This is a genomic window from Clostridium tyrobutyricum DSM 2637 = ATCC 25755 = JCM 11008, assembly GCF_000359585.1.
In the GTDB taxonomy this organism is placed as follows: domain Bacteria; phylum Bacillota; class Clostridia; order Clostridiales; family Clostridiaceae; genus Clostridium_B; species Clostridium_B tyrobutyricum.
In genome coordinates, this window is sequence record NZ_APMH01000009.1 from 1 (window position 1) to 57671 (window position 57671).

The 57671-nt window shown below is 31.1% G+C and carries 66 protein-coding genes, 3 pseudogenes and 3 riboswitches (1 of these 72 running past the window's edge); of the genes and pseudogenes, 44 read left to right on the forward strand and 25 right to left on the reverse strand.

Annotated elements, in window-relative coordinates; translation table 11 throughout:
* Nucleotides 1-789 (reverse strand): D-alanyl-D-alanine carboxypeptidase family protein (locus tag J418_RS0105375; protein ID WP_017894988.1); only part of this gene is annotated, 789 nt, incomplete at its 3' end.
* Nucleotides 790-944: 155 nt separating this feature from the next.
* On the opposite strand from J418_RS0105375, the gene J418_RS0105380 reads away from it, so the two are divergent.
* Entirely contained in the window at nucleotides 945-1649 is a 705-nt protein-coding gene (locus J418_RS0105380; RefSeq protein ID WP_017894989.1) for a VanZ family protein, read from the forward strand.
* 81 nt (nucleotides 1650-1730) lie between these two features.
* Here J418_RS0105380 and J418_RS0105385 read toward each other — a convergent pair whose 3' ends face one another.
* Nucleotides 1731-2876 carry a sensor histidine kinase gene (locus tag J418_RS0105385; protein ID WP_063909615.1) on the reverse strand — a complete coding sequence of 382 codons (1146 nt, stop codon included), beginning with the start codon at nucleotides 2874-2876 and terminating at the stop codon, nucleotides 1731-1733.
* Nucleotides 2854-3552, reverse strand: coding sequence for a VanR-ABDEGLN family response regulator transcription factor (gene vanR, locus J418_RS0105390; protein WP_017894991.1), 699 nt, complete (start codon nucleotides 3550-3552; stop codon nucleotides 2854-2856). Before vanR ends, J418_RS0105385 begins: the two co-directional genes overlap by 23 nt.
* Nucleotides 3553-4124: 572 nt before the next feature.
* Here vanR and J418_RS0105400 point away from each other — a divergent pair.
* From J418_RS0105400 to J418_RS0105410, 3 genes are all read left to right on the forward strand, one after another.
* Entirely contained in the window at nucleotides 4125-4352 is a 228-nt protein-coding gene (locus J418_RS0105400; RefSeq protein ID WP_017894992.1) for a hypothetical protein, read from the forward strand.
* Between the two features lie 56 nt (nucleotides 4353-4408).
* Nucleotides 4409-4909, forward strand: coding sequence for a hypothetical protein (locus J418_RS0105405; protein WP_017894993.1), 501 nt, complete (start codon nucleotides 4409-4411; stop codon nucleotides 4907-4909).
* Nucleotides 4910-5001: 92 nt separating this feature from the next.
* Nucleotides 5002-5736 (forward strand): site-2 protease family protein, encoded by a 735-nt coding sequence (locus J418_RS0105410; RefSeq protein WP_017894994.1) that lies wholly within the window; start codon nucleotides 5002-5004, stop codon nucleotides 5734-5736.
* Between the two features lie 26 nt (nucleotides 5737-5762).
* Here the strand turns inward: J418_RS0105410 and J418_RS0105415 are convergent, their stop codons facing one another.
* A complete protein-coding gene (locus J418_RS0105415) occupies nucleotides 5763-6854 on the reverse strand; it encodes a radical SAM protein (protein WP_017752117.1) in 1092 nt (363 codons plus the stop codon).
* A gap of 21 nt (nucleotides 6855-6875) precedes the next feature.
* Nucleotides 6876-7439, reverse strand: a complete 564-nt coding sequence (locus tag J418_RS0105420) for a TetR/AcrR family transcriptional regulator (protein ID WP_017752116.1) — start codon at nucleotides 7437-7439, stop codon at nucleotides 6876-6878.
* A 168-nt stretch (nucleotides 7440-7607) separates the two neighbouring features.
* Here J418_RS0105420 and J418_RS0105425 point away from each other — a divergent pair, with 168 nt between their 5' ends.
* Together J418_RS0105425 and J418_RS0105430 are read left to right on the forward strand one after the other, a co-directional pair.
* On the forward strand, nucleotides 7608-7946 hold the full coding sequence (locus J418_RS0105425; RefSeq protein ID WP_017752115.1) for a PadR family transcriptional regulator: 339 nt from the start codon (nucleotides 7608-7610) through the stop codon (nucleotides 7944-7946).
* Nucleotides 7939-8787: a DUF1129 domain-containing protein gene (locus J418_RS0105430; protein ID WP_017894995.1), complete on the forward strand. Its 849-nt coding sequence runs from the start codon at nucleotides 7939-7941 to the stop codon at nucleotides 8785-8787. Before J418_RS0105425 ends, J418_RS0105430 begins: the two co-directional genes overlap by 8 nt.
* Nucleotides 8788-8840: 53 nt before the next feature.
* Here the strand turns inward: J418_RS0105430 and J418_RS0105435 are convergent, their stop codons facing one another.
* Nucleotides 8841-9656 carry a MerR family transcriptional regulator gene (locus J418_RS0105435; protein ID WP_017894996.1) on the reverse strand — a complete coding sequence of 272 codons (816 nt, stop codon included), beginning with the start codon at nucleotides 9654-9656 and terminating at the stop codon, nucleotides 8841-8843.
* A gap of 202 nt (nucleotides 9657-9858) precedes the next feature.
* Between J418_RS0105435 and J418_RS0105440 the strand changes: the two genes are divergently transcribed.
* The 17 genes and pseudogenes from J418_RS0105440 to J418_RS0105515 all read left to right on the forward strand — a co-directional run bounded on the left by J418_RS0105440 (nucleotide 9859) and on the right by J418_RS0105515 (nucleotide 20477).
* Nucleotides 9859-10338, forward strand: a complete 480-nt coding sequence (locus J418_RS0105440; RefSeq protein ID WP_017752112.1) for a DUF2975 domain-containing protein — start codon at nucleotides 9859-9861, stop codon at nucleotides 10336-10338.
* A 9-nt stretch (nucleotides 10339-10347) separates the two neighbouring features.
* Complete coding sequence (locus tag J418_RS0105445; protein ID WP_017752111.1) at nucleotides 10348-10557, forward strand: helix-turn-helix domain-containing protein; 210 nt, start codon at nucleotides 10348-10350, stop codon at nucleotides 10555-10557.
* A gap of 45 nt (nucleotides 10558-10602) precedes the next feature.
* Nucleotides 10603-11949, forward strand: a complete 1347-nt coding sequence (locus J418_RS0105450) for a B12-binding domain-containing radical SAM protein (RefSeq protein WP_017894997.1) — start codon at nucleotides 10603-10605, stop codon at nucleotides 11947-11949.
* A 150-nt stretch (nucleotides 11950-12099) separates the two neighbouring features.
* Complete coding sequence (locus J418_RS0105455; RefSeq protein WP_017752109.1) at nucleotides 12100-12312, forward strand: helix-turn-helix transcriptional regulator; 213 nt, start codon at nucleotides 12100-12102, stop codon at nucleotides 12310-12312.
* The gene (locus tag J418_RS0105460; protein WP_017894998.1) at nucleotides 12299-12763 is read left to right on the forward strand and encodes a DUF6773 family protein; all 465 of its coding nucleotides are present in this window, start codon (nucleotides 12299-12301) and stop codon (nucleotides 12761-12763) included. The genes J418_RS0105455 and J418_RS0105460 overlap by 14 nt, the downstream gene beginning before the upstream one ends.
* A 157-nt stretch (nucleotides 12764-12920) precedes the next feature.
* Nucleotides 12921-13130 (forward strand): helix-turn-helix transcriptional regulator, encoded by a 210-nt coding sequence (locus tag J418_RS0105465; protein ID WP_017752107.1) that lies wholly within the window; start codon nucleotides 12921-12923, stop codon nucleotides 13128-13130.
* Entirely contained in the window at nucleotides 13127-13606 is a 480-nt protein-coding gene (locus tag J418_RS0105470) for a DUF2178 domain-containing protein (RefSeq protein WP_017894999.1), read from the forward strand. The genes J418_RS0105465 and J418_RS0105470 overlap by 4 nt, the downstream gene beginning before the upstream one ends.
* A gap of 214 nt (nucleotides 13607-13820) precedes the next feature.
* Complete coding sequence (locus tag J418_RS0105475) at nucleotides 13821-14306, forward strand: hypothetical protein (protein ID WP_235807096.1); 486 nt, start codon at nucleotides 13821-13823, stop codon at nucleotides 14304-14306.
* A gap of 11 nt (nucleotides 14307-14317) precedes the next feature.
* Nucleotides 14318-15109: an alpha/beta hydrolase gene (locus tag J418_RS0105480; protein ID WP_017895001.1), complete on the forward strand. Its 792-nt coding sequence runs from the start codon at nucleotides 14318-14320 to the stop codon at nucleotides 15107-15109.
* 132 nt (nucleotides 15110-15241) lie between these two features.
* Nucleotides 15242-15346: riboswitch (guanidine-I (ykkC/yxkD leader) on the forward strand.
* A gap of 80 nt (nucleotides 15347-15426) precedes the next feature.
* Nucleotides 15427-15747, forward strand: coding sequence for a quaternary ammonium compound efflux SMR transporter SugE (gene sugE, locus J418_RS0105485; RefSeq protein ID WP_017895002.1), 321 nt, complete (start codon nucleotides 15427-15429; stop codon nucleotides 15745-15747).
* 282 nt (nucleotides 15748-16029) lie between these two features.
* Nucleotides 16030-16488 (forward strand): hypothetical protein, encoded by a 459-nt coding sequence (locus J418_RS0105490; protein ID WP_017895003.1) that lies wholly within the window; start codon nucleotides 16030-16032, stop codon nucleotides 16486-16488.
* Nucleotides 16489-16563: 75 nt separating this feature from the next.
* On the forward strand, nucleotides 16564-16824 hold the full coding sequence (locus J418_RS0105495) for a TfoX/Sxy family protein (RefSeq protein WP_017895004.1): 261 nt from the start codon (nucleotides 16564-16566) through the stop codon (nucleotides 16822-16824).
* 151 nt (nucleotides 16825-16975) lie between these two features.
* Nucleotides 16976-17776 carry a CPBP family intramembrane glutamic endopeptidase gene (locus J418_RS0105500; protein ID WP_017895005.1) on the forward strand — a complete coding sequence of 267 codons (801 nt, stop codon included), beginning with the start codon at nucleotides 16976-16978 and terminating at the stop codon, nucleotides 17774-17776.
* Between the two features lie 103 nt (nucleotides 17777-17879).
* Nucleotides 17880-18080: a hypothetical protein gene (locus J418_RS16995; protein WP_328585798.1), complete on the forward strand. Its 201-nt coding sequence runs from the start codon at nucleotides 17880-17882 to the stop codon at nucleotides 18078-18080.
* A 9-nt stretch (nucleotides 18081-18089) separates the two neighbouring features.
* Nucleotides 18090-19277 carry a macrolide family glycosyltransferase gene (locus tag J418_RS0105505; protein ID WP_017895006.1) on the forward strand — a complete coding sequence of 396 codons (1188 nt, stop codon included), beginning with the start codon at nucleotides 18090-18092 and terminating at the stop codon, nucleotides 19275-19277.
* A gap of 145 nt (nucleotides 19278-19422) precedes the next feature.
* Nucleotides 19423-19664: pseudogene (locus J418_RS16770) on the forward strand (ABC transporter ATP-binding protein); the annotation flags it as partial.
* Between the two features lie 18 nt (nucleotides 19665-19682).
* Nucleotides 19683-20477 carry an ABC transporter permease subunit gene (locus tag J418_RS0105515; RefSeq protein ID WP_017895008.1) on the forward strand — a complete coding sequence of 265 codons (795 nt, stop codon included), beginning with the start codon at nucleotides 19683-19685 and terminating at the stop codon, nucleotides 20475-20477.
* 790 nt (nucleotides 20478-21267) lie between these two features.
* Here the strand turns inward: J418_RS0105515 and J418_RS0105530 are convergent.
* Nucleotides 21268-22440, reverse strand: a complete 1173-nt coding sequence (locus J418_RS0105530; protein WP_017895011.1) for an IS110 family RNA-guided transposase — start codon at nucleotides 22438-22440, stop codon at nucleotides 21268-21270.
* A gap of 383 nt (nucleotides 22441-22823) precedes the next feature.
* Between J418_RS0105530 and J418_RS15465 the strand changes: the two genes are divergently transcribed.
* Together J418_RS15465 and J418_RS16040 are read left to right on the forward strand one after the other, a co-directional pair.
* Nucleotides 22824-23009 (forward strand): hypothetical protein, encoded by a 186-nt coding sequence (locus tag J418_RS15465; protein WP_017895012.1) that lies wholly within the window; start codon nucleotides 22824-22826, stop codon nucleotides 23007-23009.
* A 365-nt stretch (nucleotides 23010-23374) separates the two neighbouring features.
* Entirely contained in the window at nucleotides 23375-23740 is a 366-nt protein-coding gene (locus J418_RS16040) for a transposase (protein ID WP_080629769.1), read from the forward strand.
* Nucleotides 23741-23805: 65 nt separating this feature from the next.
* Here the strand turns inward: J418_RS16040 and J418_RS0105540 are convergent, their stop codons facing one another.
* Nucleotides 23806-24474 (reverse strand): hypothetical protein, encoded by a 669-nt coding sequence (locus J418_RS0105540; protein WP_235807098.1) that lies wholly within the window; start codon nucleotides 24472-24474, stop codon nucleotides 23806-23808.
* Between the two features lie 100 nt (nucleotides 24475-24574).
* Nucleotides 24575-25057 carry an RNA polymerase sigma factor gene (locus J418_RS0105545; RefSeq protein ID WP_017895014.1) on the reverse strand — a complete coding sequence of 161 codons (483 nt, stop codon included), beginning with the start codon at nucleotides 25055-25057 and terminating at the stop codon, nucleotides 24575-24577.
* A 447-nt stretch (nucleotides 25058-25504) separates the two neighbouring features.
* Here J418_RS0105545 and J418_RS0105550 point away from each other — a divergent pair, with 447 nt between their 5' ends.
* Both J418_RS0105550 and J418_RS0105555 read left to right on the forward strand, forming a co-directional pair.
* Nucleotides 25505-26083: a DJ-1/PfpI family protein gene (locus J418_RS0105550; protein WP_017895015.1), complete on the forward strand. Its 579-nt coding sequence runs from the start codon at nucleotides 25505-25507 to the stop codon at nucleotides 26081-26083.
* A 120-nt stretch (nucleotides 26084-26203) separates the two neighbouring features.
* The gene (locus J418_RS0105555; RefSeq protein WP_235807104.1) at nucleotides 26204-26527 is read left to right on the forward strand and encodes an MMPL family transporter; all 324 of its coding nucleotides are present in this window, start codon (nucleotides 26204-26206) and stop codon (nucleotides 26525-26527) included.
* 170 nt (nucleotides 26528-26697) lie between these two features.
* Here the strand turns inward: J418_RS0105555 and J418_RS0105565 are convergent, their stop codons facing one another.
* The gene (locus tag J418_RS0105565) at nucleotides 26698-27201 is read right to left on the reverse strand and encodes an RrF2 family transcriptional regulator (RefSeq protein ID WP_017752099.1); all 504 of its coding nucleotides are present in this window, start codon (nucleotides 27199-27201) and stop codon (nucleotides 26698-26700) included.
* A 258-nt stretch (nucleotides 27202-27459) separates the two neighbouring features.
* Here J418_RS0105565 and J418_RS0105570 point away from each other — a divergent pair.
* Nucleotides 27460-27672, forward strand: a pseudogene (locus J418_RS0105570) (pyridoxamine 5'-phosphate oxidase family protein); the annotation flags it as partial.
* 166 nt (nucleotides 27673-27838) lie between these two features.
* Here J418_RS0105570 and J418_RS0105575 read toward each other — a convergent pair.
* Nucleotides 27839-28456 (reverse strand): LysE/ArgO family amino acid transporter, encoded by a 618-nt coding sequence (locus J418_RS0105575; RefSeq protein WP_017895017.1) that lies wholly within the window; start codon nucleotides 28454-28456, stop codon nucleotides 27839-27841.
* 435 nt (nucleotides 28457-28891) lie between these two features.
* Here J418_RS0105575 and J418_RS0105580 point away from each other — a divergent pair, with 435 nt between their 5' ends.
* A complete protein-coding gene (locus J418_RS0105580; protein WP_017895018.1) occupies nucleotides 28892-29350 on the forward strand; it encodes a hypothetical protein in 459 nt (152 codons plus the stop codon).
* A 399-nt stretch (nucleotides 29351-29749) separates the two neighbouring features.
* On the opposite strand, the gene J418_RS17000 is transcribed toward J418_RS0105580, so the two are convergent.
* On the reverse strand, nucleotides 29750-29902 hold the full coding sequence (locus J418_RS17000) for a putative holin-like toxin (RefSeq protein ID WP_323419934.1): 153 nt from the start codon (nucleotides 29900-29902) through the stop codon (nucleotides 29750-29752).
* 458 nt (nucleotides 29903-30360) lie between these two features.
* Here J418_RS17000 and J418_RS0105590 point away from each other — a divergent pair, with 458 nt between their 5' ends.
* Nucleotides 30361-30675 (forward strand): hypothetical protein, encoded by a 315-nt coding sequence (locus tag J418_RS0105590; protein WP_017752094.1) that lies wholly within the window; start codon nucleotides 30361-30363, stop codon nucleotides 30673-30675.
* A gap of 339 nt (nucleotides 30676-31014) precedes the next feature.
* On the opposite strand, the gene J418_RS0105600 is transcribed toward J418_RS0105590, so the two are convergent.
* Nucleotides 31015-32439, reverse strand: a complete 1425-nt coding sequence (locus tag J418_RS0105600; RefSeq protein ID WP_017895020.1) for an MDR family MFS transporter — start codon at nucleotides 32437-32439, stop codon at nucleotides 31015-31017.
* Nucleotides 32440-32577: 138 nt separating this feature from the next.
* On the opposite strand from J418_RS0105600, the gene J418_RS0105605 reads away from it, so the two are divergent.
* Nucleotides 32578-33180, forward strand: coding sequence for a TetR/AcrR family transcriptional regulator (locus tag J418_RS0105605; protein ID WP_017895021.1), 603 nt, complete (start codon nucleotides 32578-32580; stop codon nucleotides 33178-33180).
* Between the two features lie 68 nt (nucleotides 33181-33248).
* Here the strand turns inward: J418_RS0105605 and J418_RS0105610 are convergent, their stop codons facing one another.
* The gene (locus J418_RS0105610) at nucleotides 33249-33983 is read right to left on the reverse strand and encodes a DUF4811 domain-containing protein (RefSeq protein ID WP_017895022.1); all 735 of its coding nucleotides are present in this window, start codon (nucleotides 33981-33983) and stop codon (nucleotides 33249-33251) included.
* Entirely contained in the window at nucleotides 33983-35467 is a 1485-nt protein-coding gene (locus J418_RS0105615) for an MDR family MFS transporter (protein WP_017752089.1), read from the reverse strand. The genes J418_RS0105610 and J418_RS0105615 overlap by 1 nt, the downstream gene beginning before the upstream one ends.
* Before the next feature lie 168 nt (nucleotides 35468-35635).
* On the opposite strand from J418_RS0105615, the gene J418_RS0105620 reads away from it, so the two are divergent.
* Nucleotides 35636-36085: a MerR family transcriptional regulator gene (locus J418_RS0105620; protein WP_017895023.1), complete on the forward strand. Its 450-nt coding sequence runs from the start codon at nucleotides 35636-35638 to the stop codon at nucleotides 36083-36085.
* 94 nt (nucleotides 36086-36179) lie between these two features.
* Here J418_RS0105620 and J418_RS0105625 read toward each other — a convergent pair whose 3' ends face one another.
* Nucleotides 36180-39236 (reverse strand): ABC transporter permease, encoded by a 3057-nt coding sequence (locus tag J418_RS0105625; RefSeq protein ID WP_235807115.1) that lies wholly within the window; start codon nucleotides 39234-39236, stop codon nucleotides 36180-36182.
* Nucleotides 39233-39934: an ABC transporter ATP-binding protein gene (locus tag J418_RS0105630; RefSeq protein ID WP_017895025.1), complete on the reverse strand. Its 702-nt coding sequence runs from the start codon at nucleotides 39932-39934 to the stop codon at nucleotides 39233-39235. The genes J418_RS0105625 and J418_RS0105630 overlap by 4 nt, the downstream gene beginning before the upstream one ends.
* Before the next feature lie 174 nt (nucleotides 39935-40108).
* On the opposite strand from J418_RS0105630, the gene J418_RS0105635 reads away from it, so the two are divergent.
* From J418_RS0105635 to J418_RS16570, 3 genes are all read left to right on the forward strand, one after another.
* Nucleotides 40109-40684: a TetR/AcrR family transcriptional regulator gene (locus tag J418_RS0105635; RefSeq protein WP_017895026.1), complete on the forward strand. Its 576-nt coding sequence runs from the start codon at nucleotides 40109-40111 to the stop codon at nucleotides 40682-40684.
* A gap of 146 nt (nucleotides 40685-40830) precedes the next feature.
* Nucleotides 40831-41253: a hypothetical protein gene (locus tag J418_RS0105640; RefSeq protein WP_017895027.1), complete on the forward strand. Its 423-nt coding sequence runs from the start codon at nucleotides 40831-40833 to the stop codon at nucleotides 41251-41253.
* A gap of 152 nt (nucleotides 41254-41405) precedes the next feature.
* Nucleotides 41406-41570 carry a hypothetical protein gene (locus J418_RS16570; RefSeq protein WP_017895028.1) on the forward strand — a complete coding sequence of 55 codons (165 nt, stop codon included), beginning with the start codon at nucleotides 41406-41408 and terminating at the stop codon, nucleotides 41568-41570.
* 64 nt (nucleotides 41571-41634) lie between these two features.
* Here J418_RS16570 and J418_RS16045 read toward each other — a convergent pair whose 3' ends face one another.
* Nucleotides 41635-41805 (reverse strand): aspartyl-phosphate phosphatase Spo0E family protein, encoded by a 171-nt coding sequence (locus tag J418_RS16045; protein WP_017752083.1) that lies wholly within the window; start codon nucleotides 41803-41805, stop codon nucleotides 41635-41637.
* 188 nt (nucleotides 41806-41993) lie between these two features.
* Nucleotides 41994-42872: a DMT family transporter gene (locus tag J418_RS0105655; protein WP_017895029.1), complete on the reverse strand. Its 879-nt coding sequence runs from the start codon at nucleotides 42870-42872 to the stop codon at nucleotides 41994-41996.
* 143 nt (nucleotides 42873-43015) lie between these two features.
* Here J418_RS0105655 and J418_RS0105660 point away from each other — a divergent pair.
* Nucleotides 43016-43513, forward strand: a pseudogene (locus J418_RS0105660) (transposase); the annotation flags it as partial.
* Nucleotides 43510-43607, forward strand: a riboswitch (purine riboswitch). It overlaps the preceding pseudogene by 4 nt.
* A gap of 66 nt (nucleotides 43608-43673) precedes the next feature.
* Nucleotides 43674-45374, forward strand: coding sequence for an adenine deaminase (gene ade, locus J418_RS0105665; protein WP_017895031.1), 1701 nt, complete (start codon nucleotides 43674-43676; stop codon nucleotides 45372-45374).
* A gap of 187 nt (nucleotides 45375-45561) precedes the next feature.
* On the opposite strand, the gene J418_RS0105670 is transcribed toward ade, so the two are convergent.
* Nucleotides 45562-46383 (reverse strand): HAD family hydrolase, encoded by an 822-nt coding sequence (locus J418_RS0105670; RefSeq protein ID WP_017752074.1) that lies wholly within the window; start codon nucleotides 46381-46383, stop codon nucleotides 45562-45564.
* Between the two features lie 269 nt (nucleotides 46384-46652).
* On the opposite strand from J418_RS0105670, the gene J418_RS0105675 reads away from it, so the two are divergent.
* Together J418_RS0105675 and J418_RS0105680 are read left to right on the forward strand one after the other, a co-directional pair.
* Entirely contained in the window at nucleotides 46653-47108 is a 456-nt protein-coding gene (locus tag J418_RS0105675; protein WP_017752073.1) for a DUF134 domain-containing protein, read from the forward strand.
* Between the two features lie 117 nt (nucleotides 47109-47225).
* On the forward strand, nucleotides 47226-47570 hold the full coding sequence (locus J418_RS0105680; protein ID WP_017752072.1) for a NifB/NifX family molybdenum-iron cluster-binding protein: 345 nt from the start codon (nucleotides 47226-47228) through the stop codon (nucleotides 47568-47570).
* Between the two features lie 91 nt (nucleotides 47571-47661).
* On the opposite strand, the gene J418_RS0105685 is transcribed toward J418_RS0105680, so the two are convergent.
* Both J418_RS0105685 and J418_RS0105690 read right to left on the reverse strand, forming a co-directional pair.
* Nucleotides 47662-50103, reverse strand: coding sequence for a CoA-disulfide reductase (locus tag J418_RS0105685; RefSeq protein WP_017895032.1), 2442 nt, complete (start codon nucleotides 50101-50103; stop codon nucleotides 47662-47664).
* Nucleotides 50104-50150: 47 nt separating this feature from the next.
* Nucleotides 50151-50426: an ArsR/SmtB family transcription factor gene (locus J418_RS0105690; RefSeq protein WP_017752070.1), complete on the reverse strand. Its 276-nt coding sequence runs from the start codon at nucleotides 50424-50426 to the stop codon at nucleotides 50151-50153.
* A 162-nt stretch (nucleotides 50427-50588) separates the two neighbouring features.
* Between J418_RS0105690 and J418_RS0105695 the strand changes: the two genes are divergently transcribed.
* On the forward strand, nucleotides 50589-51845 hold the full coding sequence (locus tag J418_RS0105695; protein ID WP_017895033.1) for an oligosaccharide flippase family protein: 1257 nt from the start codon (nucleotides 50589-50591) through the stop codon (nucleotides 51843-51845).
* Nucleotides 51846-51946: 101 nt separating this feature from the next.
* Nucleotides 51947-52516 (forward strand): DNA-3-methyladenine glycosylase I, encoded by a 570-nt coding sequence (locus tag J418_RS0105700; RefSeq protein ID WP_017895034.1) that lies wholly within the window; start codon nucleotides 51947-51949, stop codon nucleotides 52514-52516.
* Nucleotides 52517-52704: 188 nt separating this feature from the next.
* Here the strand turns inward: J418_RS0105700 and J418_RS0105710 are convergent, their stop codons facing one another.
* Together J418_RS0105710 and J418_RS17050 are read right to left on the reverse strand one after the other, a co-directional pair.
* Entirely contained in the window at nucleotides 52705-52908 is a 204-nt protein-coding gene (locus tag J418_RS0105710; RefSeq protein ID WP_017895036.1) for a helix-turn-helix domain-containing protein, read from the reverse strand.
* An 11-nt stretch (nucleotides 52909-52919) separates the two neighbouring features.
* Nucleotides 52920-53261: a DUF2975 domain-containing protein gene (locus tag J418_RS17050; protein ID WP_080662437.1), complete on the reverse strand. Its 342-nt coding sequence runs from the start codon at nucleotides 53259-53261 to the stop codon at nucleotides 52920-52922.
* 379 nt (nucleotides 53262-53640) lie between these two features.
* On the opposite strand from J418_RS17050, the gene J418_RS0105720 reads away from it, so the two are divergent.
* Nucleotides 53641-54234, forward strand: coding sequence for a cupin domain-containing protein (locus J418_RS0105720; RefSeq protein ID WP_017752063.1), 594 nt, complete (start codon nucleotides 53641-53643; stop codon nucleotides 54232-54234).
* A 302-nt stretch (nucleotides 54235-54536) separates the two neighbouring features.
* A complete protein-coding gene (locus J418_RS0105725) occupies nucleotides 54537-54782 on the forward strand; it encodes a methyl-accepting chemotaxis protein (protein WP_217812942.1) in 246 nt (81 codons plus the stop codon).
* Between the two features lie 98 nt (nucleotides 54783-54880).
* Here the strand turns inward: J418_RS0105725 and J418_RS0105730 are convergent, their stop codons facing one another.
* On the reverse strand, nucleotides 54881-56248 hold the full coding sequence (locus tag J418_RS0105730; RefSeq protein WP_017895039.1) for an amino acid permease: 1368 nt from the start codon (nucleotides 56246-56248) through the stop codon (nucleotides 54881-54883).
* Nucleotides 56249-56812: 564 nt separating this feature from the next.
* On the opposite strand from J418_RS0105730, the gene J418_RS0105740 reads away from it, so the two are divergent.
* Nucleotides 56813-57199, forward strand: coding sequence for a hypothetical protein (locus J418_RS0105740; RefSeq protein ID WP_017752058.1), 387 nt, complete (start codon nucleotides 56813-56815; stop codon nucleotides 57197-57199).
* Nucleotides 57200-57644: 445 nt separating this feature from the next.
* Nucleotides 57645-57671, forward strand: a riboswitch (SAM riboswitch); it runs 78 nt beyond the window's last position.

Sequence of the window (57671 nt, forward strand, 5' to 3'; positions counted from 1 at the left end):
TCTATTGACTTTTACTAGCTGGTCTAAAATTTCTCCGTCAATAATGCTTTGATTGCTGAGTTCCTGAAACATGGTACTGTAAAAGGTCATACCGCCAGGGTGTTTATTCGTAGGTTGTGTGGAATGACGGGATGAAGTGAAAATCTCACGGAAAGTATCATTTTGCAATGCATAGCTTAGAAGAATAGCCATATCCTTAACTGTTGTATAATGATTTTTATTATGAAGGCCGGTGGCATTTTCAAAATGGGTATTGTCCATACCAATATCTGCCGCCTTTTGATTCATCATCTTTACGAATCCCTGCTCCGAACCTGCAATTTGATCTGCAAGCCCAATACAAGACTCTGCACCACTTGGAAGTAGTGCTCCATATAAAAGGTCAATAGCGCGTACATTTTCACCAGGCTGAAAACCAGTCATTGATGCATCTGCTTTGTACAGTCCCTGAAATGTGTAGTTGGTAAGCTCTATTTCTTCATTGAGATTAGGTAGATTTTCTATTGCAACAATGGCTGTCATAATTTTAGTCAAAGAAGCAGGATAGATTTTTTCTTGGCTATTTTTTTGCATTAGGATAGCATCATCTTTTAAACGAACCAGAATAGCATTGGGACTGGTCAGCTTGTCAGGAGATATGGAGACAGTTGAGTCCGTTTCTATCTTAAATATATGTTGTTTTTCTTGAGTAATGATGAATTTATGAACACTAAAGGCAATAACAGCAATTAATAGAAATATTATAAATATTAGTATTCCTGGATTTTCTCTTTTTACTTTTCGTACCATATAAAACAGCTCCTTGTTCTGTACTGGTATCATTTAACCACAGAAAAAAGAGACATGTTGGAATTCCATCTTATGAAATTCTTAAGGTTTTATTAAGACATTTCTTTTTTAAATATGCTATTATGAACGGGTTAAGTACAACGGAGGTGAATTTAATGTTTATTATTATAGTGTCAATTACGTGTTTTATTGGTACTTTGCCATTCTTGATTCCATACCATGTAATACTGAACTTTCAAATCAAAAAGATTGGTTGTAAACTGTCAATTGAACATATTGTAATTGCATATATATTTGTGTACTATCTTACTGGTGTGCTGATTTTTACTGGTATTACTTCCATAAGCGATATTGTTCATAACAGCTTTGGAATAATAACATCAAAGGGGTTGAATATTTCACCGAATGAGATTAATCTGATTCCATTTCGCTGGATTGCAGAGAATGTTCGTCCATACATAGAAAATGTATTGCTTTTTATACCTCTTGGATTCATAATCCCATTTATTTGGAAAAGGTATGAAGTGTTATGGAAAACAGCATTAACTGGTTTTACATTATCTCTTATAATAGAATTGAGTCAATTGTTTAATAGAAGAATAACGGATATTGATGATTTAATGATGAATACTCTGGGAGCGTTAATCGGATGGGCAATTTTCAGGATGATGAAAGAGCATTTGTCAGAATTACAGGAAAAGGTCTCTGTCCAAAGTACCAATATAAAAAAAACTCCATTGCTCCTTCATGAAGAGGCAGTTTTTTATATGGTCAGTGCATTTGCCGGTATGCTCTTTGTGTTTCACCCATTTTTAATACCTTTACTGCAGTTTGTACTTAAAATTAGAGTTAATATATAAATCGTATATTACGAATTGTAGAATATCTTTATTTATAAGAGGACAATCTATCTGATTTAATCAGATAAATTGCCCTTTCCTTTATTTTTGTGGAAGCACGACAGTAAAAACTGTTTTTTCTGTATTACTTTGCACGAAAATATTGCCTCCATGTGCGTTTACGATTTCTTTGGCAATAGCAAGTCCAAGCCCTGCACCGCCTGTATTGGTAGAACGGGATGTGTCCAGCCGAAAGAATTTCTTAAATATCGTTTCCAGCTTTTCTTGTGGAATTGGATTGCCTTGATTCATAAAGGTTATAACAATATTTTTGTCCTGCTCTTCAGCAGCAATGTCAATGACGCCGTTTTCATAGCTATAGGCTATTGCATTTTTCAGAATGTTGTTGAAAACACGGGCCAGTTTGTCTGCATCTCCCCACAGAGTGAGTTCATTAGGTACATTGACTGACACCTGCTTTCCCTGCGGAGTCAGCATTGGATAGAATTCGTCCGCCATCTGCTGCAGCATGAACAGTAAATTGATTTTTCCTTTATTCAAAAAAATAGTTTGAAGATTAAACCTTGTTATCTCAAAAAATTCATTTATAAGCTGTTCTAATCTATAAGCTTTTTCCAGTGTAATACCTACATATTTTGCCTTCTGTTTAGGAGGCATATCAGGAGCTTCATCCAGAAGGCTCAAGTATCCTATAACGGAGGTCAGAGGTGTCTTTATATCATGAGCAAGGTAAACCACCAAATCATTTTTGCGCTGCTCAGCATCAAGTGCGGCTTTTTTTTGCTTTTCCAAAATATTTTTTATCTGCTTAAGCTTATTTTCCATGAAATACAATTCCGGCGATAATGTAATTTCATCATCGGATTTCCCAACAAGTTTATCCATTCCATCACTGATTTCATCAAAATATTTTGTGAACCAGGAAATAGAAAATCGGAAAAGGATACATAATAAAAATATTAGGATTATAACAAAAATGATCATTTCCATATTGTTGCGAATTATCAGCTGATAGATTTCATGTGCGTCCGAATTTTCAAAATGAAAAGCGTTGACTAAATATTGAACAATACGATCTCCAATTTGTCCACGCAGGATATGACGCAATAGATAAACAATGACGGCGGCAGCAACTGTAATCATAAGCATTTGAAAAAATACTTTCCCTTTTAATTTTGTATAATCATTTCTTCTTCTATCTCTCTTACTTTTCAATTTTATAGCCAACTCCCCATACTGTTTTGATGTATTTAGGATGTTCTGCGCTGTCGTGTATTTTTTCCCTTAAATGCCTGATATGAACCATTACAGTATTATTGCTGTTGGTGAAATACTTGTCCCTCCATACTTCGTGGAACAATTCTTCTGAACTTACCACATGTCCGCGATTGGAACAAAGGACCCAAAGAATTGAAAATTCTTTAGGTGTGAGAGATATCTTTTTTTCATTTAGCGTACATTCATGGGTATCCATATCCAATACCAATCCGGAAAAGGCAATAAAGTGTTCTTCCTGGTTTGGTTCTGCAGAATTATATTTTGTAAATCTCCGAAGCTGCGCCTTGACACGGGCAACAAGTTCCAAAGGCTGAAAGGGTTTTGTTATGTAGTCATCCGCACCTAGTGTCAATCCGGTAATTTTATCAATTTCCTCTTCTTTGGCAGTCAACATGATAACAGGGAAGTTATGGTTTTCCCTAATTTTCTGGCAGAGAGTGAAGCCATCAATATCCGGCAGCATGATATCAAGTATCGCAAGCTCCAGATGTTCTGACTCAACACACTGGAATGCATCTTGGCCGTTATAAAATTTGTATATTGTAAAACCTTCATTTTTTAAATAGACTTCGACTAGATCCGCTATGGACTGCTCATCGTCTACAACCAAAATATTGATACTCATAAGATATATCCTTTCTTTTTGATTAAACACTTATCATTATAGTACTGCAAAACAAAAAGTTATATAATAAATAATTTTCTTAATAAAATCTTAAGGCTTTATTATGGAAAAACCACTGCAAGCACTTCAAATTAATTTGCACAAAGTGCTTGAAATTGGATGTATATTTACTGCTTTTAGAATGTATAAAAGTGGAAAAGTGTCTAAGTAATGATATAATGATTTTATAATAGTTAATTTATTATATCATTTAGGAGGGATTCAAATGGAGATTGAACGAAAAATAATTGAAGGCAATAATTTGAGAATACCTTCCGTAATATTAACACCAACACAAAAAAATCCATTATTTATGCTTCAAGAGATATACCAGAGATAAAGGCTTTATGTAAACGACCTTAAAACAAAAAAATTTGTTAGTGGTGGAGATAGATAATGCACTACATAGCGATATTTTTACACTCGAGGATACATTTCAAAATATAGTTGCTGAATTAAAAAAGTATTATTCATAGTTGTAGAAAATATTGAAATAATAGTGAATTATTCTTAAAAAAAGAAGGGAAAGTATTATGAAGAAAAGTTTAGATAGTAAGGAAAAACAGTTGAATAAAAAGGCAGTTTTAGTATCAGCTGCTATTTCAACAATTATATTTACTACATTAGTGAATTTAGCAATACCTAGCAATATGAAAAGAATAATTTTAACAGGCATTTTTTTCTTTATTTTATTTTCTATTACACAAGTCGTATTGTTAAAGAAGTTGGTAAGAACAAGGGTATTTGACCTGCATAAATAATAAAAATTAAATTATTTTTTGATTTTCTACATATTAAGAGAAGGGAAATATAATTTATGAAAAAATACAGATGTTTATTGTTATTTATTTGTTTGTTAAGTAGTTTTATGTTTTATGGATGTAGTCATTTTGGAATAGTTTCGAAAGATATTAAATACTCTTTTCAACCATTAAACAAAGTGGAAAAAATAAAACTCAAAATTAATAAAAAAGAGTCAAAACGTAAAATATCCTTTAAATCAGAGTTATTAAATGGTTCTAATGTGAAAGTATCTGTAAATAATGATAAGGACAAGACTATATCAAGTATTGATATTACCAAGACCAACCAAAATGGTGAATTGGATTTAGCTAAAGTCAATAGTGATAATTTTACTATTAATATAGAGGGTAAAGCGGACAAATTCATATTGAATCTCGATTCATCCAATATTTCACTAGCTGCTGAATCTCCTGATTCAAAACAAGATGCAAAAGATGCTGATTCTAAAGAAAAAGGACAACCATCAAATCCCAAAGATAAAAATGGCGGATTCCATTTATGGCCATTTTTTTAGTAGGAGATTTATACTATTATTAATATAAGAGATGGAGTTGTATTTTAGAATAAAAGAGCATTTGAAAAATTAAAATATTAGAGGATTACAATATGAAAGAGGATATGGATTTAATTAAAAAGCCGGATGCTGGCAAAATAATATTCAATATATTTATAGTTTCCTTAACAATATTAATATTAGGATGTGCTATTAATTTTTATTATGCAATAGGATATTTATTTATTCTTATTGTTCATGAATCTGGACATTATATTTTTGCAAAATCTTTAAAATTAAAAGTCGTGTTTGGTGGATTTACTCCTTTTGGAGCATATATAGTTCATCAAAGCACTGACAATTGTAAGGAAAATGCAATTGTTGCAATAGGAGGTCCACTTATTGGTAGTATACTTGGCCTTATTTACTATATAATTTATTATTTTACAGGGGATGTTACATTTTTAGTGTTAAGCTTCACTTCAATAGTATTAAACTTAATGAATTTAATCCCTGTAAAGCCACTTGATGGTGGACATATAGCTGAGGCAATATCGCCCATTATATGTTATATTGGATTGCCATTTATATTGTATTTACTTATATCTGCAAAGAGATTAAAGGAAAAGGTTTTATCATTGGCTATTTTGGTAATAGGGATTTATGAAACATATAATTTTACTAAAAAATATAAAAGTGACTCTTATTTTAAACTTACTAAAAGCAATAGAGTAAAATTTATAGTTAGCTATAGTATATTGTTGCTAATATTAGTGCTTAGTGCGGTGTATCTTTACAATACATTTAATTTTCATCAATTATTTAAAAGTATAATGCGATATAAATAGAGCTAGGAATATTGGAATTTAATTTATTACAGATCCAATAGTGCTTTAACATCATCTTCTTTTTCAAATAACAGACATCCACCATCATGTTCTCCAATTAACATTTCATTATCTCTAAGTTTTTTAAATAATGGGGACTTTAAAGCTGTTCTTAAACTACATTCCTTTAAATTGACATCCGAGTATGGTGAGAGGGGACATGGTTCTGCTCCACCATTGGCATTTATATGAAAAAATCCTCTTCCAGCTGCCAGGCAGCCACCCATGTATTTTTCATCACCCGGAAATGATAAAAGTACCATATTTTTAAATTCTTTTCTCAATTCCTCTATATTTTCTTCTAGTATTAAATGCTCTTTATCTGTAGGTGTAAGATTTTCAGTAGATCTGTCTACTGGAGCATATTCCACAAATACCAATATTCTTGCTTTTTTATTATAAAGTTTCTGTACAAATTCCTTACTTGTAACGGTCATTATATTTTCAGTTGTTACAGTTATAGAACATCCAAATAAGATTGTCTTTTTATTTAAATTAGTCATTGCAGACATTATTGAATTATAAGTGCCTGTGCCGCGCCTGGCATCAGTTTGATCCTTATTACCTTCAATACTTATTATTGGTACAAGATTTCTGCTCTTATTGAATAAATTTATATAACTTTTATCAAACAGGGTTCCATTTGTGAAGATTGGAAAGACCATTTCTTTAACAGCAGAAGCTTTTTCAATAACTTCTCTTCTCGTTAAAGGTTCTCCTCCTAATAACAATCCAAATGAAATACCAATTTCCTTTGCTTCATTGAATATCTGTCCCCATCTTTCTGCCGACATTTCACTATTTTTCAGGTTATCTCCACAAGATTTATTGGCTCTTGCATAACAACCCTTACAATGTAGATTGCAATTTGCAGCAATACTTGCCATGAAAAACGGTGGAATATGATCTCCTTTGCTTTCAAGTACAGCCCTCTTATTTTCAGCAGCTTTTACCGACAGCATATATTTTATTACAAATTCAGTTTCCTTTGGATTTTTTATAGATGATTTTAAAATATTCTTCACTATATTTTCAATACTCTTGTTCATATATTCAGATAAATTAAATGATTTTTCCATTATTAATCCCCCAAAAAATCTTTATTTAATAAGTAAATCCAGCTCTGTATCAATAAGATTATCCCTTTCCTGTTTATTCATAATATCAATTGCACTAAAGGATTTAAATTCATCTGATCTGTAAAACACCAATTGCATAAATGAAATTAGTTGATATGAAATAATTTTACACTCTTCATCACTCTTACTTTCCTTAAAGCATTCTTTAACCAAAGAGAGTATTTCAATAGTTTGGGAAAAAGATCCGTGAAGTAAAATATAAGGAGTAATTTGTTTTGTATATTTTTTATAGTGTACAATTATATCACTGATAGAAATTAAAAAATATCTAAGTTTATCTTTTGGTAATTTTATATTATCTTTAATATCCTGAAAATAGGTGTATGCAGAATCTCCTATTATTTTATTTATTGCAATATTCATTAATTCATCTTTGGAAGCAAAATAATAATTTATTGTTGATAAATTTATTCCTGCTCTTTCTGTTATTTTTCTTGATGTTATTTCCGAGATGTCATCATACTCCTGTAATAGTTCTATTACTGATGAAATCAATTTATTTTTAGTATTATCTGATTTATTCAATTTAGCACCTCTTTGTTTTCAAACACGTTTGATACATGTTTTATTATATATCAATTAGTATAATATAGCAATAATTTCAACTATTGTGCTTTACATATTAGATGAACTCGTATATAATGATATTACACTAGTATGTAATACAATATAGATAAAGTGAGAAGGGATATTTTGAAACAAACTCAGCTTTTGAAAGGTGTACTTGAAGGGTGTGTACTTCTAATTGTTCTGGAAAATGAAGTATATGGATATGAAATGGTTCAGATGTTAAAAGAATATGGTTTTAAAGAAATAGTTGCAGGCACTGTATATCCACTGCTGCAGAAATTGGAGAAGCAGGGCTACCTTTCAAGTAAAATAAAATCTTCACCGGAAGGTCCGGATAGGAAGTACTATTGTATAACTTCAGAGGGAAGAGTTCATTGTCAGGAATTTATTCAACAATGGCAAAATTTAGTATCCAATGTTAATAATCTCATATGCTTGAAAGGGGCAAAACTTTATGAATAAACATGATAATTCTGTAGAGAAAATTATTAACCTGAATAATCAATTAAGAGAAAAATTGAGCAATGAAAATAAAGAATATTATGAACAGTTATTGCTATACATTCGCAGTGCTGGATTGTTTTATGATGATTACGAAATAGAAAACCTATTGCTGCAAATTCTGCAGGATATAATTTCTGCTCAGAATGATAGTCAATCAGCGGAAGATTTCTTTGGAAAAAGTCCCCAGGTGGCAGCAGATGAATTGATTCATAATCTTGGTAAATGCAGTAAGAAACAAACATTGAAACTGGTAATGCTGATTTTTGGAATTAGTTTTTTCTTTACGATATTGAATACATTAACTGATCCAGATAAGGGGATAAATATTCTTATACTAATTTTAAATGGTATATTAAGTTTTTTAATTGTAGGAATTGTATTTTTCATAATACACAAGAGTGTTTATACAAAAATTATTAAAGGGAAGATTGCTTCTTTTGTGGTTCTATGGGTGTTTTGCGTTTTAATAATTGGTTCATTTGTATTGATTCAATTATTTACTCCGTCTATTTTGACTTTGCACTTGTCAAAGTCATTGGGAATTTTGGCAATAGTTATTCTGATTATTGCTGTTACAATATGGGCATTTAGTCATGAAAAGCAGGATAGAAAGATTTGGTTGCCATTTTTACCTTTTATATGGATTTCAGGAATTATTGGAATTATTTCAAGACTAAGCTTAACAGAAAAATGGATGACAAGTAGTAATGGTAAAATTACAATAGTGATATTAATTGTTTTTGGTATGATTGTCTTTTGGGCATTAACCTATTTTAGTTTGAAAGAGAAGAAGGAATAGTTATTTTAACCAGCAAATAATTTGCTGGTTTTTGTATTGATTGTAGATTATACTTATATGATTTTTTTTACCGGGACTTGCAGTTCAGTTAAGTAGTCATTAGGGTTTGCTTCATTGCAGGATCCTTTTAGAGGTAATGCACGGGCACTGCCGCATATATCATATCCATTTTCTTCAATCCATTCTCCGATATAATTATATGCAGGAGAAATATTTGAATATTCACCGGGAACCAAGATGCTTACAACCTGGTCTATTGGTGTAGTTTCTTTGAAAGTAAAGCCATCAGCATTATTTAATAATTTTTCAACGACAACTGAAATCTCTATGTCAGCTGGCCCTTCTTTATAATCCTCATCGTGATAGGTTGCATAAGCCATATTATTACAAAAAATTTTTTTATTCTGAATGTATTCACCCAGTTTTTGCCATAGAATTCCTTCTAATTGATATGTTGGTACAGTATCTCTTAATGAGATAACTTTATATGAGGGTATTGATTTTAGTGTAACATTATAATTCATATTGACTCTCTCCTTTTCTAAATTTTCAATTTTAGCATTGATTTTTCTTAGCTTTTCTTCTTCAGCTTTAATATTATTTTTTATTTCCATCTCTTTTTGTTCTAACATCTCCTTCAGTTTTTCATCAGATTGCTCATTTATGGCAATTGATATATCAGACACATTAAAACCTATATCACGAAGAGAAACAATTAAATTGAGTTTGGTAATCTGTTTGGCTGAATAATATCTATATCCAGTAAATGCATCTATTTTGGCGGGTTTGAAAAGTCCCATCTCATCATAATACCGCAGCATACGTATAGATACCATTGTCAGTTTGGAAAAATCTCCAATCTTAAACATAAAATCAACTCCTAAAAATATCATTGATAAGTACAATTTAAGAATAATGCCTCACACCATGTTAGAGTCAATATCTTATTTTATACTTTACCATATTTTTAAATAAAACAATAAATTTCCAGTAAAAATCAATAAATATTTATTGATAAACGATAAATAAGATGCTATTATATACATATAAATTAAAAGTGAGGTGATTTCTATGAAACGATATTCAACAATTTTTTTGAAAATAGCTGTTATTGTTATTGGAATTCCAGTTCTTGCCCTTGGTATATATGGATTGTTTGATTTATACAAGTATCCATTAAATCCAAATAATCATGAGCTAATACTATATCCTATTATAATAGGTATATATGTAACAGTTATACCCTTTTATTTTGCTTTATATCAAACTTTTAAAATACTATGCTATATTGATAAGAGCAAAGCTTTCTCGGAATTATCCATAAAGTCTTTAAAGTATATCAAGTACTGTGCAATCACAATCAGTATTATATATGCATTACTCATACCGTTCGTATTCCCTGTAGCGGATGCAGAGGATGCGCCGGGTCTCGTGGGATTTCCAGTCATTTTTATCTTTGCTGCTTCTGTAGTTGGAGTCTTTTCGGCCGTTCTTCAACGACTTCTGCAAGATGCTATTGATATAAAATCAGAAAATGATTTAACTGTGTGAGGTAAATATATGGCAATTATAATAAATATTGATGTTATGCTGGCTAAGAGGAAAATGAGTGTAACAGAGCTTACAAAGAAAGTTGGAATAACCATGGCAAACCTTTCTATACTTAAAAATGGGAAGGCAAAAGCTATTAGGTTTTCAACTTTGGAGGCAATATGTAAAGCACTTGATTGTCAGCCAGGTGATATTTTAGAATACAGAAATGATACATAAATGGAAAGCTAAATATTGAGTAAAGTTTTTTTGAGGAGGTAATATATGAAGATTAAATTAATACAACCTGCAATGCTGCCAAGACCTATGGATACAAAGTTAAAAACAAGAATGGCCCCTTCATTGGCCTTACTAACAATAGCGAATCTTACTCCCAAAAAGCATGAAGTTATCATTGAAAATGAAAATGTTGAAAATATAGATTTTGATGAACCTGTGGATTTGGTGGCAATAACTGTTACTGTAGATGTTATGAATAGAGCAGTGGAAATATCAAAGAAGTTTAAGGAACGTGGGATAACAGTAATTGCAGGAGGTATCCATATTACAGCAGATCCAGAGGGGGCTGTTAATAGTTTTGATGCAATATGCATTGGAATGGCTGAGAGGGTTTGGACAAAAATTCTTGATGATAAAGAAAACAATTCACTTAAGAAGATATATTATGACATGGAGAATATTTCAGGAAAAGAGATAGTATCACCTGATTATTCCATTATAGATAATGAAAAATATTTATATACCAATATAATTAGTACAAGCAGGGGATGCCCTTTCGAATGCGATTTTTGCTACAATAGTTGTAAAAATGTACTTAAAACTTATATTAATAGACCTGTAGATGATGTACTTAAAGATATAAATGCATTAAAAACAAGACATATAATGTTTATTGACGATAACTTTATTGGAAATCCAAAATGGACAAAAAAATTATTAAAGGAAATAAAACCACTTAAACTAAAGTGGAATGCAGCTGTTACTTCCAATATAGTGGACATGCTTGAATTATTAGATGAAATGAAGGAGTCTGGCTGTCAAAGTCTATTTATAGGTTTTGAAAGTATAAATGGCAGATCAATAAATAGTGTTCATAAAGTACAAAATAGTGTAAATAGGTATGAGAAACTTGTAGATGAAATACATAAAAGGGGAATAATGATAAATGCAAGTTTTGTTTTCGGATTAGATGAGGATGATGTATCTGTATTTAAGAACACATTAAAATGGATAATCAAAAATAAGATAGAAACAGTAACTTCACATATCCTTACGCCATATCCTGGAACAAAGTTGTACTCAATGTTAATAGAGAAAAATAGAATTGTAGATTTTAATTTGTCAAATTACAATACTGCGCACGTAGTATATAAACCCAAGAATATGACGGCAGAAGAATTATATGATGGTTACTTATGGATATATAAGGAGGTATATACATTTAAAAATATAATAAAAAGACTGCCAAAATCTAAAAAGCAATGGCTTCCGTTTCTAGTATTTAATTTATTTTATAGGAAATTTGGAAAGTTAACAGAATTATTATGCAATATAGTTTCTTTTAAAAATATGGGAAGATTTCTTAGATGGTTGTCCTATCATATAAAGTAAGATGTTTGAATTTTTATATTCCTACCATAATTTAGTTGAAGAATTTCTAATATGTTTCTTTCAAGGTACTTAATTACAGACTATATGCAAAATATAATTTACATATAGCAAATTATAATGTATAATATGTAATGTAAGGAGGTTGGAGTAGTGAAAAATTTAAAAATGAAAGCGGCTCGTGCAGCATTGGATTTGTCTCAAGAAGAGCTGGCTGAAAAAGTTAATGTTACAAGACAGACCATAGGAATGATTGAAGCTGGCAAATTCAACCCATCATTACAATTGTGCATATCAATATGCAGGACGTTGAGGAAAACTTTAAATGATATTTTTTGGGAGGATAAAGAAAATGAAAAAAATTAGAAAGATTATAGATGAGAGGCAAGAGCTGGAAATGCTGAAAATTGAGCATCTTGGATTTTGGATTATGTTTTGGCTGTTGTTCGCAAGTATTATTGTTAAAACTACAATGGGAATGTCTTTTAAACAGTTTGGAGTGGAGTTTGGAATATTTATGATTGGATGCATATTTACATTAATAGGTTATCTGCATAAAGGTACATGGGATGCTTATACTAAGCCATGTATTAAGACATATCTGCTTTACAGCATTGCAGGCACTATTATTGTAGGGATTTTGTTTGGAGTAACTAGGTATTTGACAATGGATTATTTTAGGAATAATATACAGCATCTGATCATAGCGACATGTATATTTTCCTTAAGTATTTTTGTCCTTGTATTCATTGCTTTGTATTTAACTGGGCAATATGCAATCAAAAGACAAAAGCAATTGGAAAAGAAATATAAATAGTTTACCTGGAACTTTTTAAAGTTCCAGGCTTTTTATATTTTTAATATATATTCATAAGTCTTTTTATGTTTAAATGTAAAATGTACTTGACATTAAATGTATAGTTTACTATACTATAAATGTAAAGTTAACTATACATCAGGAAGAAAGTGATAAATTGCAAAACAAGATACAGAGATTGAGAAAGTCAAGGAAAGTAACTCAAAATGAACTTGCTGATGCTGTAAATGTAACGAGGCAAACTATTATATCTATTGAGAATGGAAGATATAAAGCTTCTCTTATATTGGCACATAAGCTTGCACAGTTTTTTGAAACTTCAATTGAAGAGATATTTATTTTTGATCGGGAGGATGAAAATATATGAAATTTTTATTTTTCAGCAGTAAGGTTAACAATAATGAAGATTATAAAAAAGTAATAAAATTAAGAATGAAAGTACAGATAATATTATTTGCCATAGGAATTAGTACATTAATATTTGCCTTGCTGGCTAAAAATATATGGACAGTTAAGATAAGTGATCATATGCTTGGAGTTTATACAGGTGTTGGAGGGGGAATCATGGGTGCGTCTATTGCCCAATGGATAAAAAATAAATTGATATTGGCTGATGATAAAAAGTTGAAGAAGAGCAGATTGAATAATACAGATGAAAGAATACAGGAGATTAGCAAAAAGTCATTTCGTGCAGCAGCTATTGTATTGTTAATTTCACTGTATGTAACAGGACTCATCGGAGGATTATTTTATCCAGTATTAGTGGAAGTGCTTTTTGGTATGGTGTGTATCTTTTTAATAATATATTTAGTTGCTTATAAAGTGTATGACAGAAGCATGTAATACATGAATTGAAGATAGTAAATAGTTTTGTGCTAAATGATATAATTTACTCATAAATCAATGTGAATATGGACAAGAGCTTGATAATGGGAGGGTTAAAAAGATGAATTTTGAGTTCAAGTTAGATAAATTGTGTAATAAGATGAGAAGGGGTTGATCACAAATCAAGTATAAAAAAAGATATATGTATTTTCTTATATTAATGATAGTTCTAATGACAAGTGGCTGTTCTCCTATAAAATCTCAAGTATTAAAACAAGCAACACCGCCAATTCCACAAGCCACTTTGAACAACATAATTAAAAAATACGTTGAACCAATATCAGTAAAACCTTCTTTTGGAGGAAAAGCATTTTGTGATTATAAAATAATAGATTCAACAAAAAAATATAATATAATCGATATATATATTTCTCTATTAGGCCAGGAATATTATACTAAGAATAATAAATTGTATGAGGGAACAGGAGGAGTTTTCTATGCCATTTTGACTATTAAGGAACAGAATAATAACTACAATTTTGTAAATTGTAATATATCAAGGGCAGAAGAGGAAGAAGATTCCTTGAAAATATTTCCCGAATCTGTTAGAAAAAAGCTTGGTAAATCAAGTGAAAGAAATTACTTTAATAATTTTTCTTCGAATAAAATTAGGCAAAAAGCAGAAGCATATTTTAAGATGGTCAAAATTTCAAATTAGGTGGCATAAAAATGAATAAATCAAGAATAGAAAAAATAAATTTTTACAGTAATGCACTTGGTAAAGAAATGTCAATGCAGGTGTATTTGCCTGAATGCTATAATAGTTCGATCAATCTACCTGTATTATACTTTCTGCATGGCAGAAGTGGAAATGAGAATTTAATGTTCCAAATAGATATAAATGGTAAAGCAGATAAAATGATAAAAGATGGAGAAATAAAACCTATAATAATTGTATGTCCAAGGATTGAAAACAGCAGGGGATTGAATTCATCTTTGATTTGTAAAGGAGTATCTGATCCAGGAGATAGCAGCAGAATTATAAACCTGGGGATGTATGAGGATTATTTTATAAAAGAGGTAGTACCTTTAACAGATAAAACTTTTAATACTATAAAAGATAGAAAAGGAAGATATATAGGAGGGGTGTCTGCAGGAGGTTATATAGCTCTTCACAATACGTTACGGCATCAGAATATGTTTTCAAAAGTAGGAGGCCATATGCCTGCTTTGGAACTGAAACTTGAAGATGAAGACAGGCCATATTACAAGGATATGGAGTTATGGAAAAAATATGATCCAATATATATTGCAAGAAATGATAATATTTCTTCTGATATTGATGTTTATCTGGATGCGGGAGACAGGGATGAAGGTGGATTTTATGAAGGTTGTTTAATTTTACATAAAATATTGCAGGAAAAAGGTGTAAATTCTCAAAATCATATATTCACTGGCAACCATAGTGCCGAATATATTCAATCCAATATTGAAAAGTATCTAAAATTTTATGGGTGTTAATAGGAAACAAAGCAGCCATTAGAGTAGGTGCAGCAGTTATGAAAAATATTTCTAATGTAGATATAAATGATTGAATATTGACCATATTGATGAATTTTGATATATTAGGTATATAAAATTAAATATATTTTATTAGAAGTTTTATAGGGTTCCGCAGTTTTAAACTAAGAACTGGTCTGGTCCGAGATAAAGCATATAGTTTGACTGTATACACGGAGGGATAAAAGCCCGGGAGATATTTTATATATCTACCTGGTTTTTTTATTGCCTATAACTTAAAGAAAATACTAAATCATATTTATAAAGGAGTGTAAGCCATGCATTGGATTATATTAGTTATAGCAGGAGTATTGGAAACTTGCTGGGCTGTAGGATTGAAATATTCTCAAGGCTTTACCAAACTTATACCAAGTATACTTACTGTATTGGGAATGATAGCAAGTTTTTATTGTTTATCAATAGCATTAAAACATCTTCCACTAGGAACTGCATATGGAGTTTGGACGGGAATTGGCACAGTTGGTACTGTGATTTTAGGAATAATAATATTCAAGGAACCCATTAGTGTAATTAGATTAATTTGTGTTCTATTTATAGTAATTGGAATAGTTGGATTAAAATTAGTATCATCGAATTAATTTAACTCTTGTAAGAGATATACAAAAGCATTTATTTGTGTAAAGTCAACAGATACTCTATTTTTATACGTAAAAATCATCTCCCGAGTATCCGAATGGTAATATATTACATAAAATGATATAATTTATTTACAAACTAATTTATTAAAAAAAGAAAAATTTAAAATGAAAAAGGTTGTAGTGGGGATTATAGCTATTATTGTGACATACTGCTGTCATATTCAATGTGATATTATATAGAAAGTAAAAACACAATTGTATATATAAGGAGAGGATAAAACTATGGCTTATAAATTGAAGGAAGTAACAGTAAGAACGAATAATTCTGAAGAAGGAATAAAAGTAATTGATGAAATTTGGAAAGATATTGTTAGTGGAAAACTACCCATTCTTTTTAATACCGATGGTATGTTTCAGAAGGGCATTTCTCCAGTTTCAAAATACAGTAATTATTCTAGTGATGAAAATGGAGATTACGATCTAACGATAATGGCTGTAACAGTGGACTTTTTTCAAAAGATGGATGAGGAAGTAAGTAAAGGATTTTATAAAAAATATGATGAAAAAGATGAAAGTGGAGAAATAAGTGTTTGTACAAGAAAGGCGTGGGAAAAGGTGTGGTCTGAGCAAAAATCAGGCGATATACATAGAACTTTTACGTCAGATTTTGAGAGCACTGTTCCAGGTGAATATACGAAAGATGGGAAACCACATTGCTATTTATATGTTGCAGTTAAGTAAATTTAGAAAATAGAAGTAAGATTATGGTTTAAGATTGATTAATATAAAATAGTAAATTTGAAAGGAAGTTCTATTATGGGAGAATTATCAAAATTGCCTAATATCGGAAAAGAAGTTGAAAGGCAGTTGAATGAAGTAGGCATATTTACTTACGATGAATTAAGAGATATTGGTGCAGAACAGGCGTGGCTAAAAATACAAGAAATTGATGTTTCTGCGTGTATTCATAGATTGCTAGCATTAGAAGGTGCAATTCACGGTGTCAAGAAAACAGTTTTACCACAGGAACGTAAAGCAGAACTAAAAGATTTTTATAATTGGCATAAACATAAATAGTAAATTTGTAGGGCAGCTTTGAACTGCAGATAATTTATATTTTGTACGGAGCGCAACTTTGTAATGGCAGAAAGCGAGCATTAGGTGATAAAAGTCAAAGCGTCTATCCGTCAAAATTCATGTATACTGCAAAATCTGAGGTGAAGAAATCGTGACAGATAAAAAGATCATAGTACAATTTACGATGCTGACATTTTGCATAGCCTATCTTGTGTCAGGTGCCTTGATTGCTCTTGGGAAATTCGGATATTCGGTTCACAATTGGGTTCACTCGTTACAGCAATTTGGGATGAATATTCCTTTTGCAATCTATATTTTATCGCCTGCTATTGCTTCATATATCGTTCTGGGTAAAAATGACAAAATAGCAGATTTTAAGGAATGGTTGAAAACTGTTTTTTACGCCAAAAATACTATATCTCTCTATTTGTACGTTGTTGCAGGGCTTGCACTGTATTTTTTGATACATATTGCAGTTTCAGGCCATGCGGTAATGGGACTTCCATTTTATACGTTTTTCTTTTCCCTACCAGGTAATCTTATTATCGGTGGCTTGGAGGAAGCTGGCTGGATGTACATATTGCAGCCTGGACTTAACAAAAAATATGGCTTTATTTTATCTTCTATTTTTACTGGAATCATTTGGACAGCATGGCATATCCCTCTTTTCTTCATTCCGGGGACGAATCACGGAGAGGGACTCATTAACTTTTGGATGTTTGCAGTTCAACTTATTGCGTTTCGGTTTTTCAACGGGGCAATCTACAAAATATCAGGAAAAGGTCGTGTGTTTATGTGCGTATTATTCCACACCATGTTCAATGCGGCATCCCCCATCTTTGGCACCATGACTGTGACTTGGGCGGGAACCATTGCCGCAAACGCTGCGATAGTTCTTGTTTCAATTGTAACCATTGTGATATACGGCAAAAAGAGCAGGCGAATAGTATAAGCATAATGGTACGTTGTCAAATTTCAATTTGTCAGGGTTAACCACATTCTAAAAATGTGCAATACAAACCAGGTTATATTTATAGCAAATAAATCTTGATAATATAGTTTCACAAGGTGCAGGTATACGTATACCAATAAACAAGTGGAATACACATAATATACAGTCTGCTGTAAATAGTATAATTAAGGAACCAGCTTATAAAGAAAATATAAAAGTATTAAAAAATATTTTGAATTCCATAGATGGCAAGAAAAACTCGGCACTTGTTATTTGGGATTACATAATAAAAAAATTAATTTAGGAGGTCAATATGAAAAAAATAGTGTTTTTTTGTATTCCTGCATATGGCCACACAAATCCAACAATACCCGTAGTTAATGAATTGACTAAAAGAGGACATGAAGTATGGTACTATTCTTTTAATATGTTCAAGGAAAGAATCGAATCTGTGGGGGCAAAGTTTATTAGTTGCGATGAATATTTGCCGGAATTACGTTCTCAGGATGAGAAAAAAGTAGGAAAAGATTTTGCTGCATTAATTGAAATGGTAGTTGACACGACAATCAGTTTAGATAGAAAGGTATGCAGTGAGTTACAAGAGTTTAATCCAGATTGCATTGTATCGGATTCTATATGCATTTGGGGGAAGCTTTTTGCAATGAAATTAAAGATTCAATATATATGTTCAACTACAACATTTGCATTTAATCAATACACGGCAAAAATGATGAAGCGCGGTATTGGAGAAATCATTCGTACTATTATAGGAATTCCTCGTATAAATAAAAAAATGAAACTTTTAAAAATAAATGGCTATAATGTAAAAAATTTTATTTCTCTTATACAAAATGATAATGATACCAATACTATAGTGTACACATCAAAGGAATTTCAGCCTATGTCTGAAACATTCTCGGATAAATATGCGTTTATAGGTCCATCTATAATAGATGTAGAATCAAAAGATCCTAGGCATGAACACAGAACAGTTTATATTTCCCTGGGGACTGTATTGAATAAAAATTATAGTTTTTATAAAAATTGCATCAAGGCATTAAAGGAATGTGATGTAAGTGTAATTATGTCTGTAGGTGAAAAAACAGAGATTACCGATTTAGGCGAAGTGCCATCTAACTTTGAAGTAAAAGCTAAGGTAGATCAAATTAAAGTGCTAAAGAAAACTGATGTATTTCTGACACATTGTGGTATGAACAGCGTAAATGAAAGTTTGTATTATGGTGTTCCTATGCTGTTATTTCCCCAACATAGTGAACAGGCATTGGTGGCAACACGAGCAGCGGAATTGGGAACAGGTATTATGCTTAAGAGTGACAATCCTAATGATATAAAAAATGCCATTGAACAGATATTAAATGATCATACTTATAAAGAAAATGCAGATAAAATATCGAAAGGTTTTAAAGCTGCTGGTGGTGCAAAAAAGGCGGCAGATATGATTTTAATGGTGATAAATAATGGCAAATCAAAAATTAATTAGATGACAATGGACTTGCAATAGTGTCTGCAACCAACCTCTTCAGAACCAAAGAATATAAATTTCAATTTATAATCACTTGATGTATTTTTTAACGGCTATTAAATTTAGTACACCTCATTTTCTATTTATTAATAAAATACCATCCTTGAAAAATGCAGCCCTTCGATTAAAAATTAGAGGAAAAAACATTTCGCAGAAATTTGGATTTACTCACGAACATGATGATGTATACAGCAAATCTATTTTAGGTGATAAAGAGGCAAATATTTTAATAAAAGGAAACTTGCAGGTGGTGGAGAAATCTATGAAGCTGTACAGAAAAAATGGTCTTTGGAAGAGTTGTACTTTAAATACATAAAAGGTATGTCTGATAATCCAATATTATAAGTTTGGAGTGATTGAATTATGAATAAAAGTGAAAAAGCATTGATATACAAAGATATAAATGAAATAGTAATTTCAAAAAGAGTTATCCTGCCAATGACTATTGTGCCCATTATTATGGTTGTAATCATACCACTGGCAATATTGATAGGTGCTAATTATATTGGAAATGATTTAAGTATATTTACAAAAATAGCACCTCTTATAAAAAAATTACCTTCTGAATATGATGCATACAACTCTTCGCAGCTTTTAATAAAAATAACAGTGAACCTTATGTTTCCATCATATTTTCTTATAATTCCCATAATGTGCTCCGGAGTTATTGGTGCCAGTAGTTTTGTTGGAGAAAAGGAACATAAAACTATGGAGTCTTTGCTTTACACGCCAATATCCATGGAACGTCTGCTTAGAGCCAAAATTTTAGGAGTTTTTGTGCCTTCTTATATTATTACATTGATTTCATTTATAATTTTTGGCATCCTATCTAACATAGGAGGTTTTATCTACTTTTCAAAACTTATTTTTCCAGATGTAAAATGGCTCATAATTATATTATGGATTTCCCCTGCAATCAATTTACTATCCCTGATATTCACTGTGATGGTATCGGCAAAATCAGAAACATTTCAGGAAGCACAGCAGGTAAGTGGTCTTCTTGTTATTCCAATTATTCTCCTATTAGTGGCTCAAATGACAGGCGTATTTTTGATTAGCAATTCTGTAATGATTATAGGTGGAGGCGTTATACTGATACTTGATTACATATTGATAAAGAGAATTTCCTCCAGATTTGTTCCAGAGAAATTAATTTAGTTCAGATTAAAAAATGAAATAGCTTTTAAGTAACATTCAATTTAGACTTTTTATATAAAATATTGAAATTTGTTGATAAATTATCATTAATTTATCCTATCTTAAAAAAATAGGGCACCTTATTTAAAAAGTGATCTTATATATATAATTTATCTAATGTAAGCTCTGAAGCTTCTGATATATATAATCCGCCCAGTATTCTTCATCATAATTATAAACATACTGGGGATCTTCTATCATATCTTTAAATTTAATCATTAAATTATCCAAATTGTATTTAGATATATTATTTTTTTAGATCTATTATTATAAATAAATTTAGCCCAATTTATATCCTGAAACTTAAATATCTTTCCATAATACTATAAGTCGGAAATATTGTGTTCACCTGTATTAAATTATTTACATGGGAAATCTTATTCTATCGTAACAAAAATAATAGGAAAAAGACGTACAGAGCTTGTAAATACATGGCTTATAGGCACTCAAATTTCTATATAATAACTATTTTATATGATATAATATATACGAGAGTATAAATATTTTTTAGTTAGTCACCTCCCGGAATTTATCTCTTGCAAAGAGGTCGTTACGGTAATTGACAGCAGAGACCAGCTATGATAAGTCAATAGATTTCATAAAAAATTATAATATTTCGAGTTATATTTTTGTTTATTATGAAATGTTAAAAATAAATAATATGGTATCATTTTTGGGCAAAGCAAATAAACTATTAAACAATTAATAGTTAAAATTTTACATAGAGTTATTAATATAGTTATAATATTGCTTAGTTAATAGGGGTATAATCTCTTTTATCTCTCATGACAGCAAAAACAATACGTGTTAATTTATTAGCTGTGGCTCCTACAGCAACTAAATGATGTTTTCCCTCATTTCGCTTTTTATTATAATATTTATTAAGAGGACTATCATGAAGGACACATGTTGAAGCAGCTAAAAACAAGGCACGTCTAAGATACGGTGAACCTCTTTTAGACATTTTATTGTTATTAGATACAAATTGTCCTGATTGCTTAACAGTAGGATCAATTCCAGCATAAGCTACAAGACTAGAAGAATTCTTAAAACGTTTAATATCCCCAATTTCACTAAGAATAATAGCAGCAGTGACGAAACCAATTCCAGGAATAGTTGTTAAATGAGAGTTAAATTGATTATAATAAAACTCAATTTCTGAATCTAGAGATTTCATTTGTTTTTCAAGAAATAGTATTTGACTAATAAGTTGTTTTATTTGAAATTTAAAAGCTTCTTTGGCTATCTTAATACCAAAAGTGTTTTTAGCTGCATTTTGAATCTCTTCAGCTTTATTAAAACCAAGTCTCCCCTTACTTTTTGTTTTCAATAGTTCAGTTAAATCATTTATACTTAACTTCAGTATTCCTTCTGGAGTTTGACACTTTTCAAGGACAGCTTTAGAACTTACACCCCAGATATCAGAAAATAATTTATTATATTCTGGAAAAATTTGATCAAGTACTGTAGTTATTCTGCATTTAAGTTCAGAAATTTCAGTAGTTAAAGAAAGTTTATATCTGCAAAGTTGTCTTAGAGCAAGAATTTTATCATCACAAAGTTTTGTATTAGTAAATTTACCGAATCTAATAACTTCTGCAATTATAAAAGAATCTTTAGTATCGTTTTTGGTTTTACGAATATACAAATTTCTAAAGCTATCAGATTGAATAGGATTAATAACGTTTATCTCATATCCTTTTGTCATTAAAAATGAATATAATGAAAGCCAATAATGACCTGTAGCTTCAAGTCCAAATATAACTTTAGAATTGCGAGTATATTTTTTTATATGTTCAATTAATTTATTTCCACCATTATGGGAATTAGTAAATTTTATAGATTTGCCAATTATAGAACCAGTATCATCAATAATAGTAGCTTCATGATTATTTTTACCAATATCAACACCAACAATATACATAAAAAGTCACCTTCATTTAAAAGATTATTTAGATAGAATCCTCTCACATATGCAAGTTACATCCTAGTTTGATATACGAAAAATTGTAAAAATACAATTAACATCCAGCTTATACGCAACATCTCGCAAAGAAGAGGTAGCAGTCTCTGCTCCGAGGTCAAAAAGCCTCATGGGGGTGGGCGTAAACCTCTATCTATACGAGAATATTGTCTCAAAAGATGAGTTATTAAACAATAGTTATATAAATGAACTTTAAAGCTATAAAGATATTATATAGATTAAAGCTTTAGGCAGGAAAACTATTGTTTAATGTTTACATGTTTATCATACTAGGAAAACTATTGTTTAATGTTTACATGTTTATCATACTAGGAGGTGGCAGCATGGGCGGATATATTGTTATTACAGCTATGGTATGTGTTACTGTAGTTGGTATAGTGGGTATTTTTTCTACACTCGCATACTTAAAAGAAAGAGCTATTCTTAAATATAAGAACAGCTCTAAATTTAACGATAATGAAATTTCAATTACCGTTGATGATAACAAAGATAAAAACTCAAAAAACTAAATGCACTCTCGCAAAGTACATTTAGTTTAATTAATTAAAAGATTTCTTAAACTATAAACCGTAACGGCTTCTTATATATATTATAACATATTTTTTGAAAATTAAACTTGAAATTATAAGTAACTTCAATTCGTAATATAAAAAAATCACGATATACTATGGCAAAATATTAAGTTTAAAAGTAAAATTATAAATATATTAATAATCCGGAGGATGTTTATAATGTTATAACTCAGTAAAAATAATAAAAAGAAAGTTCTACAAAATATAAGATGCGGCAGCATTGATGCTGCTGACGTCAGCTTTCCAAATCTTATAGATTCATATAACCATTATGTTAAGAATAATGTGATGACAAGTATTATATATTTTTAACTACTAATACAAATAAGACTGCAAAACAGATAATAAATACGTATGAGTTAAGACCAGAGGTAGAAGAAAACTTCAGACAGATAAAAGATTTCTGGAAACTTAAAGATTTTAAAAGCACGAAATATAATTTCATAACTTTCCATATCACTATGACATTAATAGAATATATGTACTTTCAATTATTCAAAAACATGGAGGAAGGAAATAGATATTCAGGCAAGTCAATGCCCGCAGTCATCAAAAATTATAAATCAGATAGGCAGAAATCCGTTATTGTATACTCCGGTCAATATTTTGGAGTGTTCCCATTTATTGAATTTATTCAGTTATATGCTGGTTGTCCGATAGAAGTATAAATTATGGTTTGGATAGATAAAAACACCGTAAAACTCATTTCTGAATAATACGGTATTTAAATAATTTATTTGGTATCAATAATCTGCTCTGCCATTTTAACTAATTCTTCTTGTGATATATCAGAATCAATTGATAAGAAAGAATAGTAAATTCCATCTTGCATCCAATTTAAATATTTGACTTGAGAGATTTTTTCCTTGTCAGATCCATAGCTAAATACATATTTGCCAGACAATTTATCCTTCTTATCTTGTTCTGTCATTTTATAATCTGCTGGCACAAATTTGTTAGCATATGAATGATAATATAAATCTATACTATTATAATTACCAATAACAGTCTCTTTCTTTGATCTTTCACCTAATATTTCATTTTCCATATAGAGATCTAATTTATCATTCCCCTTTGTATAAGTAAAATTAAGTGATTTTGTTTTTGCTACAGAATTACCTTTATCATCAGTTCCTTCATTATTTACAATACATCCATTTGTAAAAGTATATCCATTATAAAATTTGTTAACTAATTTAGGATTAAATTTAAAATCCTTTTTCAATTGTTCTGCTGTAGGTATAGTAGTATAAGTTGGCATTTCACTATTATGTGAAGTTGAAGTTATGGAGGATATTTTTCCAGCAGCCAATACAGTTGTTCCTATCATCATAGTAGCTACCAGTGCAATTATAAATCTTTTCTTAAATGATCCATTTTTATATATTTTTTTGTTTTCCATTTTATCACCCTCCTTTTGGTCTGGTAAGCTGCTTAATGTTGCACTTACCCTGTTTTTAAAACTTTTGGGTGTGCCTAGAAAGACATTATTCCAATTATAATTATCCATAAATTGCCTCCATATGCTCTAGATTTATTTTCAATAGTTTTCGTCCTTTTGATAATCTGCTTTTTACAGTTCCTGCAGGTATTTTTAAAATCTGTTTAATTTCTTTTACCGAATATCCCTCTACATAATAAAGAACAATTGTAATACGAATACGCTCTGGTAGTTTCTGAATAGCTAAATATAATTCGGTATAATCCTTTTTATCATCAGCTTTGATAAACTCAAAGTATTCTTCATAAGATATCTTTGAGCATTCTTTACGCTTCAAACTATAACATTCATTTATAAGAATTCTAACCAACCATGTTTTAAAATATTGTTCTTTTTTTAGTTTACCTAATTTATTATAAGCTTTTAAAATTGCACACTGAACTGCATCTTCACAATCCTCATCATGAATCAAAATTGATTTAGATACATGATATAAAGTAGATTCAGCCTCAAGAACTTTATCTACAAATTCATCTTTATTCAATTGACTTCCACCTTTCTTTGCAAGCTGTAGCGCTACTTTTTTACCTTACACTAATTAGATGCATATATCTACCAGATGGTTCATTTAATTTTAATTTATTTGGAGCTAAAATTGACATATGAGAGTATGCATATTTGAAAAGATACTATTTTATTGAATCTTAAAAATTTTTGTGAGAAAAATAGGAAAGATGAGATTATATCCAATTTGGTATTAAATTATTTTGCACATGCCAACCCAAGCCTCGCAGTATAGTTGAAAGTGTATTTTGCAGACATATTTTGCCCATTGTGATAGCAATAATTATACATTTTAAAGTATATTTTAATAAATATTATTGGTATATTTTGAGAGTATTAAGAGTAGTTGGTTATTGTATAAAATGATATAATATATTACAATTTATCAATAAGCGTTATTTATGTGATAAGAATATGGAGGTTTAAAATGAAGATACTACTTTTTTTGGCTAAAGGATTTGAAACAATGGAATTTAGTGTATTTGTAGATGTTATGGGTTGGGCTAGAAATGATTATGGATATGATGTTCCAGTGGTAACTTGTGGATTTCATAAACAAGTTATGAGTACATTTAATATTCCTGTAATAGTCGAAAAGACAATTGATGAAATTAATATTGATGAATATGATGCACTAGCTATTCCTGGTGGCTTTGAAGAATTTGGATTTTATGAAGACGCTTATGATGAGCGTTTTCTGAAATTAATAAGAGAATTTGACTCAAGAGGAAAAATTATTGCTGCCATTTGTGTTGGGGCATTACCATTAGGCAAGAGTGGAGTCTTAAATAATCGCAAAGCTACCACATATCATTTAAGAGATGCATATAGACAAGAACAGCTAAAAGAATTTGGTGTTAATGTTGTAAATGAACCAATTGTAGTTAATAGAAATATTGTTACTTCATATTGCCCTGAAACAGCTTCTCATGTGGCATTTAAACTTTTAGAAATGCTTACGTCGGAGAAACAAATGAAAATTGTCAAAGCTGCTATGGGATTTTAATAAATATAAGAAGATGAATAGGGTATTTAATTGGTAATCTTTAAGATTATTTTATGAATAGTAAAATATTATAAATTAAATAAAAAAGAAATCATTCTCTTTTATCTTGCGCTTAATTATATGGTTATAATATTTTTTGTAGGAGGATATACGTCAAAAATTATATCTGCAATTTTTATGTCGGTATCTGTATATTTAGTTATAAACGGAATATATAACAGGATTTTTATTAAAAAATTAGATAAAGATGAACGAAATATCAGTATTGAGGATAAAGCAAAAGCAATGGCCTTTGATATTATGGGAATAGTATTTGGTATTCTTATAATTATTTATGGTTTTATAATGGCCAATTTACTCATAATTTTATTTGCACTTGTTGCATATTTGATTATTTTTGCAGTTTATATGATATATTTCTCTAAGTACCATAAAGAAATGTAAGTGAATAATATTCTTGGAAATCTGAAATAAAGCTTATTTATATAATATATTGATTTTGGAGCAATTCCTGCTAATAGCATTGTATGGAGAATTTGATATGACTGTTTATAGTGTTAAAGCTAAAAAAGCCATTTCACCATTATTTAATGAATGGCAGGAAACGTTCATTATCATTTTCTTTTATTATTAAACCATTTAATTGTTGCTTTTTCCACCTCTTTTGGAAGCTTTTTATTATATACCTCATCATATAGCCATGCTAATGTCTTATTGCTTAAATATTTTTTCATTTCATTTTCTGCTTCCAACATTACAACTTTTATTAAACAAGGACATTTGGTATATGTATCTGGTAAATTATCTTTATCTAATAATATAGTATTTTGTCTGATTTCTGCACATTGAAAAAATGATTTACTTCCTTCTACTGCTTCAATAACATCCCAAAATGTTATTTCTTCCGCACTACGAGCTAGTGCATAACCACCTTTTACACCTGATATAGATTTTATAATTCCTGACTTGCTTAGTTTTGCATATACTTTTGACAAATAAGTTTCAGAGATACCTTGAAATGTGGCTAAATCCCTTATTCTCACAGACTTACCTTCCTCTGAGTTTACCATGTATAATAAGCAATGTATTGCATATTCTACTCCTACTGAAAATTTCATTTTTCATACTCCCCTCAATGTCTAATGTACAAGGTAATATAAGACCCTGTCATAGCTCTTTATATATTTACTACACATAATCATCTGTATAATCTTTTATTAATAATATCCTATTATTTATTATCATTCAACATTAAATATATTCTATTTTTAAAATTATATCTATTGACAAAAGGTGAAAAAAATATATTCTAGACATATGTTATCCAGGACAATATATGTCTAGAATATACAAGAAGGAAGGAAATTAAAATGTTTACAGAAAAAAATATTAACGTTAACCCTAAAGTTAAACTTACTCTTGGAAGTAAGGAAGTAATGGGATACAAATACATTGGAACTGGATTTTTAATTGAAGGAACTGCTAAATTCTTAAAAGATGGAGATAACTTTAATATAATGAAGGAAAAGTGTCCATTCCTTACAAGAACATTGGAAGTTATAGTTACATCTTGTAAACAAACATTATAAAAGAGTTAAACAATAATTGAAATTACCATATGATTTACTTCTTTAACAGATGAGTGTACATTGCCAACATAATGCAACATTGCAACATACAATTTGATATCACTATTTAAATAAAAATAGTAGTTTCCAATCATAGGTTAGAGCTGCTATTTTTACATTTGAAAAATTATATAAATTGAATTATTACATTGTAACATAATTTAAGTCCGTATATTAACATTACAAATCCACAAACTAAATTTATAACTTTTAAAATTTTAGTGTTAAACCTGGTTTTATTAATAGAAACTATAATTGATATGGAACTAAACCAAATAAAAGAGGCAAGACAAGTACCTATTATAAAATAATTTGAGGAATTTTTTATTAACGATGCTCTCATTCCACCTAAAATAAGAGTCCCATCTATTATAGCTTGTGGATTAAGCCAGGTTACAATAAAACAACTTAATATTATTTTTAAAATTGTTTCATTTATTTTGGGTTCATCTAAGTTGTCTGGAGTTGTTCTAATTAAAGATATACTTATATAAATAACACAAATACCACCTAAAAGCATTATTGCATTTTTTAAGATCATGAATTTCTCTAGTATAAATCCAATACCAAAAAAACAAGCCAATGCAAGTGAAATATCAAAAAATATTGTTATAATAGCAGTTTTAAATACAATAGATTTATTTTTTGATATAGCAGTATTAATTACATACAAATTTTGTAATCCTATGGGAGCTACATAAGCTAACCCAAATAGAAATCCTTGTAAAAAATATTTAATTGCCAATAGTTAGTTCTCCTTTATGTTTATAGTGTATCATGAAATTAGGTTCTATACATGTCTAAACTGCTCATGTTATTATTTCTATATAATGGAACATAACTTCCTTTTATATTATATAATTAGATATTCTATATAAATTTGTAAAGTCCTCTCAAAGAATTAAAAATTTTGTCTGAAAGTATGACTGATTTTTATATTTAAAAATCCAAAATTGTATTTTATATAATAGATATGACAAGTAAAATAAACTATTGACTGCATTATCCTAAAATTAAAGAAATGGTTTCTAATGAATTTCCACAAGTTACTTCAGATGAAAAAAGGGCAGATACTGTTTTCTGTTAATAGTAAATTATCGTGACATACTGCTGTCATATTAAGTGTGATATTATATAAAAAGTAAAAAGGTAATTATCTATATAAGGAGAGAATAAAACTATGGCTTACAAATTGAAGGAAGTAACAGTAAGAACGAATAATTATGAAGAAGGAATAAAAGTAATTGGCGAAATATGGAAAGATATTGTTAGTGGAAAACTACCCATTCTTTTTGATACCAATCATATGTTTCAGCAAGGCATTTCTCCAGTTTCAAAATACAGTAATTATTCTAGTGATGAAAATGGAGATTATGATCTGACGATACTGGCTGTAACAGTAGACTTTTTTCAAAAGATGGATGCAGAAGTAAATAAAGGCTTTTATAAAAAATATGATGAAAAAGATGAAAGTGGAAAAATAAGTGTTTGTACAAGAAAGGCATGGGAAAAGGTGTGGTCTGAACAAAAATCAGGCGATATACATAGAACATTTACGGCAGATTTTGAAAGCACTGTTCCAAGTGAATATACGAAAGATGGAAAAGCACATTGCTATTTATATATTGCAATTAAGTAAATTTAGAAAATAGAAGTAGCTCTTAAGCCCTGAGGTATAAGTTGGATAATACCTACCTTCCTTTCTTAATTTTTTATGGTAAGAGAATTATACTTTTTTAATATATCTGATAAAAAATCTGAGTTATACCGGTTAAGGATAACATTACCATAAATGACGTAGCTTTTCTGTGTAATAGGTTGATATGAGCGTGTTAAAGAGATATGTTTTAAATAATATGAACGAAAATTTTATGAAAATATGATTTAAAATAATAATCTGTGTTATAATATATATAAGAAACAAAGAAAATAAAAACAGGATGCGCTAACATCCTGTAGTATACAATCTAGTTGCTTAGGCAACTGGTAACACTAAATTTTCAATAAAAAATAGTAGTATCCACTTGCGCAGGGGCTACTATTTTTTTATTTCTTTAATAAGTAATACTATAAATGTTAATAGTGAAATGAGGAAAAGTCCTCCTTCGAAAAGCAACATTAAGATGTCATTACTCATTGTATCACCTCCCTTCAAAAGGGATGAGTGATACCAGTAGCCCACATGCAACATATTCAATTGTATTAATAAATTATAGCATGTCTAATAATATAATTCTACAGTTAGTATCATCTGTTACTTTAACTATATATTATAAAAAAGAAAAGCATTTTTAGTCGATTTTATACAAATATTTTAGGACTTTTAGATCAAAGCGTACTGGATAGTTCTTATTCTATAACAGAAGTCCATATAATTTTTGAAATTAATGAAATTGATAAATGTACTGCCAATAATTTAATTAATAAATTAGGAGTAGATAAAGGATATTTAAGTAGAATTTTAAATCATCTAAAAGAAGATGAAAAAGAAGAGTTAATTAATTCAATGAAATATATTACAAGATCATTATCTCGTGATAAGAAACAAAAAATAATACTACTTGGACAGAACACTTGGTAAAAGGAGAACGCTGGGAGTTATATTTATAGCCAATAAAGATCCAATCATATATTGAGAGGTGGAGTTATATGTCTAATAAAAAACATTTAAGAATTGTTTTTTCTGTTATACTTTCAGATGCCGGTGAAGCCACTCATGCATTGGAAATAGCAAATGGGCTTAAAGATTATTGCACTGATAATTATGAATTGGATATAATATTTTTATCTAATGGAAGTAAATTTGAACCAAAGGTGATCTCAGCTGGATTTAAGATTTATAAGTGCTTACCTGTGCTATCGGGGATAGGTTTTCACCAGGATTTAAAACCAACAAAAACTAATTTAATCGGTGACACAAAACTTGTCAGTGAATTATTAAGAGGTGAGATTCAAGCTATATAGCTCATTAATAGAATTGGGTATAGGATTGCTTGAGGGTGTTATTTGGGATGAACTATCGGATAAACGTAAAAATATTATTATCAGGAAAGTGAAAAAGACTGCCGAAAAATATAAAAAAACATGTATATCGCGTAAGAAAATAAAGGTAAATATGAAATTCATCATAAGTAAAATGATGCATCAGGCTATTGCAAAAAAAGAAAAAACATTATCGGCTGACAACCAGTATTGGGTTGATAATGGATGGATAAAGCTGTAAAGGAAAGGCAAATAGCCTTTCCTTTCATACAATGTATCTAAATTATATAAACAGCATTATCTGTTAAAGATACTTTTTCATTAATTACTGGTATTACTCGATAGTACTGATTTAGATTTGACATTTAGTTTATTGGTTAAAAACAATGCAGGAATAATCATAACTGCTGTAAAAATCAAGCTTGTAATAAATCCTGCGTGAAAAGCATTGGAAATATTGATGGTTGAAAGCTTTTTTCCAATCATATGGTTACTTACAATAGTGGATAAAACTGCTGAACCAAATGCAGCCCCAATATTTTGGATGATTCGGGTAGCAACACTGGCTTGTGGAATTTGTATTTTTTCGAGTCCTATATAAGAATCACTCATTATAGGAATTGTAACTCCTCCAATACCTATACCTCTCACAAGTAGAATGGCCCATATAATCCAAGGATTTGTTCCCATATCAAAGAAAGCAAATGGAAGTGTACCGATGATTGTAATAATTATAGAAGTCAGTACTACAAAACGGGCACCTATTCTATCTGTCATTTTACCAACTATGGATCGTGTCATCAGCATGCCTGCTCCCTGTGGAATAAGCCACAATGCCGAGGTAATTACATCTAAGCCTCTCACTTCCTGGAAAAATATTGGGAAAAGCAGCATGGGACCATTGGTTGCAAGCCCTGCCAAAAATAAAGCTATAAAAGAAGCACTAAAATTTTTAGATTTAAAAAGCTTTAGAGGAATCAATGCTTTTTCTTTCATTTTCCATGCATAAATCGTGTATACTATTATCGAAATTAGTCCTATAACAATAGCAAAAATGCCAGTTATATTATTTCCGGTTCCTTTGATTTTGGTAATACCATAGATAAACATTCCTGATGTCAGACCAAGTAGAATAATTCCAGGTAAATTCATTTTGGCTTTAGTATTTGTAGGTTCAAATTTGGGAAGTTTGAAGTACATTAGTATTAGTGCAATTATACCAACTGGTAGATTTACAAAAAACAGCCAATGCCATGTCACGTGTTTTAAAATCAAGCCTCCTATAATGGGACCTACAATAGGACCAAAAACAATAGGGATTCCCACAATGGACATTAAACTTCCAAGATTTTCTTGACCTGCTATATTAACTACCATGGTAGTCAATGTAGGAATCATGAGGCCAGCTGCGAATCCTTGAAAAATACGAAATATTATTAGACTTTGTATATTCCACGCCATACCTGAAAGCAGCGATGATATCAAAAAAAGACCTAATGTACTCATAAATATTTTTTTGCCGTCAAATTTTTGCACTAGCCATCCTGAAAATGGAACTGCAATTCCTAGAGAAAGGGTATATCCGGTAACTACCCATTGCATGACTGAAAATGTAGTTGAAAACAATTTTGACAAATCGTTGACTGCAATATTGACAATGGTAGAATCAAACATTGGTGGAAGTGCGCCAAGCACCAAAATCATGCAAATGCTAATTACACCTTTTGGAATTTTTTCTTTTTTCAAGTTTAACATCTCCTTACAGTACAATATGTACCTTAATTTAATCTCATTATATACCACCGTAAATTAAAGCACAATATGTATCTTAAAATTTATATGTTATAATAATTTAAGAAGTTTTCATAGATAGGGGATATATGGATGATGAAAGAAACAAATAGAAATATACGCAAACGTGGAAATGTATTGCTTGAAAGTATATATGATGCAACTGTAAAAGTTATAAAAGAAGTTGGTTATGCTAATCTTACATTTCAGCAAATTGCAAAGACTGCAAAAACCAGCCGTACTGTAATATACAGGCGTTGGTCTACAAAATTTGATTTAATCCGGGAGATAAAGGAATATAAAAAGTCTATTGTATTAGATGGTGAATTATCTGACGAAATACAGAAAACTGAAAGTCTGAGAGAGGATTTATTACAGTTACTTACGCTTTATCAGAAAGTTTATATGGGGGTTGGCCCTGAAATTATGAGTGCATTTCTATTTGAGTTAAGTCAAAATAATGATAAGATAGCTGAAATTAAAATAATTGCCAAAGAGAAAAATATTATGATTATGAAAAAATTGTTGGAATTTGCTAAGGAACGTGGTGATAGAATAAAAAAAGTAAGCAATGAGACATTAGTGCTTCCCTTTGACTTGATTCGTATAGAAAATGTCATGTGGAAAAGTGAAATTGATGAGAGTCGCCTGGCATCACTGGTTGATGAGATATTGATCCCAGTATTTAGGGAATGATTATAGATTTAGTTTTTACACAAATCTATAACCATTCCCTTTGAGAATTTTTTATTGAGACTATTTAATCATTTATTTTTAACATCTTGGATAGCTTTTTTTATCATCTGGTCTTGAAATTCATTAGCAAATTTTTTTTGCATTTCAAGCTGCCTAGACTTATTTGTTGCCAAACTAGGATTTTTTACAATTGCATTCTTCATCTTATTTTGAATATATAAAGTTGCCTGAGACTTAATTTGTTTTTTGAACTCTGGACTCGACATTTTCTGTTTCAATTCTTTTGCTTCGCTAGTTGACAACAAGGACCAGGTTTTTGGCAAGTAAAATGTGTTAATTTGTTTGGATAATTTATTATTATTGTCGGCAATACCAAACCAGAATTTATAAGCAGATGACTTGTATTTCCAATGCACTTCAGTAATTTTAAGATTTGCTGTGCCGGAATTAACAATTTTAGTTTTGTTTGTAGTAAATTCATCTACTTTCGTGTATGTAACCTTTTTTGAGTGTAGCTCAGGGGAATAAATAAAAATATTTTCATCTCCGTTAGTGCCAATTGGCTCATACAAAATTATTTGCATAGCACCAGTAGTATCTGCAGAATATATTTGTTTTTCAGTTGTAGTTGTAATTTCCTGCATGCCATAGTGGCTATGATAATTTGCAACTATTCCAATTATAGAAGAAATAAACACTATTCCTGAAATAAGTGTAAATGTTATTCTAAGTGGTACTTTATCAATATAAATAAAGCTGATAAAGAAAGCTATAGCACTTATAATCATTAAGATAATTATCATTATTTTTCCCCTCCCTTATTACTTTGAAGTTGCATTTCGTTAGGGTGAGCAGCATTTCCTTTTATAAAGAAAGCTATTATGAATCCAATAACACAAAAAACCACAGCTAGCCAAAATGCTCCTTGATAACCAGACATGGTTGCATTAAGTGCTTTAACTTTATATTCTAATGGTGCTGCTTTTAAGAGAGATTTTCCTGGCATCTGACTATTTGTGATGTTTGACAACACTGAAACCAACACAGCGGTACCGATAGAACTGGCAATTTGGCGGACAGTATTGTTAACAGCCGTTCCATGAGAAATTAGTTTAGTAGGCAAAGTATTCATAGCTTCCGTTGTGACCGGCATCATCACCATGGATATACCAAACATTCTAACAGCATATAGACACGCAATATAAACAATTGGTGTTTCTTTAGTTATTAGTACAAAAGGCAAAGTTCCTGCTGTCAATAGAAATAATCCTGCGATTGATAGTCTTTTGGCCCCAATCCTATCAAAGGCCCGTCCAGCAATAGGGCTCATAACAGCCATCATCAAAGCACCAGGCAACAATAATAGACCTGAGTGGAATGCATTCATGCCATGAATCATTTGCAGGTATAGTGGAACAATCATTTCCACACCAACCATAGCTACCATAACAATTGAACTTAATATTGTAGGAACCGTAAAATTCTTGGAAGAGAATACTCGAAGTTCCAGGAATGGTGTTTTCATAGTAAATTGGCGCCAAACAAATAACCCGATAAACACCAGGCCGACTATTAATGTATTTAAAACCAATTGGGAACTCCAGCCTTTGTCTCCTACTGATGAGAATCCATAAAGCAGTGACCCAAATCCAACAGTTGACATTAATAAGGATAACCAGTCAAGCTTTGTCTTATAGGTTTTAAGAACAGGCTTCATAAAGAAAAATGCCAAAACGATAACTACAGCTACAATTGGAATTATCATTCCAAATAAGTCACGCCATTGCCAAGTATCAATTATAAATCCAGAAAGTGTTGGCCCAATGGCAGGTGCCACCCCAATGACAACACCAGCCAGCCCCATAGCAACACCCCGTTTGTGAGGTGGAAATATTGACAGCATGATATTTTGTAAAAGCGGCATGGAGACTCCTACACCAACTGCTTGAATTAACCTACCACTTAATAAAAAGCTATAATTTGGTGCTGTACATGCCATAATAGTCCCAATTTCAAAAATAATCATTGAAGTAATATACAGCCACTTTGTATTAAAACGAGTCGATAGCCAAGCTGAAACAGGGATCATAATACCATTGACCATTAGAAATCCTGTTGTCAGCCATTGAACAGTTGAAGTTGAAATATCAAATGCTTTCATTAATGTTGGAAAAGCAGTTGCTAAAATTGTTTGATTTAGAACTGTACAAAAAGTACCAACCAACAGCACAATAACCAGCATAAGCCTATTATACTGTTTACCGTTAGTATCAATAGATTCAGACAAAATTAAAACCTTCTTTCATTAATCGTATAGTAATGTACAATCAATTATACATTTAAATATCTAAATTGTAAATATTAATAATATAGTTATGATAAAAAGTGATAATTAAAATCATAAATTGTTATATACATTGAAATGAAGTATAATAATTTTGAGGAGGTACCAATAATGGATATACAACAACCATACAACCAGTTGCTGGATTTTCAAAAATTCAGTGAAGCGATGATGAAAGAAGATAACGTTTTATTAGGAATTTCGGAATTATCTCATGCTACCGGAGTAACACCGGCACAATTAAGATACTGGGTTTCTCAGGGATATATCAAAAATTATGGAAGTAATAAGAAAAATAAGTTTAGTCTTGAAACTGTCTTCATGGTTCGCAGTATAAAAATTTTTCAAAATCAAGGCTACACGCTATCAGCATCTGCAAAACGGGCGGCTCAGTATTCTGATTTAGCACATAAAATAAGAAAAATGTTTACTGATAGAGTAATTAATGTTAGCCAGAATGATGGACAATTATTAATTAATTTGGGAGTTTTTGATGCTGAGCCAACTCAAAATTTGATTGCCAGAATAGATGACGAGGGTACAAAGTTTGATTTAATTTAATAAAAATCGCAGACTATTAATTGTTGATTTGGGCATACATAGTCTGTGGTTTTTATTAAGGTACATTTTATTACAATAAGTTCTTGTAAATATATTATTCGACAGACTTCAAGGATTCAATCATATTGATTTTCTTCATTTTGAAGTACGTAACTATCTGCATAATAATTGAAACCAGTATAATAATCAAAGCTGACCATACAAAACTGCCAGCATGTATATTCTTGAAGTATACATTTCCAGTATCTTCTATAACATCAATTACAAAACTATGAAAGGGAATACCCAGTATCAGGCCTACTACGATACTAACCAGTGTCAATAAAAATGCTTCACGGTAAATATATTGATTTGTTTCTCCATCGTTAAATCCAAGAACCTTCAATGTGGCAATTTCCCGCTTTCTTTCACTCATATTGATTGATGTTAAATTATAAAGAACAATAATTACCAGCATTGCTGCAACGACGACCAGTAAAACAACTACATTATTCAAGCTTTTATTTCCATTAGCAGCTTGACTCAGAATATCATCTTTGAAAGTTACATTTATAATAGAATCGCTTTTCAGTAAATGCTTGGCTGTTATATTTTTATTTTGGCTGCAATTGGATACAATCATATTATAGGAAATGTCTTTTCCAAATGTTTTACTGTATAAGTTTTTATTGATATAAATATAGTTTTGCATATAGTTTTCTGCAACATCAGATACTTTTAGGGAATATAAATTATTGTCCATATCCTTTATTTTGATTGTATCACCTTTGCCTATTTTTAAAATTTCAGCAAGTTTTTGAGTAATTACAACACCATTATTATTTATTTTAATGTCATTCCCGGTTGAGGGATTCCTTGCATTATAATATTTCCTGAACAAATTTTCATTTTCCGGCACTATTAAATAGGTATCCAGTGACTGATTACCTGATTCAGCTTTAAAAGATGTCTGTTTAATTAAAAGAGGGCTCTCAATATTTTCTTTTGCCAGCAGACCCTTTAAGCTTCCACCAATACTTTTAGTTTCATTTTTAAGTACAATCAATGTATTATATTTAAAAATTTCACCATATTGTTTTTCTGCAACACCATTAATACTGTCCCTTATTCCAAAACCGGTTACCAGCAGAGCTGTACATCCGGCCACTCCAACTATAGTCATAAGAACTCTTTGCTTATAACGGAATATGTTACGTATTGTAACTTTACTATTAAATGAAAGATGCTTCCAGATAAATCCTATTTTTTCAAGAAGGATTCTTTGCCCATTTTGTGGTGGGACAGGGCGCATTAAGATAGCAGGGTACTGTTTTAATGCCTTGTTGCAGAAAAAGACTGTTACACCAGTCATAAGGGCTGTAATAACTGCTAATACCACTAATAAACTTATTATGTCGTACTTAATGGACAGTGGTGGTAAAATAAATTTATTTAAAGTTGAGTATATAATGTTGGGAATAACATTTGTAAATATAAAAAATCCTGTTATAGTTCCCAATATCGTAGCAGACAGTACATAAAACAAATATGTTGAAATAATACTTGTATTTTTAAATCCCAGTGAAGTAAGTGTTCCAAGCTCTCCACGCTCTTCCATAATCATTCTTGCCATTGTATTTGATGTCATAAGCATTACGATTAATATGAAGAACAGTGGAAAGACAGCTGCTACGGAAGTAATAGTGTCTGTAGCACTTTTTAGATTGCTGTATCCCAATACGGTATCTTCTCTGTCATAAATATACCATTTGGCTTTTTCTATTGAAGAAACATCCTTTTTAGCATTATCAATCTTTTTTTGAGCATCAGTCATTTTAGTATTAAAAGTAGATAGATTTTTATTGTATTCACTATATCCATAGTTTAGTTTTTTTTCACTTTGTATGATCTGTGTTCTACCTTTTTTAATTTTGTCCCTTGCGCTGTTTATTTGCGTGTTGAATATTGCAATTCCCTGACTTAACTTGCTTTCCTGAGTATTTAGTGCATTTATTGATTTTTGTAGTTGCAGCAATCCTTTATAAGAAGCGGAGTACTGATTGAGTTGTGTATTAATTTGTACATATTTTTGGCTGTTGGGAGATAGCTTGCTCTGTTGTTCTTTCATGGAGCTGATAGCGGAACCCAACTTAGTAATCTTTGCGCTTAATTCTTTTTCTGAAATACCCTTGTTAATTAATACAGTATTAATTTGATTTCGGCCGCTGGTAATTTTATTTTTTGCTTTTTGAAACTCGGATTCCTGATTTGAAGCTTTTTTGTTTAATTCAGACTCATTTTCATCAAGCACCTTTTTTGCATTTTCCAGTTTGGCTTTATTCATATCAAGTGCAGCTTTGACATCAGATAATTTTTTCTGATTGTTTTTCTTTTCTGTATTAAGCTTGATCTGATTAGCATTTATTTTATCCATTGCCTTGTTATAAATTTCCTGATAACGGGCATTTTCCCTTTCAGGTTTTAACTTTACGAGTTCATTGTTAATCTGTTTTGATATACTGTCATATTTTTGCGAATATGATGTGACATTTTTAGTATTTGCGGCAGTAATATAAATTTCCGTATAGGCATCCATATTGAAATTATCCTTGTTTACAAATATAAATGATGTCAGTTTTCCATCGCCAATTGTAGTACTGCCATAATCAGTATCCATATATAATGGAGATTCTACTGTACCTACGACAGTGAATTCTTTATTTTTTAAATTCTTGCCTGTAGTACTGTCAATTGTGATTTTATCACCGACTTTATATTTTTTAATATCTGCAATACATTCCTTGTCCGATTTAGGCATTCGTCCATTTATTAATTTAACAGTATTTATTGAAGTTTCTAGTCCTTGTACTTTTATAGCCTTACTTTTATCAAGAACATCCAGGGAATAGCTTGGAGCAACATTTTTTATACCTTTCAATGATTTAATTGATTTTACGTCATTATCCGTCAATCCCATTGTACTTACTACCTTGAAGTCCATTAAATTATGTGCTTTATAATATTTGTCAACAGAATTGATAATATCCGGGGAGCTCGACTTTAAGCCTAAAAAGAACCCAATTCCTACCATAACAATTATAAACAGTGATATATATCTTCCAAAAGATTTTTTTATCTTAATTAGAGTATTTTTAAATAACAATTTTATCACCACGCAATTTCTTTAGCTTTTTTAGGATTTTTGTTTATAACAATGTCCTTTACAGTTCCATTTTTAACTTTGATTACTTTATCTGCAATATCTGCCAGAGCAGCATTATGAGTAATTAAAATAGTTGTAGTATCCATTTTCCTGCATGTATTTTGTAAAAGTTCAATAACTCTCTGACCTGTTACACTATCAAGTGCACCGGTAGGTTCGTCGCACAAAAGCAGTTTTGGATTTTTTGCTATGGCTCTGGCTATGGCCACACGCTGTTGTTCACCTCCAGACAGCTGTGCAGGAAAATTGTTCATTCTCTCAGATAAACCAACCTGTTCCAATACAGTCTTGGGTTCAATATAATCTGAACATATTTGACAAGCAAGTTCTACATTTTCAAGTGCAGTGAGATTTCCTACAAGGTTATAAAATTGAAATACAAATCCAATGTCGCTGCGCCTGTAGTTTACCAGCTCCTTTTTGGTATAGGTATGAATCGCATTGCCGTTGACTGTGATACTACCTCCACTAGGTATATCCATTCCACCCAACAGATTTAATACAGTTGTTTTTCCTGCACCTGATGGGCCAAGTATTACGACCAGTTGGCCTTTTTCGACTGAAAAAGAACAATTCTCTACTGCAGTGATTGATACATCTCCAGTAACATATTCTTTTTTAACATCTTTGAATTCTATAAATGCCATCTAATATACCTCCAAATTTTATAAAACAATGTGTTGATTAATTTTCTTTAGTACAGTATACTTACACCATGAAATAAATACAACAATTAAATTATTAAAAAATGATGGTTAAAAAACAGATTTTAATAAAGTGTTTAATAGTTAACAGAATTTTATTATTTAGGAGTAGATTTTATGAAGGAAAAGAGAAATGATAGGCGAGTAAGATACACAAAAATGGTTATAAAGCAAAGCTTTATTAAATTATTAAAACAAAAGTCCATATCTAAAATTTCCATAAAGGAAATTTGTGAAGATGCGGATATTAATCGTGCTACATTTTATTCTCACTATAAAAATCAATATGATTTGCTGAAGCAGATAGAAAATGAAACAATCAATGACATCAATCAATATCTAAGTAGTTATGACTCTAAAAGTAAAAATTATATTCCTTTTGATCCAATTGAAAAAATTCTAGAGTATATAAAGAAAAATTCAGAACTTTTCAATCTCCTGATCAATTCAAATGGTGATACAAACTTTCAACAGGAAATCATAAAAATTATTGGGCAGCAGAATATAGCGTTAATAAATGATAATATTAATCTTTTAAAAAAAGAGGAAGCAGAATATATATTTTATTTTTTAGCAAGTGGCAGTATAGGCATTATTCAAAAATGGCTGAGAGAAGGTATGAAGAAGCCTATTAAGGAAATGGCCGAGTTTATACTTGCAATATCAATTAATGGCAGAAAATTTTTTGACTGACTTTAAAATTCAACTTCAGATTAAAAAAGAAATTAGGTGAACAATAATGATAAAAACAGGTGTTTCTCTACATAACAAAATAAGATATAATTGTACTATATTAGTTAATAGACGAACTTAATTCCATCTAAGGGAGGATGACAATTATGATAGGAAATAAAACTAAAATTGTAATTCCAGTATGTGTTTTATTAGTTATTTTAATAGCATTTTCAGTGAAACATTTTAATATGTCAAGTGGTAGTGGAAATTTTAATATTACTAGATCCATTGAACTCAACACTAAAAATAGTATGAGGATGTACTATCATAGTTTTAGTGGCAATAAATATACCTTAATGAACCTTAGAAAGGGAGATAAACTGGTTTTAAATGTATCGGTAACCACTAAACAGGGAGATTTGAAAGTAAGCCTGGACAATGGAAATAATAAAGAATTGTTCAGTACTGAAAATCCCCAAAAAACCGTTACTAAAACAATTAATATAAATGAAACTGACAATTACAAGCTGCAGGTTTCAGGAAAACATAAGGGTAGTTTTTATGTTAAATGGAGAGTAGAAAGTTAGATATTGTTATTTTCATATTAATCAAATCAACGAGAAATAAAAAATACTTAAAAAAGACAGTAGCCGATAATGATACTTTTATTGGTAAATTGGAGTCATGCTTATACATTGCAATTGTTTAAAAGAAAAATATTATGATTATGGAGAAATTATTGGAGTTTGCCAAGGAACGCGGCGATAAAATAAAAAAAGTGAGCAATAAGACATTGGCCCTGCCTTTCGATTTGATTCGTATAGAAAATATCATATCCAAAAGTGACATTGATGAGAATAGATTGGTATCACAGGGTATACAGAGAATAAGTAATAAATATTAAAGAATTAACCACAATAAATTCTTTATAATAGATAAAAGCCAGACATTGACTATTGTAAGTCTGGCTATTTACAGGGCCTATATGAATGATTAGCTTTTGTATATTCATTTAACATCATATCTAATTTTTGGCTTTCGGCAACTATTTTGGCACTAGTTAAGTTTCCTATTTGTTTTATATATTGTTCCAGTAAAGATCTTTGTTTATCTATTTGTTTAATCATAAATTTTCTCATAATAATCTCCTTTTATTTTTACACTTAAGATACTATACCACATAAGGGTTGCATTGTAAATACAAAAATAGCAATAAATTCAATAATATCCTTTTCATAGATAAAATATATCATTTTATTTGTGAAAATTATCGATTAAAGCTATTATTTTAATATTTATTAAATGAGGTTTATGAAATTGATAGAAACTATTTGCTAAGCTTGATTAAATTCAGCTCAGATATAATCGTTCCAACTAATATCAAAGAACATCCAATGACTTTACTGAAAGTTAATATCTCAACAGTTCCATTTGAACCGGGAATTATTAGAGCAAACAATAATCCGAATACTGGTTCAAGTGTGAATATCAACGCTGTATGAGTAGGTGATGTGAATTTCTGTACGAATGTTTGTCCTGTAAATGCCAGAGCAGTTCCCAATACCCCTGTTACAAATAAAGTAATAAATATATTGTAACTAAATATTATATGTTTAGATCCTGTAAAAATCCATATAATACTGCAAATAATACTGGAAAATGCAATTTGAACTATTCCTATAAGAATAGGGTCTTGATTTTTTACAAATCTATCTATAAATATTATTTGAAAAGCAACGCATATAGCACATAATAATGTGAGAAATTCTCCAAATGTAAACTTGAAGTTTAATCCTCCTGATAAAAAGAACATTCCCAAGAATGCCAGTATAACTCCTATAACTGATGACAAGCTTGTCTTTCTCTTAAAAAATATAGCAAGAAAAATAGGAACCATCAATACATTTAAGCTGGTTATAAATGATGAATTGGATGCTGTGGTAAAATTAAGACCTAACACCTGAAACACCAATGATCCAGATAACATTAATCCTATTAGACATCCATATTTTATAATTTCTAAATTTAAGAATTTAATTCTTTTATGAAAGATTAGCAATAGTACTATAGTTGCTGTTATAAATCTCAATGATAAGAATTGAAATGTTGACATTGAATCCAGTACATTTTTCATTAGAATAAAAGTGGATCCCCATACTATTGTTATACATAAAAGCAGTATATCTGACTTGAATTTTCTAGACATAAATTGTGTATCCTTTCCTAAAGAAGTAATATTTTGTTCCTTACAAGTATATATTTTACTCCTAATGATTTACAATAATCAACACATGAGCATTGAATTACATGTTATATATTGATATAATTTAAAATGGAAAAAATGTAGTCGTAGACTGTGATCAAACTGGATTAATTGCAAATGGCAAAACTTTTGAATTAGCTCAAAAAGGTTATTTCTCAAAACGCAAAAACCAAAGTGGATATCAACTAGCTATCACATTTACTGGTGAACACTCTGAAACAGTAGCAATGGCTCTAGATTCAGGGAGTATTCATTGTACTGACCACTATGATGATTTATTAAAATCTATAATCTCTAAGTACAATGAACAAATTCATAACGGTAATTTAATATTAAGGACTGACAGTGGTTTTGGCTCAGCAAAAAATGTTAAAAAATTACTATCCATCACTAATTTAAAATTTGTTACTAAAGGGTATTCCTCAGTTAAAGCTAAAAGTTTGGCAAAGAACATATTATACTCTGAATATGATAAAGCCGATGAGGCTGCATGGGTTTATGAACTTCCCCAAATCAATAAAGTTAGATACATCAAAATGAAATCTCCTGTTGACAAAGAACCCCCATATAGTATAATTATATAAAAATTAAACACATTACTTGTATAAGCTCATAATGAGGTTGAGCGTTTCTACCAGCTGCCGTAAACAGTTGATTATAAGTATGCTTAGAAATTGGCATAATATAATTGACTTTCGGGAGTTGTTTTTTATACCTTTTTCTAGTGTGGAGAGGAGAAAGTCAATGAAAAATAGAACGAGAAAACAAATGGCTGCGATTGGAAAGGAAAAAGCAGATATAGTATTAAAGGGAGGAAATGTAGTCAATGTATTTACGGAGGAGATCATTAAAGAGGATGTGGCAATTGTAGAAGATACTATTGTAGGTGTGGGCGATTATGAAGGAAAAAGGGAGATTGACTGCACTGGAAAATATATTGTACCTGGATTTATTGATGCACACATGCATATTGAATCAACCATGGTAATGCCAAATGAACTGGCGAAATCAATTCTCAAATGGGGTACAACTACCCTGATTGCAGATCCTCATGAAATAGTCAATGTAAAAGGTGAAAAAGCACTGGATTTTTTACTGGATGCAGCGGAGAATGTGCCACTTAACATATATATAATGATACCTTCATCTGTACCGGCTACAAAATTTGATACAAATGGAGCAGGAAAATTCCTTGCAAAGGATATGAGAAAATATAGAGAACATCCAGGAGTTCTAGGTCTTGGGGAAGTCATGTGTTTTCGTGATGTAATAGAGAACAAAGTGGAGATAATGGACAAAATTGATCTGTTTGAAGACAAAATTATAGATGGACATGCACCTGGAATACTGGGAAAAGAAATACAGGCGTATCGTATGGCAGGAGTTGATAATGATCATGAATGTACCAACTTCAGTGAAGTAGTGGAGAAAATGAGAGCGGGATTTCATATCTTGATTAGAGAGGGCAGTGGAGCTAAAAATTTAGGGACCATTGTACAGGGGCTTATCCGTAATAATCTCCCTCTTGAACAATGCATGTTTTGTACCGATGACAAGCATCTGGATGATATTGCAAGAGAAGGGCATATCAGTTTTAATGTGAAAAAGGCCATAAGCCTTGGAGTTCCACCTGTTAAAGCAGTTAAAATGGCAACTTATTATCCAGCAGGATTTTATGGGCTCAAAAATCATGGAGCTATTGCCGCAGGATATATGGCGGACATAGCAGTTTTAAAAGATCTGAATCAGGTAAACATTGATTTTGTTCTAAAATCCGGCAATATTGTAGATAATGATTATCTGTCTCTTTTCAAGTATAAAATAAAGGACAGGGAAATGCTGAACACTGTTGTTTTCAACCCTTTAAATGAAGACAGACTGATATTGAAGAGGAAAGAGAAAAATCACGTAATGGAAATTGTAAAAGAACAATTGACAACGGAGCATCTTTTTGAAGAAATTCCAGGCAGTGGAGATGTTTTCGTACCCAATAGGGAATACAATAAACTCTGTGTGATAGAGAGATATGGAAAAACCGGCAATATTGGAGTAGCTCCATTAAAAGGATTTGGAATGGAAAATGGTGCACTTGCAACTACGGTATCCCATGATTCACACAACATAATAGCTGCCGGTGACAATGACAGGGATATTATAACTGCTGTGAATTATTTGAAAGAACTGCAGGGAGGATATGTAATTGCATCAGAAGGAAAAGTAATTGCAAGCCTTCCTCTTCCAATTGGGGGCCTTATCAGCAATTTATCAGCAGGTGAGGTACAGAAAAAAACTAAAATAATGATTGATATTGCCAAAAATATGGGGGTAGATGAAGGGATTGATCCATTTATAACACTTTCTTTTATGGCACTTCCCGTTATTCCAGAGATTCGTCTTACGGATAAGGGACTAGTTGATGTGAAAAAATTCAAGTTTATAGATTAAGGTAAATTTATTTATTTTTTGCCCATTGATGGCAGAACAATCAATAATACACCCCTTGTATAGTATATAAAAATGAGTCAAGCTATAGGCAATCTCCCGCAAGAACCTTACCAGTCTTGTTCATGTTTTGTTCTTACGGATCTGCCTTTTATCAGTTTTATAGATGCTTTCGGCTTGCAGAGCATTCCTATTTTAATATGTATTTTTCAATTCCTTTTGCAACACCGTCTTTGGTATTTGAGTCTGTAATAAAGTGAGCTGTTTTTCTGATCTTTTTATCGGCATTTTCCATGGCAAAAGACCATTTTGCCCATTTGAGCATCTCTATATCATTATCCGCATCCCCAAAAACCATTACTTCCTCATTGGAAATATCAAGATCAAGGCAGAGTCTTTTAAGAGCATATGCCTTGTTTACACCTTTTAAAGTGATTTCTATATTCCCAGGAAGAGAAGAAGTAATGTGTATATCCTCACTGATTTTTAAAGTATCATAAACTTGTCCACAATTCTCCTCTGGAGTAAACAATACATTGATTTTCTCAATGGGCTTATTTACAAGATAATTTTCCAAATTATCCACTGCTGTTAAATGGCTTTTTAATTCATTGGTAAAGTCTTCTTTTATATATGGACTTTTATAGCTGGATAATAAGTTCTGTTCCAGATAGCTTTTTCCGTTGTAGTATATTTCAGGAATACAGTTGTTTTGTTTTAAATAGATGTAAATGGGATGCCAAAGTTTAAAAGGCATTTCTCTCAACGGAATCAGTTTCCTGGAATTTATGTCATATGCTGATGCACCATTGGACAGAACAGCATAATTGGTTACAGGTACTTGCCCTGCTATGTTTGACATAACCCCCCAGGTTCTCCCGGTAGCTATTGCAAATAGCACTCCTTTTTCAGATGCATGGGTTATGGCATCAATATTTTGTTTGGATACGGTTAAGTGATCACCTTGCAGTAAGGTTCCATCCAGATCTGTTGCTATTAATTTTATGGACATAAAAATTTCCTCCTTAAAATACCGGAATTTATTGCTAGTGGGCTGTTGTTTAAATATTTGGCGTTGTCTATATATAATATACTATTCTCAAAGGGAATTGCCAAATATGGTATTTCCTAAATTTTTGAAAAACATTTTCATACAGGATAGTTTGTTTTTTTGAATCTTCATATAATATTGACTTGATTAGCCATTTACTTTACGATATTTAATATAAATTACTTGAAAAGATATAGTTTGCAATTATTAGGTATACGGGAGGATAGATTATGCCAAGGCCAGTTAAATATAGGAAAATAGAAAGACTACCCCGATATACATATTTTGTACCAGTGGGTAGAAGAAAATGTGAAATTGAGGATATAATAATAAAAGTCGAGGAGCTTGAGGCAGTAAGACTCAAGGACATTGAAAAATTGAATCAAGAAGAATGTGCTAAAAAGATGCAAGTATCAAGGCAAACCTTTCAAAATATAATTGATAGTGCAAGGAAAAAGATTGCAACTGCTATTGTAGAAGGAAAAGCAATAAATATAAATGGTGGAAATTATACTAGAAATGTTTGTAATTTTAAGTGTATGGACTGTGGGAATGTATATGAAATAAAATATGAAGAAGATAGAAATATTTGTCCAGTATGCGGTTCCAGGCAAGTTTTATGCAATAAGAAAAGTGTTTTTTGTAATAAGATGTGTAATAAATCATTTAAAAATGGACATAAATAAGGTTTTATTATTGGCATTTGACAATAATAGAATATCCATTATATAATGTAATTGGCATATGCTAATAAAAACTTAATAAGTATTACTTATTAAGTGAAATCAAGGAGAATGAATAATATGAAAATAGCAATACCTAATAATGAAGATATGGTGAATCAACATTTTGGAAAAAGTAAGAGCTTTATTATTGCCACAATAGAAGATAAAAAAATTACACAAATTGAAAAAATATCTTCCGAAGATCTTGCACATCAGCATCAGGGGCTGGCAGATTTACTTGTAAAGCATGGAACTGATGTAGTTATAACTGGAGGTATAGGAGGAGGGGCCCTTTTAGGTTTACAGAATAATGGGCTTAAGGTAATAAAAGGAGCATCAGGGGAATATATAAAGGTTATTGAAGAATACATCAATGGAAATTTAAAAGATAAAAATGTAGTTTGCAATCATCATCAAGAATAAGGCAAATAGTTATACTCAAATACTTTCAGGCTGTTGACAAAATATGTTTATCAACAGCCTTGTAATTTTCTATTGGCTTTTTACGGCTGATTTATATAAATAGATTTACATTGGAATCTTCAGCTTCACCTAAATAGTAGCCAACCCCCCCTATTTTGATGCCGTCCATGAGTTCTTCTTTTTTAAGGCCCATAACGTCCATTGACATTTGACAAGCTACTATCTGTATACCGTTGTCCAAAGCTGATTTGATCAGTTCCTCAAGAGATGTTATGTTTTTATCTTTCATAACCCTTCTTATCATTTTAGTACCAATACCCATCATGTTCATTTTGGACAGCTTTAATTTTTTACTTCCCCTTGGCATAATAAATCCGAACAGGGAATCCATAAAGCTCTTTTTTACAGGCACTTTTTCATTTTTCCTTAAAATATTCAATCCCCAGAATGTAAAGAACATAGTGACTTTTTTACCCATTGATACAGCTCCGTTTGCTATGATGAAGGAAGCTATAGCCTTGTCTAAATCTCCGCTGAATACTACCAGGGTTTTATTGTCCCCCATAGATGAAATGTTTTTTACAGGATTTTTTATTCCATCTTTATTATTTTGTTTTTTTTTAATAAGAGCAGTGATATTGCTTTTATCTTTGTTTAAATCAATGAGTTCATTGCATGTTCTTCTGCACCATGCATTTATATCTTCGTAGAAACCTGGGTCGGAGGCAGTCACTTTTAGGATCTGTCCCTCTGCCAAATCATCCATACTTGCTTTAACCTGCATAAGCGGCCCGGGACAGCAAAGCCCGCAGGCATCAAGAGTTTTGTCGTAATTTAATTTATCTAAAGCTATTTCGGATTTTAAGGTTTGTGTATCATGAATTTCAGGGGTAAAGTTTAAAAGGGATAAACTTTTGTATCCACCGGTTATGTTTTTGACTCTATATCCGTGCTGGGAAAGTATTCTTGCTGCAATATATCCTCTTAGCCCAACTTGACAGTATGCAATGATCTCCTTGTTTTTATCCAATTCTTCAAGTCTTTCTCTTAAATTGTCTACAGGTATATTTACAGCTCCTTCAAGATGACCATTGTTAAATTCTATCTCTGAACGTACATCCAGTAGAGTAGTATTTTCTCTATTATAATCCAAAAATTCCATTGGAGTGATAACATCCACTTTACCTGAAAGAACATTTTCAGCTGCAAAACCCGCCATGTTCACAGGATCTTTTGCTGAGGAAAATGGGGGTGCGTAGCATAATTCCAGTTCCGTCAAATCTGATACCGAGCCACCAAGCCTCATTGTTGCAGCGATAACGTCAATCCTTTTATCAACACCGTCATATCCTATAGCCTGAGCACCCAGGATTTTACCGGATTCATTGAATATAAGCTTTATGGACAGGGGAAGGGCAGCTGGATAATATGATGCATGGGAAGCCGGATGAATGTATATAACTTTGTACGGTATATTAAGTCCCTTTAAAGTTCGTTCATTATTTCCCGTGCTTGCGGCAGTTAGACCGAAAACTTTGATTATTGCAGTGCCCTGGGTACCCTTATATGTTGAATTTAACTCTGCTATGTTGTCTGCAGCTATCCTTCCCTGTTTATTTGCCGGTCCAGCCAGTGGTACTGCAGTATTTTGCCCGTTGACCAGATCAACTACCTCAACAGCATCTCCAACGGCATAGATATTTTCAACATTTGTTTTCATTTTACCGTCAACTAATATATGACCTTTTGTTCCAAGTTTTATTCCACTGTTTTTTATGAAACCAGTATTTGGGGTTACCCCAATGGATAGTATAGCTAGGTCGGCGGTGATTTTTGCATTGCTGTTTAAGGTGATTTCGATACTATCATCACTATCTTTAAAGGATTTTACTCCGTCATTTAATATTAAATTTATGCCATTTTCTACAAGTTCTTTTTCAGCCATAACTGCCATGTCTGAATCAAAAGGTGCCAAAATGTGTGGTGCGGCATCGACTAAAGTAACCTGCAATCCTCTTTCTTTCAGATTTTCAGCCATTTCAACGCCTACGTATCCTGCGCCAATTACCACGGCACTGCTTACTCCTTTTTTATCAATGGATGATTTTATATTATCCGTGTCTGGTATATTTCTTAAAGTAAAAATTTTATTGCTGTTTATACCCTTAATTTTTGGCCTGATGGCTTTTGCACCAGGGGACAATAATAGATAATCATAATTTTCTTCATATGCCTTTCCAGTTTTGTTTTTTACTTTTACTATTTTTTTGTTTACATCAACATCCGTAATTTCACTGTTTACCCTTACATCTATATTGAACCTGTCGTGCATGCTTTCAGGTGTCTGAACCAGGAGCCTTTGCCTTTCTTTGATTGTTTCGCCTATATAATAGGGCAGGCCGCAGTTTGCGAAAGATATATACTCATCTTTTTCAAATATTATTATTTGGGCATTTTCATCCAGCCTTCTCAGCCTTGCAGCTGCAGATGCTCCTCCTGCAACTCCGCCTACCACCAATATTTTTTTACTCATAAGAACTCCTCCTATTTAAATAATTTTAAATTGAATTTCACAAAAGATTAAAATAAAACTTGAATCAGTCTGACTACCATGGGGTTGCAAACTTTATAATTGATTTCAAGCCCATTTCGGGTGCCTTTTATGATTCCAGCTGTCCTCAATTTCTGAATATGCTGTGACAGGGTGGATTGTGGTATCTCAAGACAATCCTGCATATAGCTTACATTACATTGCCCCTTTTCCAGCAGCCCCCTGACTATGCAGAGCCTGACAGGATGTGCCAGTACTTTTAGGATTTCAGCTTTTTCAGTATAGTCTTTAAAATTTTTATTCATAATTGTACCTCTTTCGAAAGATATTTATATATCGATATATTTATATATTACGATATAAGGATATATTAGTCAATAATTTATTAAAAACTCTCCAAGTCAATATGTTATAATTAGTGAAACTGGTTGGAAAAATAATCATGTTGAAATTAGGAGGACATCATTATGGAAGAAAGAGCTATAATCAAAAAAGCACTGAAAAAAGGAATTCTTCAAATATTCAGTGCCACTTTTTTTAATAAAATAATACAATTCGGCATAATGATGTTTTTAACGAGAGTACTGGAAAAAAGCCTGTATGGAAAACTTTCATATGCACAGACTATATTAAACATATTTTTGGTCTTGGATGGACTTGGAATGGCATCAAGTTCCCTGCAATACGGCAGTATGCAAAAAATGGAGGACAAAAAACTTTCCTATTTCAAATATTCAGTTAAAATAGGAAGTATATTTAATGCCTTAATTGCCCTGGCTATAATAATATACACTAGATTTTTCGTGCTTCCAGTTAAAGGCAGTACGGAAATACTCTTTTATTTCGCCCTCATACCAATTATGACAATATTCTTCAATGAAATTCAAATGCTTTTAAGAGCCGAATTCAAGAATACGCAGTATTCAATTCTAACAGTTGTAAATACAGCCCTGTACTTTATAGGAAATGTGACACTGGGGAAATATTTCAGTATAAAGGGGATAGTTGCAGGGAGGTACATAGCCTACATTGTATCCATTGTCGTTGGTATATATATGATAAGAAACCAATTGAAGAAGTTTAGAATAATAAAATATCCTGAAACTGGTGAAAAAAAGGATTTTCTCAAGTATTCAATAGTAACCTGTTTTACAAATGCAACTTCCCAGCTGTTGATTATGCTGGACAGCTTTTTTGTAGGCTTGCTTATTCCAAACAGTTCCGTGGTAGCTTCTTACACTGTTTCAGCTGTGATCCCAACTAATTTGACATTTATTCCTATAGCCATAATGACTTTTGTGTACCCTTATTTCGCCAGGCATTGGAATGATAAAAAGTGGATTAAGGACCAATATAGTATTTTTATAAAATATTTATTTATCTTGAATATGGCAATAACACTTGTCCTTGTAATATTTGCTCCCTATATTGTAGAGATAGTATTCACTAAACAGTATTCAGATGCAGTTACAAATTTTAGAATACTTTCAATAGGTTATTTTATAGCAGGTACATTCAAAATACCTGCAGGCAATACACTGGCAAGCATGAAATTTGTAAAAGCTAATTTTTACAATTCGGCAATAACGGGAGTAATTTATATAATACTCAATGTTGTTTTGATAAGTAAATTCGGTTCCATAGGAGCCTCAATTTCTACAGTGTTGATTTATGGGTTGTCTTCTATAATGTTCAGTGTATATATTAGGAAGGTTTTAAAATAGTTTTTCAATTAAAACATGACATACAGTTGTTATGCTGTATAAAGTATAATAGAAACTGTAGATGAATAATTATTTATTAAAAATTATAAGGGGGATTTTTCATGGATGCCTGTTTATGGCCTGGAAAAAGTTTAATCATGCAGCAGTATCATGACAATGAGTGGTGCGTGCCAAGTCATGATGATTCATACATATTTGAAATGCTTACACTTGAGGGTGCTCAAGCTGGATTGTCCTGGAATATCGTACTTTCCAAAAGAGAAGAATACAAAAAAGCTTTCCATAATTTTGATATAACCTATTGTTCAAAGTTAAGCGATGGTGAAATAGAAAATATCAGAGAAGAGTTCAATGTTATTAAAAATTTGTTGAAACTTAAATCTGTAAGAAACAATGCCATGGAGATTATTAAAATACGATTGGAATTTGGCAGCTTTTCCAATTTCTTATGGAATTACGTTGACTTCAAACCTGTGATAAACAACTGGAAATTGGATAGCGAAGCACCTGCAAAGAATGATTTGTCTGAAAAAATCAGCAGGGACTTGAAAAAACGAAATTTTAAATTTGTGGGACCGGTTATTATCTATTCATTTATGCAGGCAATCGGAATGGTAGACGACCACATAATTACATGCCCTTGCCATTCAAAAAATATAAATGTGAGGTAGTTTATGAAAATCCATATGTTGAATTCCATCCTTCATTAAGAATAAAGAGAATACAAGGAACTAATAATATTTTTGAGATGACAATTACAATGAGTATTAGAGTAACATGGCAGTATATAGATGACGGAATATTACTCAGAAATATAGGTAAACATGATAAAACATAATTAATTATCTAAGGTTTTGTTTCATTCTTTGTATTCTAATATATCACCAGGTTGACATTCCAATTCACGACAAATTGCTTCAAGCGTAGAAAATCGTATAGCCTTTGCCTTGTTATTTTTTAGTATAGATAAGTTTGCATTGGTAATTCCAACCCTTCTGGCCAATTCTGAAAGGGACATTTTCCTTTTCGCCATCATCACATCTAAATTTACTATAATTGCCATAGTATCCTCCGTCATATAGTTAAGTCATTCTCATTTTTAATTTTAACTGCTGTTTTAAATATGTTTGCAAGAATTAAAACAAATAATCCCAGTAAAATAAAGATCAAACATTCTGAATCTGTGATTAAGCCATCTTTATTAAAATTATAAGTAAAAATATGTGACTTGAACTTCAACCAATCTTTAGTAAAAACGTAAGCTGAAATTATAAACAGATATGCAGATATTTTCTGCATTCTTTTTATATTTTCTGTTGTAAAGGGGGTTTTGCAAATTAAAGTACTATTAATCTTAATTAGTTCATGGCATATTGCAAGGGCGCAGCAATAGGCAACAATAGAGAAGATTAACATTGGTATCAATGGTTTATCGGAGAAAATATTAGGAAATGTAAAATAGGAGCTGGTATAAAAGTTGTAGAATTTATTCTTTTAAGAAATGTGAATGAACTAAATTTTATTGAAGCAAAATCAAGCTCACCAAGACCTACAAAACAGAATGTCATAGATACACCTCTTCAGTATGCAATGGTAAGCCAAAATAATGTTGAAATTTAACTAACTAGTCTTATAATAATTTAAACTTATAGGACAGGTAATTATCTAAAGGGCTATATAATATTACCAATACATTCACTGCTATAATGAGGAATTGTAATTAGGATAGTGTAATCACATTTCAAAAATATGAAACATATTATAATTTTGTAGGAATATAAAAGAAAGGAACAATATGTATAGAAAATATCCGTATTATTATAATTTTTATCCATATCCATGTTTGCCTGTCATTCCAGTATATTATCCAAATTATTTAGGGCGCTCCAGTAATCAGTATACATCGTACAATAATGAAGCTGATTATGATTCAAAATTTGATTTTTCAAGATTATCAGATGATGATGCTCCAATACAGTTGATTGATTACGGACCGCAGCCTTTTGTAGTTGATATTGATAAAGCTACTAAGCAAAATAATAATTTTCGTACTGCTTTATGGACAGGCAGTCATTTGCAGCTTACTTTGATGAGCATAAATCCCGGCGATGACATTGGTTTGGAAATGCATCCAAATGTTGATCAGTTTATACGTGTTGAAGAGGGCAACGGAATTGTAAGGATGGGAAATTCAAGGAATAATCTTGATTTTGAAGAAAAGGTAGAAGATGATTTTGCAATAATTATACCTGCTGGTAAATGGCATAATGTTATCAATACAGGGAATAAACCACTTAAAGTATACTCTATTTATGCACCACCAAATCATCCACATAGTACAGTTCATGTGACTAAAGAGGATGCTGAGGCTGCTGAAGATGGGCATTAGTGATTAAAAATAAACTAATGGTGTTATAATGTATGTCAGCAAGGATACTAATGGCTCAGTTAATTGCAGGATGTTGACAGCATCCTGTTTTTATTTTCTGTATTCTTTATTTACATCATAACACAATTATAATTCAAAATAATATTTTTATAGATATAAATTTTTTTGAAAGATATATTAAGTATGGTATACTTTAAAAGTAAAAATTCCTTTTAATTTGCAATTAAAGCAATCATTAGACAATCCTTAAAAAATCATCCATGGATCCAGTCTGCATACCATTTTCCATGACATTTTTTACAATGTTTCTAAGATGTTTTTTCTTCAATAATTCATCTATAAAAATAGATCATGAAAAAGAAGATATATATAATAAGATTGAATCAATAATAGCTGTTGCTGAAGAAGTATCTGCATCTTCCCAGGAAATTGCAGCATCATCTGAAGAAATGGACAGATCTTCAAAGAGTGTTGAAGAAACTGCCAATACATTGGAGAATATGACAAATGATATGATAGCTCATATCAATAAATTTAAGTTGCAATAATAATCTAAATAAAGCAAAAAGGTCTGTTTAAATAGATTTTAAGGCAGACTTTTTTACTTTATTTCCAATCCTTGTTTTGTTCATCTAGAATATAGTTTCTATACTTTTGAATCAGTTCTCTTGTTTATTCCAAAAGCAAAATAACCGACGGTAATTATTACACAGAACACAGCTCCAATCAATAATGGCATCTGAGTTTGTCTGTTGATACACATGCCTATTAAGACCATACAGAGATATCCCACTACAATATAGTTGGCATAGGGGAAAAGCTTGGATTTAAAAGGATGGTCTGCCATTTCCTCTGCATGTTCTTTTCGAAATTTTATTTGACTTATGCACAAAACAACCCAGGGAATCATACCTGGCAGAACACTGGCACTGTAGATATAAACAAATAATTTGGAATTTGGATAGATATAGTTTAGACCCACAGCAATTAGCAAACAAGCCAAAGTTATTTTAATACCGTTGGCAGGTACTCCTTCTTTGTTTAATCTGCCAAAAAATTTAGGTGCCTGACCATTTTCTGACAAGGTATAGAGCATACGGCCACAGCTGTAAATCCCGCTGTTACACCCGGACATTGCGGCTGTAAGCACTACGAAATTGATGATTCCAGCAGCAGCGGAGATACCAATCTTTGCAAATGTCAGCACAAAGGGACTGCCAAGAGCACTTATTTGATTCCATGGATAAATTGTTACTATTACAAATATGGCACCAATGTAGAAAATCAATATACGCCAAATAATATTTTCAGTTGCTTTTCTCAATGTGTTCTTGGGATCCTGTGCTTCACCGGCAGTGATGCCGATAAGTTCCACACCCTGATAAGATGCTGTTACCATACACAAGGCGAACAGCCAGCCCTTCCATCCACCGGCAAAGAAACCGCCGTGTGCCGTAAGGTTTTTTAAACCAATAGGTATACCATGATTCCCAAATCCGAAGAAAATCAATCCAAATCCCACTATGAGCATAACTATAATGGTGACAATCTTAATCAATGAAAACCAAAATTCAAATTCACCATAGAACTTGACTGATGCCATATTGACAGCAGCTAGAATAGCTACCCCGATTAAAGCTGGAATCCATGAGGGAAGTGCTGGAAACCAATAATTCATATAAATTCCAATGGCGGTAACCTCCGACATATCTATGGCAAGCCACATGAACCAATAACACCAGGCTGTCATATAGCCAGCCCAGGGGGATATGTATTTCTTGGCATAGTTTGCAAAGGAGCCTGTCAATGGTTCTAGATAAAGCATTTCCCCCATGACTCTCATAACTATGTACATGGCAATTCCAGCTACTGCATAAGCCAGCATTACCGATGGCCCCGCCAACTTGATGGTGTTGGCAGATCCCATGAACAGGCCTACGCCAATTGTACCGCCTAAAGCAATCAGTTCAATATGACGTGCTTTTAGGCCTCGTGTTAAACTTTTTTCTTCCACTTAAAAAAGCCCCTTTCAAAAATGTATATTAATGGATTAGTTTTTACTGTACAGACATTTGTCTGTTATTGTACAAACAATATGTTACCATAATTTTATGGATTTGTGATTTTTATCACAATTTTTTAATTTTTGAATTTTAATATATGCAGCTATATCATAAGTTTTGATCTGGCTGCTAATATACGTTGCAATATATACTTGCTATTGATATACTTTAATAAAAGTAAGAATTTACTGTAAATTACAATATTAACAATTATACTGCATAATTGTGTGAAGGGATTGAAAATTGAAAATGAAAGAAATAACTAAAGTTGCACCGCAATATCCTGTTTATAAAGTCATATTGGAGATTATTAGCGGAGTGGCAATAGTAGTAAGTATTGGTCTGTTATTGAAATATTATAGTATCCTTCCTGATATCATACCAATACATCACGGATATTAAAAAATATAGAAGGGAAATATTCTTCGGTATATTCAATAGAAAAATCAATAAATTTAAAGTTGAAAATATTTGACAATTCATTTATAATTAAACTACTCTAGGAGGTCGGAAAAATGTTAGATAAAAATGATATTGAAGTTATAAAGGAGTTATTGAAAGGTGCTTTGCAAACTGAATTACAGCCGATAAAAGACGATATAAAGGCACTTAAAGCCGGGCAAAATAGACATTCCTTACTACTTGAAAACATGGATAAAAAGCTTAATACAGTAATAGAGGGTCAACAATCACAAGCCGAACAAATTGACCGCCATTTTACAAGATTAGATGGCAATATAAAAGATGATAACAGTTTAATCAAATCAGTATTAAAGAATGTCTCCAGTGATGTAAAGGACATAAAAGAAACTACCGGCCGACTTGATGAAGAAAACAAGAAATTAGGTGTTGTTACTGGTCAAAACTGTGTTGAAATTGAGTACTTAAAGAAACTGAAATAAAGAGCTGTAAAAGGGTTCTTATTTTTTTGCTTAGTAGCTTGTTGAATAATTAAATATATAGTTTATGACTTAAAATTTTATGCGGTAGCATCAACGGCACAAATCCTTACGGATGGATCAATGAGTTCAATAAATATGGAATAGATAGCATAGTATATATGTTTCTCGAGGGCTGCCCCCCTTAAAGAAAAGGTGGAATAATTTAATGATATAATCATAATCAAGTCATCCTTTATTGATATTTTTTGGCTTTTTAGCGAGAACATTATATCATAAAGTGATGACTTATTTAAGTTTACAATTATTGTTATTCAACAAGCTAATAATATTAAAAACAAATAAATTACTCATAATGTGCTTTAAAATAATTTTGTAATGAATATAGAAAATTTATATTGACAAAGCATTTTAAAAGTTATATTATATATGTAATTTAATATTATAATTCTTATCGAGAGAGATGGAGGGACTG

Bases quoted from the DNA above. Each gene is read 5' to 3' on its own strand.
- J418_RS0105380 (WP_017894989.1), top strand. From the start codon at position 945: ATGTTTATTATTATAGTGTCAATTACGTGTTTTATTGGTACTTTGCCA.
- vanR (WP_017894991.1), bottom strand. From the start codon at position 3,552: ATGAGTATCAATATTTTGGTTGTAGACGATGAGCAGTCCATAGCGGAT.
- J418_RS0105400 (WP_017894992.1), top strand. From the start codon at position 4,125: ATGAAGAAAAGTTTAGATAGTAAGGAAAAACAGTTGAATAAAAAGGCA.
- J418_RS0105405 (WP_017894993.1), top strand. From the start codon at position 4,409: ATGAAAAAATACAGATGTTTATTGTTATTTATTTGTTTGTTAAGTAGT.
- J418_RS0105410 (WP_017894994.1), top strand. From the start codon at position 5,002: ATGAAAGAGGATATGGATTTAATTAAAAAGCCGGATGCTGGCAAAATA.
- J418_RS0105415 (WP_017752117.1), bottom strand. From the start codon at position 6,854: ATGGAAAAATCATTTAATTTATCTGAATATATGAACAAGAGTATTGAA.
- J418_RS0105430 (WP_017894995.1), top strand. From the start codon at position 7,939: ATGAATAAACATGATAATTCTGTAGAGAAAATTATTAACCTGAATAAT.
- J418_RS0105435 (WP_017894996.1), bottom strand. From the start codon at position 9,656: ATGTTTAAGATTGGAGATTTTTCCAAACTGACAATGGTATCTATACGT.
- J418_RS0105440 (WP_017752112.1), top strand. From the start codon at position 9,859: ATGAAACGATATTCAACAATTTTTTTGAAAATAGCTGTTATTGTTATT.
- J418_RS0105445 (WP_017752111.1), top strand. From the start codon at position 10,348: ATGGCAATTATAATAAATATTGATGTTATGCTGGCTAAGAGGAAAATG.
- J418_RS0105450 (WP_017894997.1), top strand. From the start codon at position 10,603: ATGAAGATTAAATTAATACAACCTGCAATGCTGCCAAGACCTATGGAT.
- J418_RS0105460 (WP_017894998.1), top strand. From the start codon at position 12,299: ATGAAAAAAATTAGAAAGATTATAGATGAGAGGCAAGAGCTGGAAATG.
- J418_RS0105470 (WP_017894999.1), top strand. From the start codon at position 13,127: ATGAAATTTTTATTTTTCAGCAGTAAGGTTAACAATAATGAAGATTAT.
- J418_RS0105475 (WP_235807096.1), top strand. From the start codon at position 13,821: ATGACAAGTGGCTGTTCTCCTATAAAATCTCAAGTATTAAAACAAGCA.
- J418_RS0105480 (WP_017895001.1), top strand. From the start codon at position 14,318: ATGAATAAATCAAGAATAGAAAAAATAAATTTTTACAGTAATGCACTT.
- sugE (WP_017895002.1), top strand. From the start codon at position 15,427: ATGCATTGGATTATATTAGTTATAGCAGGAGTATTGGAAACTTGCTGG.
- J418_RS0105490 (WP_017895003.1), top strand. From the start codon at position 16,030: ATGGCTTATAAATTGAAGGAAGTAACAGTAAGAACGAATAATTCTGAA.
- J418_RS0105495 (WP_017895004.1), top strand. From the start codon at position 16,564: ATGGGAGAATTATCAAAATTGCCTAATATCGGAAAAGAAGTTGAAAGG.
- J418_RS0105505 (WP_017895006.1), top strand. From the start codon at position 18,090: ATGAAAAAAATAGTGTTTTTTTGTATTCCTGCATATGGCCACACAAAT.
- J418_RS0105515 (WP_017895008.1), top strand. From the start codon at position 19,683: ATGAATAAAAGTGAAAAAGCATTGATATACAAAGATATAAATGAAATA.
- J418_RS0105530 (WP_017895011.1), bottom strand. From the start codon at position 22,440: ATGTATATTGTTGGTGTTGATATTGGTAAAAATAATCATGAAGCTACT.
- J418_RS15465 (WP_017895012.1), top strand. From the start codon at position 22,824: ATGGGCGGATATATTGTTATTACAGCTATGGTATGTGTTACTGTAGTT.
- J418_RS0105540 (WP_235807098.1), bottom strand. From the start codon at position 24,474: ATGGAAAACAAAAAAATATATAAAAATGGATCATTTAAGAAAAGATTT.
- J418_RS0105550 (WP_017895015.1), top strand. From the start codon at position 25,505: ATGAAGATACTACTTTTTTTGGCTAAAGGATTTGAAACAATGGAATTT.
- J418_RS0105555 (WP_235807104.1), top strand. From the start codon at position 26,204: ATGGTTATAATATTTTTTGTAGGAGGATATACGTCAAAAATTATATCT.
- J418_RS0105565 (WP_017752099.1), bottom strand. From the start codon at position 27,201: ATGAAATTTTCAGTAGGAGTAGAATATGCAATACATTGCTTATTATAC.
- J418_RS0105580 (WP_017895018.1), top strand. From the start codon at position 28,892: ATGGCTTACAAATTGAAGGAAGTAACAGTAAGAACGAATAATTATGAA.
- J418_RS17000 (WP_323419934.1), bottom strand. From the start codon at position 29,902: ATGTTGCATGTGGGCTACTGGTATCACTCATCCCTTTTGAAGGGAGGT.
- J418_RS0105590 (WP_017752094.1), top strand. From the start codon at position 30,361: ATGTCTAATAAAAAACATTTAAGAATTGTTTTTTCTGTTATACTTTCA.
- J418_RS0105605 (WP_017895021.1), top strand. From the start codon at position 32,578: ATGATGAAAGAAACAAATAGAAATATACGCAAACGTGGAAATGTATTG.
- J418_RS0105610 (WP_017895022.1), bottom strand. From the start codon at position 33,983: ATGATAATTATCTTAATGATTATAAGTGCTATAGCTTTCTTTATCAGC.
- J418_RS0105620 (WP_017895023.1), top strand. From the start codon at position 35,636: ATGGATATACAACAACCATACAACCAGTTGCTGGATTTTCAAAAATTC.
- J418_RS0105630 (WP_017895025.1), bottom strand. From the start codon at position 39,934: ATGGCATTTATAGAATTCAAAGATGTTAAAAAAGAATATGTTACTGGA.
- J418_RS0105635 (WP_017895026.1), top strand. From the start codon at position 40,109: ATGAAGGAAAAGAGAAATGATAGGCGAGTAAGATACACAAAAATGGTT.
- J418_RS0105640 (WP_017895027.1), top strand. From the start codon at position 40,831: ATGATAGGAAATAAAACTAAAATTGTAATTCCAGTATGTGTTTTATTA.
- J418_RS16045 (WP_017752083.1), bottom strand. From the start codon at position 41,805: ATGAGAAAATTTATGATTAAACAAATAGATAAACAAAGATCTTTACTG.
- J418_RS0105655 (WP_017895029.1), bottom strand. From the start codon at position 42,872: ATGTCTAGAAAATTCAAGTCAGATATACTGCTTTTATGTATAACAATA.
- ade (WP_017895031.1), top strand. From the start codon at position 43,674: ATGAAAAATAGAACGAGAAAACAAATGGCTGCGATTGGAAAGGAAAAA.
- J418_RS0105670 (WP_017752074.1), bottom strand. From the start codon at position 46,383: ATGTCCATAAAATTAATAGCAACAGATCTGGATGGAACCTTACTGCAA.
- J418_RS0105675 (WP_017752073.1), top strand. From the start codon at position 46,653: ATGCCAAGGCCAGTTAAATATAGGAAAATAGAAAGACTACCCCGATAT.
- J418_RS0105680 (WP_017752072.1), top strand. From the start codon at position 47,226: ATGAAAATAGCAATACCTAATAATGAAGATATGGTGAATCAACATTTT.
- J418_RS0105685 (WP_017895032.1), bottom strand. From the start codon at position 50,103: ATGAGTAAAAAAATATTGGTGGTAGGCGGAGTTGCAGGAGGAGCATCT.
- J418_RS0105690 (WP_017752070.1), bottom strand. From the start codon at position 50,426: ATGAATAAAAATTTTAAAGACTATACTGAAAAAGCTGAAATCCTAAAA.
- J418_RS0105695 (WP_017895033.1), top strand. From the start codon at position 50,589: ATGGAAGAAAGAGCTATAATCAAAAAAGCACTGAAAAAAGGAATTCTT.
- J418_RS0105700 (WP_017895034.1), top strand. From the start codon at position 51,947: ATGGATGCCTGTTTATGGCCTGGAAAAAGTTTAATCATGCAGCAGTAT.
- J418_RS0105710 (WP_017895036.1), bottom strand. From the start codon at position 52,908: ATGGCAATTATAGTAAATTTAGATGTGATGATGGCGAAAAGGAAAATG.
- J418_RS17050 (WP_080662437.1), bottom strand. From the start codon at position 53,261: ATGTTAATCTTCTCTATTGTTGCCTATTGCTGCGCCCTTGCAATATGC.
- J418_RS0105720 (WP_017752063.1), top strand. From the start codon at position 53,641: ATGTATAGAAAATATCCGTATTATTATAATTTTTATCCATATCCATGT.
- J418_RS0105725 (WP_217812942.1), top strand. From the start codon at position 54,537: ATGTTTCTAAGATGTTTTTTCTTCAATAATTCATCTATAAAAATAGAT.
- J418_RS0105740 (WP_017752058.1), top strand. From the start codon at position 56,813: ATGTTAGATAAAAATGATATTGAAGTTATAAAGGAGTTATTGAAAGGT.